The sequence below is a fragment of the Acinetobacter sp. CE-15 genome, assembly GCF_051059255.1.
Lineage (GTDB): Bacteria > Pseudomonadota > Gammaproteobacteria > Pseudomonadales > Moraxellaceae > Acinetobacter > Acinetobacter guillouiae.
In genome coordinates, this window is record NZ_CP192737.1 from 1,556,512 (window position 1) to 1,614,182 (window position 57,671).

The following is a 57,671-nucleotide window of genomic DNA, read 5'->3' on the forward strand; positions in this document are numbered from 1 at the left end:
AATATTTATTCGAACAATTTGGTTAAATTATAAGTATTTTAATACGTTAATTTTAATTTGATTTTTAGGTTTTTGGCTAAAAAGTGCTGATGAAGTCTGTAAACTTATGGCTTGAGCAATAAGAAATGGTGATGTATTTGTTTTTTAATAGGTAAGTTTTACTTGCGAGCCGTGAGATCTTTTTCCAAAAAATTATTCAGATGTAAAACTTATATTGTTTTTATATTGGGTTTTGTAGGGTTTATGAAATATTTTAGAAAATATGTTTTTTCACGTGAATTTAGTTGTTTATTTGAGTGAGTAAAAATGAGTATTATGGTGTTTTAACTACACAATGCTTGTAGAGATATTTACTTTATCTACTCATCTGTTGGTGCTATATCATGTGAAAAAACATGTTATATTTCATTTGTATTTCAGATAGCTTTAACTAAAAGGGTCTATTGAGTACAACTCGCTTAGTAGAGTGCAGGAGCTGATACAATTTCATTAAAAAAATACTTTTTACCTTCACGACTATTTTTAATTTTATTTGCAATATTGATTTTGAACACTTTTGGCTTTTTGGTAATGTCAAAAAATATAAATGGATGGATTACTAGATGGATAATTATTTAAGGGACTAAATTGAAGACGACATTCGTTTTTTAAAGCTAATCAAGCATATTAACAAGTCAGATATTTATAAATTATAAGTATTTTTAATCGCTTAGTGTTTATTGATGTGATTCTGAAATTGTGTATAAAACAATGCGGATACTTGATCAATAAATATTTGTAATGAGGGTATTTATGGTCGTTTTATCCTATTTAAAAAACCAAAACAAACATTTCAACGCCGTAAAAAACCAACAAATAACGATTGCAGCTAAAGCAAACATTATTATCTGTATCGCATTTTGCCTATTTTGGACAATATATTTTAGCTTTGCTGAGATGTGGTTCATTGTTTGTATTGATATTTTTTTTACAACAATGTCGATCTTCAGTTTATTTTTGATTTATATACATCGGGTTTCAGCTGGCATATTGGTTTCACAAATTGTGCTCTTTGTTTTTCCTGTGGTTTTTTGCTTAATATTTGATGTCGCTACAATAGATCACCCCAGAGTTGCGCATTTATTTCTTCCAGCAGGAGCCATATTGGGATATTTGAATTATCGAAGAGATCCCAATGCGTTACAACTAATTTTAATTATCTTATCCATTGCCGCTTTTATCTTTTTTAGCGGGAGTGCGTTTACTTTAGATGGAGCAATACCTTTAGCTGAAAGTATTCGGGCTTATGGTGGTTGGATTGCAATATCTGTTGCCACTTTAATGATTTGTATCTCAATTTTTGTGATGCAATTGGAATTGCAGATAGAAAATAAGCTGGTGCAGGATCTCCGCTTGGCACTTTCAAAACAGCAGTTTGAACTTTTTTATCAACCTCAAGTAAATTCTTGTGAAAAAATTATAGGCGCTGAAATTTTGTTACGCTGGCGTCACCCGACACTTGGTTATATCCCAGCAAAAGATTTTATTCCTGTAGCGGAAACTTTGGAATTAATGCCTAAAATTGGAGATTGGATACTGATTCAAGCAAGCAAGGTATTACAAGACTGGCGTAAAAATGAATCTACAAAAGATCTTACACTTTCAGTCAATATAAGTGCTGATCATTTTATGCAAGAGAATTTTGAGCAAATCGTGACCTCTATGGTGGAGAGAAATGCAGTGCTTCCATCCCAACTCATATTAGAAATAACTGAAAGGGTTGCGTTAAATAATATTGAAAGTGTTATAGAAAAAATGGGCTTTCTGGATAAAAATGGCATTCAGCTTGCTTTAGATGATTTTGGCACAGGTTATTCATCATTAAGCTATTTGCAGAAAATGCCGATTAGCCAAATCAAAATTGATCAGAGTTTTGTGCAAGCGGCTTTAGATGATGAACGGTGTAATAAATTGGTATATGGGATTGTTAAAATAGGCCTTGATTTAAATCTGCGTGTTTTAGCAGAGGGGATTGAGACCGCTGAGCAATTTAATCGCTTTCAAGAAAATGGTTGCACTGAATTTCAAGGCTACCTTTGGGGATGTCCAATGCCTTTAACGGATTTTATGAACAAAGTAGCTGAGCAAAATCATTAAAATTTGGGATAAAAAATCCACTCAAGATAAACCATAAAAAATATTCAACTCCATAAAATAATTCAAAAACAGAGCCTTACTAAACTAGCTTACAATTTTAACCACAAGCATGTCGTAAAATGCTAAGTCAGTGTCGTCTTATGTAAAGTGAGCTGCATCTGCTGTGTTGTAGTTTTAATCATGATTTTTAAATATTGATAAAAATACGGCATGGATAGGCAAATGGCATTGAATAAAGCAATACGGTTTTATGAAACAGGAACACCAGATGTTTTGCAATATGAAGACATCGATGTTGGTGAACCAGCAGCAGGGCAAGTGCGCCTGCGTCATGTGGCAGTTGGATTAAATTATGCTGACACTTATTTTCGCGACGGCACATATAAAATTCCACTACCAAACGGTATGGGCGTAGAAGCGTCTGGTGTAGTCGAAGCCGTGGGTGAGGGTATAGATCACATTCAAGTGGGTGATCGAGTCACTTATACCGGCTTTTTAAATACTTTAGGTGCTTATAGCACGGCACGTTTAATCTCAGCTGATGTATTAATCAAACTACCTGAAGAAATTTCTTGTGAAACAGCCGCAGCAATGACCATGCGGGGATTAACCTCGGCTTATTTAATGCGTCGTATTTATGACTTTAAAAAAGGGGACACCATTTTATTACATGCCGCCGCTGGTGGTGTGGGCTTGATTGTTTCTCAATGGGCAAAGTTACTCGGTTTAACTGTGATTGGTACAACCTCTTCAGAAGAAAAAGCGCAAATTGCCCGTGCACATGGCTGTGACCACGTCATTAATTATAGCTATGAAAATGTTGCAGAACGAGTACGAGAATTAACCGATGGGGTCGGTGTGAATGTGGTCTTTGATAGTGTCGGTAAAGATACGTTTATGGCATCGCTTGATTCATTAAAACGCCGTGGCTTATTGGTTTGTGTAGGGACTGCTTCTGGTGCCATTCCAGAATTTAATCCCGTCTTGTTGGCAATGAAAGGCTCTCTTTATATGACCCGCCCAGCACTGGCAGATTTCATTGCTGATCCTATAGAAAAACAAGAACTTGCCAATGAGTTATTTGACCACGTCCGACATGGACGCATCAAAATTGAAATCAATCAACGCTATGAACTCAAGGATGCAGTTCAAGCTCACCGTGATCTAGAAGCACGTAAAACCACAGGATCATCAATTTTTGTCATTTGAAGGGATGTCTTATGCAAGTTGAACAATTAAGTTGCAATATCGGTGCAGAATTATTGGGCGTCAATCTGGCAGATGCCATTGATGATGATGAGCTATTTACTGAAATTCGTCAGAATTTGTTAAAGCATCGGGTTTTATTTTTAAGAGATCAAAACCTAAGCCGGGCTGAACATGTGGCATTTGCTGAGCGCTTTGGACAACTAGAAAGCCATCCTGCTGTTGGAAGTCATCCAGAGCATCCAGGGCTGGTACAAATTTATAAAAGCCCAGAGAGCCCAATTGATCGTTATGAAAATGCTTGGCACAGCGATGCAAGCTGGCGCAAAGTTCCGCCAATGGGTTGTGTACTACGCTGTATTGAATGTCCGACAGTGGGTGGAGATACCATGTGGACCAATATGGTGATGGCCTATGAAAATCTACCCGTAGAAATCAAAACAAAAATTGCAAATTTACGTGCCTATCACAGTATTGAAGCTAGTTTTGGCGCAATGATGCCGATTGAAAAACGTTTGGCATTAAAAGAACAGTTCCCCGATGCAGAACATCCTGTGGTACGTACGCATCCTGAGACAGGTGAGAAGATTCTTTATGTCAACGCCTTTACCACTCATTTTAGTAATTACCATACCAAAGAACATGTCCGTTTTGGACAAGATGCCAACCCCGGTGCAACCGATTTACTGCGTTATTTAATTACCCAAGCTTATATTCCTGAGTACCAAGTTCGTTGGAGTTGGAAACCGAATAGTATCGCAATTTGGGACAACCGCAGTACACAACATTATGCCGTAATGGACTATCCACCATGTCATCGAAAAATGGAACGGGCAGGCATTATTGGTGATGCAACTTATTAAGCGTAGCAGTTAACGATTTTATCTAAACCCTAATTTTAAAATACATATGGAGATGTTTATGCAATTCTTTGATGACTCATTGCACCCTGAAAACATGGACAAAGTGGTGATTACGGTAGCGCCTTATGGGCCTGAATGGATGCCTGAGGATTTTCCTGAAGATATTCCGGTGACCATGCAAGAACAAATTCAAAAAGCGGTAGAGTGCTATGAAGCAGGTGCTTCAGTCCTCCATTTGCATGTTCGAGAGCTGGATGGGAAAGGTTCGAAACGTCTGTCTAAGTTTAATGAACTCATTGCTGGTGTGCGCGAAGCGGTGCCTGATATGATCATTCAAGTGGGTGGATCAATTTCTTTTGCCCCAGAAAGTGAAGGTGAAGCTGCAATTTGGTTAAGCGATGATACGCGTCATATGTTGGCCGAATTAATGCCAAAACCAGACCAAGTAACCGTGGCGATCAATACCACTCAAATGAATATTATGGAGTTGCTCTATCCTGAATATTTAGAAGGCACTTCTTTGGCACATCCAGCAATTCAGGCAGCTTATGCAGAAATGACAGTACCCGCAGGTCCAGCTTGGGTTGCAGAGCATTTAAAGCGTTTAACTGAAAATGGCATTCAACCACATTTCCAATTAACTGGGATGCATGGTTTAGAAACGCTGGAACGTATGGTGCGTAAAGGGCTGTATAAAGGTCCGTTGAATCTAACCTGGATTGGAATTGGTGGTGGTTTTGATGGACCAAATCCTTTTAATTTCTTTAACTTTATTCATCGCGTACCTGATGGTTGTACTTTAACTTCAGAGTCTTTACTTAAAAATGTTTTGCCGTTTAACACCATGTCAATGGCGATGGGCTTACATGCACGTGTCGGAAATGAAGACACCATTATCGATCATCAAGGTCAGCGTTTTTCTTCTGTACAGCAGATTCAACAGACCGTGCGTATTGCCCATGAATTAGGTCGTGAAGTCGCATCAGGTAAAGAAGCACGTGAAATTTATCGTATTGGCGTGCAATACGACACGATTGAAGAAACTTTGTTGGAAAATGGTATGGCGCCCAATCGTAAAGCAGGTCAAAAGGGTGTTCCACAGCGTAAATAATGATTTGAGCCAAAAGGATTTTTGATTCAAACAGTGAGAAAAAGATGATTACGTTACTGTGAAGTCGCGTAGTCATCAAAAAAATGAATGAGAAATTATAAAAACACAAGGAGAACGTATGGATGCGCATCAATATTCAAGTCCTGCGGACGGTGTAGATACTTCGGTTGGCATTCCACGTAAATATGCATGGTTGGTTTTTGCACTGACATTTGGTTTGTTGATTTCTGACTATATGTCACGGCAAGTCTTAAATGCAGTATTCCCACTGATCAAAAGTGAATGGGCTTTGACAGACAGCCAACTTGGATTATTAAGTGGGATTGTGGCCTTGATGGTGGGTTTATTAACCTTACCTTTGTCGATCTTGGCAGATCGTTTTGGCAAAGTAAAAAGCTTAACTTTGATGGCTGTGTTGTGGAGTATGGCAACCTTAGGCTGTGCAGTTGCTGAAAGTTATCAACATATGTTTATTGCCCGATTTATGGTGGGTGTTGGCGAAGCTGCCTATGGCAGTGTCGGGATTGCTGTTGTTGTATCGGTTTTTCCTCGTGATATGCGTGCAACTTTAGCAAGTGCTTTTATGGCAGGTGGTGTGTTTGGCTCATTCTTAGGCATGGCTTTAGGCGGTGTAATGGCTGAACATTTTGGCTGGCGTTGGGCATTTGGTGGAATGGCCGTCTTTGGGCTGATTCTGGCATTTTTATATCCTATTGTGGTTAAAGAAAACAAGATAGGAACCGTTCAAGACAAAATTAAGACCCAACAGAAACAGGATAAGTCGAGATGTCCTTTACGATCGATTTATTCAAGTCGGTCTGTGATCGCCACTTATATTGGCAGTGGCTTGCAATTGTTTGTGGGTGGCACGGTCATCGTTTGGCTTCCCAGTTATCTCAATCGATATTACGGATTGGGTACAGATAAAGCGGGGTTGGTCGCTGCAATGGTGGTACTCAGTAGTGCAGTTGGCACGATTTTATGTGGGATGTTATGTGATCGTTTAGGACGAGATCGACCAGACCGAAAAGTCAGTTTAGCGATTGCATTTTGTTTGATCGGTTGTGTGTTGCTATCCATCGCTTTTGCCATGTCTGTCGGGAATGCTCAATTGATCATGATTTGTATTGGGATGTTTATTGCATTGGGTACCAATGGACCATCCAGCGCAATGGTTGCCAACCTGACACATCATTCTGTACATAGCACAGCATTTGCAACATTAACTTTGGCAAATAATTTTCTCGGCTTGGCTTTAGGACCTTTAATGATTGGAAAGCTATCTGACGTGATTGGTTTACACCATGCTTTTCAATTGATGCCTCTGATGAGCATTGTGGCTGCTGCCGTATTCTTCTATGCAAAACGCCATTATGCCCATGATATTAAAAAATTTAATGCACAAGCAGCACGACAAGGTCAAACAGTACAAGCACAGTCATGCAATATGGGTAATCAGTAATGACGCGTAAAATGAATATTGAAGTTTTTTTTGATTTTATCTGCCCTTGGTGTTTGATTGGAAAACGTCATTTACAGACTGCGATTCAAAAATTAAAACAAAGTGATCCAGATGTTGTGGTCAATATCCAGTGGCGTGGTGTACAGCTTTTACCCCATATTCCGCTGGTGGGTGTTCCTTTTGATGCCTTTTATTTACAACGATTAGGCAGTTCAACAGCCGTTCGAATGCGCCAAACTCAAGTTCGTCAAGCCGCGAAGGCGGTCAATGTCGATATTGATTTTGATCGAATTCGCCGTATGCCAAACACAGCTATGGCACATCATATTTTTGCAAATATTTCAAAAGTATATCATTCAGATCAAAGTGAGCGATTTTTAGATGCGCTATTCACAGCCTATTTTCATCATTCGGAAAATATAGGCGAGTTCGCAACATTGCAGAAAATAGCCATGTATTGCGGTTTTGCGGATGAGGTGGTTGAAGGTATTTTAGCAAAACCATTCGTTCCTTTTATCTCAGCAGATACAGGGGGTAAAGGGGTACCGTATTTTGTTTTTGCTGGAAGTTTTGCAATGGCTGGGGCACAACCTGCAAGTGCACTTTATCAAGCAATGCTGGATACCCTTCAAGTACAAGGACAAATGGTATGAGCTTGCGTTTTCAAGTTCCTCAAGAAAAAATCCCAACTTTAGGCAATCGATCCTTTTTGATGATCGGTGACCGATCCCTAATTTTATTTAATATTGCCGAACAATTTTATGCGATTAATGACAGTTGCCCACATCAGGGTGCTTCATTACTCAATGGGAAATTAGAAGGCAAGGTAATTCAATGTTGTGCACATGGTTTACGTTTTAACTTGGCAAATGGTTATTTACTCAATTCTACACAGCTACAAGTTCAATCATACCCAGTAGAAGTGATTGGCGAAAATGTTTTTATTGGTTTGGATTGTGGAGTGGCGCTAGATGAGTAAATTAGATTCTATGGCTTGGCAGCCACGGCTAAGTGCGCTTATGCCCGGATTTATTGTTAGTACTGTGGTTGCCGCTGCGGCCTGTTTTTTATCTGAGCATTATGGTGCGCCAGTGATGTTATTCGCTTTATTGCTCGGGATGGGTGTGAACTTTCTTGCAACAGAAGGCAAGTGTAAAGCGGGTATCGAATTTACTGCACGAGAAGTATTGCGTTTTGGGATCGCCTTACTCGGAATGCGAATTACCCTTGAGCAAATGACTGCGCTAGGTTGGCAGCCCATTGTTTTGGTTATTTCATTGGTCGTCATTACCATTCTTGCTTCAGTCATCGCAGCAAAAGTGCTCGGGTTTAATAAGTTTTTCGGTATGCTGACTGGTGGCGCGACAGCGATCTGTGGGGCTTCCGCAGCATTGGCCTTGTCTGCAGCATTACCCAGTCATCCACAAAAAGAAAAAGCAACCTTATTCACCGTCATTGGAGTATCTGCACTTTCAACTTTAGCAATGATTGTTTATCCCATGATTGCGCGATGGTTGGAATTGACCCCACAACATGCAGGGATTTTTTTAGGTGCAACCATCCATGATGTCGCCCAAGTGGTGGGGGCAGGTTATAGCATGTCTACAGAAACAGGCGATACTGCAACAGTGGTGAAATTGATGCGAGTTGCCATGCTTCTACCTGTCATCATCTGTGCAGCCATGATTACCCGTATGCAAGGCGTACCCTCTACGGGCAAAAGACCGCCATTATTGCCTTGGTTTGCAGTAGGATTTTTAATTCTTGCCTGTATAAATAGTACTGGATGGGTCCCTACAGTTGTTCAAACTGGAACGAATGAATTATCTCGTTGGTGTTTGATTATTTCGATTAGTGCGCTAGGAATGAAAACACAATTAAAAGAGTTAGCAACGGTGGGTATTAAACCGATTCTGCTGATGATTGGAGAAAGCGTTTTTCTGGTATTGTTGGTGCTCAGCCTGATGCATTGGTTATTTTAGTCGAGCTTTGATTTAACAAAAGTTTTGCAAGGTACAACCTTAAAGTTGATCTCCGCAAAACTTTTGTTTTAAGTGGCTTTTCTTATTCTTGTTTTGAAGTTAATACCAAGTTAGTTGTACCTTGATTGAATTTATATCGTATGTTCTTCAATGATCTCAGCCTTATTGTGGGTACGCCAAGCATTGGGTGTTATACCAAATTGACCGATAAACCATCGCGTAAAAGAGCTCGGCATAGAGTAACCGAGAATATCTGAAACTTGTGCCAGTGAATAATTGATATTTCTTAAATAGCGAAATACCAAATTTCTACGGACATCATTCATTAATTCACTAAAATTTGTATGTGCAGCTTCTAGACGCCGTTGTAGCGTTCTGACATTGACTTCATGGGTCTGCGCGACTTGATCAATTGTGGCACGTCCCATCGGTAAAAGCAGATAGATACTTTTACGGATATCAAAAATAAGTGATGACTCATTGTCTTTTTGTAAGATGTCAATATCGAGATAGCGCTGTGCATGGTTTGCCATTGCTGTATTTGCTTGAGGATTAATTTTATCAAGTTCTGATGATGAGCAAACAATACCATTAAACTCGCTACCAAATTCAAGTGAACTTCCAAAGACACGTTGATGCACTGTTAAGTCTTTTGGTGCATCATGGGTAAAATGAATACTTAATGGATGCCATTTTTGAGCTAATAATGCAGCACAAAAACGATGGGTAATCCCCAAAGCCAATTCAATCGCTTGACGACTATACTTTGCTGAAGCAGAAATCACTTCCACCCGAATAATCACGGTTTTTCCAACTTCCTCGATATATATTTCAAGTGCGTTATTGATGATATTTCGGTATCTTACAATTGTTTTTAAGGCATCACGTAACGTCTGTTGATAGCTTAATAATAGGCTTAGCTCACCAAAATCAGCAATTTGACGTTGTTCGGCCATATGTAGACCAAACACTTCACAACCACTGATTTGAGCAGAATGCTCTAATAGTGTCATGACTTTGTCGACGGAAATGCGTTGTTTTGAATCATTTAATTGAGCAGAATAAATTCCAGCGTCAGATAATAAATGGTATGGATTAAGGTCTAATTGTCGGCTTACATCCAGATAATTCTTGAGTACCGCTGTATGTGCAAGAGGAACCAATTTACACTCTCCTTGTCTTTTCATTAACCGTCCTGGTCAATACATCATTGTTTGAAGACTTTGCCAATACGCATTTATAAAAGTTTTTGCGTATGTCTAATCTCAATAATTTTATCAAAACTTCTTAAATTTTATCAAAACTTCTTAAAAAGTATCTCAATTCATTACACCTTGAGACCATAAAAATAGAGTATCAAATTTGTTTAACAAAGAGGAGTGTTTTAAAAGGACTGCACTTTATGGAGTAAAGAACAGCCTTTTAAAACGTATTAATGTGCGACACAATTTAGGGATATTGCTTACACATTAATTCTTTTAGATGGGGCATTGCGACTCATATCGGATTGTAGATATTCAGTACACAATATTTTTAAAATTAAATGGTTGGTAGATATAGGGCTACAATCAATCCATTTAATTAAAAACGATAGCCTACCCCAAGATATGTGACCAAAGGATCCAAATCAATTTTTGTCGTGGACTTGATCAATTGGGTACCTGTCGATGTATCTGTGACAGTCACAGTTGCTACATTATTAAAGTTTGGCATATAACTTAAAGATCCAGTGGTAAACCAACGATCGGTTAAATCAAAGGTAAAACCTGCTGTGAGTACTGGTGCAAAGGCATCACTGGTTTTAACTTTAACTTTTGGTGTCGCTGTTGAACTGCCTTGACCACCGTGCAATGCTTCACCCGCTCGATCATTGAGGATATTATCAATCATATAACCTGCTTGAATAAGGTCTTGTTCTACACCGCCATTAAGCTTTAACTTATTAAAATGACCATATACAACACCCGCGCCAACAAAAGGTCGGAACTTAGTTTGTCCTAAAGCGCCAAAATGATATTTAACTGTTGCTGCAGGCGTCCATGCAGTCACTTCTGCAACTTTGCCATGTGCACCAAGATCGGTAATTAAGGTATCTTTTAGCAGTTTTAAACCATTTAAATAGGTCGGTGGTGTACCTTTTCCGGGGATATTGGCAGTGGAGAGTGCCGAAGCTCTAATTTCTCCAACGCCATCAATATCAATTTTTGGTGGGATACCACCGACTAATTCAAGAGATACATGATCATTTACAAAGTAGCTTAGAGTTAAACCCAATGTATCGGTATCCGCGACTTCCATCCCACCTTGAGCGGTATAATCAGAAATACCTGTGATATCCGATCTAGCTCCGGTGGTTAGACTTGCTGGAACTTTATAATTGGGGTCTGCTTTACCATTTTTGATAAAAGTATTTAATAAAAGCCCACCCATTCCCTTAATTTCAGATGCATTGGTTTCGTAGTTGGCAATATCACTTCCCCATAATGATGATCCAACGCCATAGCTGCCACCTTCTACAACACTGGTTGTTACATGTGTTGAGTTGGCTTTGCCTTGAGGCATGACATGCATCCAGCCTGCACTGACAGCCCAGCGTTTAGAGGCAGTAGAATCCGCATAACATAAATGAGTTGTTAATAGACATGCCAATGGCACAGCTATTCTACAAATTTGATTCATTTTAATTCCCTTGTAGTTCACTTTTTTTATGGTTTCAGCGGATCCTTTCTGAAACACGGCCCCATTATTAAAGTTGGCATTGGTTAAAGCAATCTCACCCATTTCATCAATAATATTCAAAATTTTAATGGAAAAATCAGTTAAATTTAAAATAAAACAATAAAATCAATTTCTTATGTTCTTTTTGATGCATGCTCGAATGCTGTATTGGAGCGGTCATTTGTCATCAAATGAAAAGAGGTTGTCATCAAATGTACATCACCAAAATCAACTAAACCGTATTGTGAATAAGCAATTTATAGAATTCATCTTCATTCATTCACTTAAAATTAAAGGTAGATCAATGGAAAAAATACAGACAAAGGCAACCGTTTTAATTGTTCCTGGTTTACGTGACCATGTTGCTGAACATTGGCAAACCTTATTGGAGCAAAGGCTGGTCAAGGTACGATCTGTCCCTGCATTAGAAACAGACAAACTCAACTGCATAAAAAGAGTTAAAGCGATCCAAGCACAATTTGAAGAAATTGATGGTCCTGTGATTTTAGTTGCACATAGTGCAGGGGTATTAATGACCGTTCACTGGGCAGCTCTGTATCAACACAATATTCAAGGGGCTTTGTTGGTGACACCACCCGATTTATCGGCCAAATGGCCTGAAAACTATCCAAGTTCTGTAATGCTAAAACAGCAAGGATGGGATCCTTTACCTGACAATATTTTGCCTTTTCCAAGCATTGTGGTCGCAAGTACAAATGACCATTTAGCCAGTTATGAGGCTGTTAGGACTATGGCAAAAACATGGGGCAGTCAATTGCTGAGTTTAGGTGAAGTGGGGCATCTTAATCCTGCTGCTGGATTTGGGTATTGGGCACAAGCTGAACAATTTATTCAACAATTAGACCAAGTGGATGATTCGATATGTATCGCTTAGTGCTTAGACTTTATATAGCGGAATTTATTGAGAAGTGGCTTGGTTCAATTTACAAGCCGTTTTAAGACAGCATTGCTCATTGGTTAGCAGTATTCATAACAGATTAAACAATTAAAAAATCATGCATATTTCAAAATAGTCAATATGGCTATTTATGGAGTTAAATCGAATTAAATCATATCGATATGGAGATCGAATGATGCAAAATGTGATATGTAGCAATAACGCGAAACACACGATTATTTTTACTCAAAAGCTGGGTGTCTGTTTAGTGCTGAGCTTAAGTATTTCAAAAGTCTCCGCAACAAGTGTTGAGATCAATGAGGATTGGAAATTTGAAACCAGTACCATGCTCAGCCTAGGTGCAAATTGGAGTACTCAAGATGCTTCAAATCAGTTGGTGTATAAACCTGATGCAAATCATATCGGAAAGAACGGTTTAAGCGTTGATGTGAATGGCGACGACGGGCATGTGAACTTTAGTCAAAACGATAATATTTCCCAAATTATAAAAGGGTTGACTGAGTTTCGTTTAAAAGGGCAACAACAGGGTGCAGTACTCAGCACTAAATATTGGTATGACCATGCTTATGAAACTGGTCGTGGAGATTTAAAAGCCTTTGATGATTCTGCGTGGCCTAGATTAGCTAAATTTAAGGGCATTGATCTTTGGGATGCCTATATCTGGAAAAATTTTGCTTTAGAAAATGGTCAAAATGCCAATCTAAAATTAGGCAAACATACTTTAAATTGGGGGAAATCGCAGTTTTTCCAAAATGGTATAAATTCAGTCAGTGCCTTGGATTATGCTGCAATCAATCGGCCGGGAGGAGAGGCAAAAGAACGAATCATTCCTATCGAAATGTTTTCATTTGAGGCTGGAATAACACCAAACCTTAAATTAGACGGTTTTTATCAGTTTAAGTTTAGACCTTCTGTGGTGGACGGGTGTGGGACTTTTTTTGCGATTTCTGATTTTGTTCCAGAAAATTGTGGCCCGATTATTTTGACCGTTACACCAGGAGATAAGTTGTCTGAAAGTGCTTTAGATGCACATACTTATATTCCACGGGCAGAAAGTCGATATGCCAAGAATAGTAGGCAATATGGTTTTGCTTTAAAGCAAACTTTACCTCGTTGGAATAATGCTGAACTTGGTGCATATTTTGCGAACTATCACAGTCGCAATGCTAATTTTGATGGTACAGCGGTAACTGCATCAGGGCCTGCATATTTTAATACAGCTCGATTTTTTTCAATTTATCCAGAAAATATTAAAATGTATGGATTAAGCCTAGCAGGAAAAGTAGGGACAACCGCTGTTTTTAGCGAATTAACCCATAAACCTAATCAACCCTTGCAATTAAATGGAACAGATATCGTCTATGCTCAAGTTTTAGACAAAGATACGCCTCTTACACCACCAGGAGTTGCGGCTGAATTTGGGCAATATTTACAAGGTTATGTAAGAACGCCTGTAACCCAATTTTCACTGGGTGCGAGTGATCGTTTAAACAATATATTGGCTGCAAATGCATTGAATTGGGCGGCAGAGTTTGCAGTGAATCATATTGCAGATATTGGTAATCATCGTTTTGGACGGGTCGGTGCATTTGGTCGGAGTGAGCTTTCTTCTGGAGCCTATAATCCTGAAACAGGTGAATACAAATGTACGCCTTATGGCACCGCACATCTTGCAAATGATATGATTGATCGTATGAATGAGCGCTTTTGTAATCGTGATGGTTTTTTTACGCAATGGTCATATGGCTATCGTTTACGAGGGGCTTTAAGTTATCAAGATATTTTACCTGCGACTGTGATCACACCAAGTGTAATCTTTCGCCATGATATAGCTGGATTTAGCCAAAACTTTCAAGAAGGTCAAATGAGTATTGCAGCCACTATTTCAGTGAGTTATCAGCAAAAGTATACAGCTGAACTTGCATATACCAATTTTTTTGGTTCGAATGATTTTAGTAACCTCGATGACCGAGATTTTGCTTCGCTGGTATTAAAAGCTAATTTTTAACATTCAGAAATTGGATGCCATGTTTATTGGAACGTTTGGCATCCAACATAAAACGCATCTTTTTAATAATAAATATTTAATTCATTTATACAGAAAATGCTTATACAGCTTTGGCAAAAACAGACTTTTCTGTTGTTCATGGTATTTAATTATTCAATCTTATCGATATTGATGTTATTGGAACTGCTAAGGATATTGAAGGGCATAGGCTTTATTATCACTATAAATATGACCTGTTCAATTGATCAAAAATTGCATTTGTTGTTTAATGATAAATTACATGAAATATGTATTAAATTATAATATTTGCATTTTATTTAAAAGTTGGTTTTTAAAAATTATGTAAATTTAAGTATTTATTTTTTAGAGTGTTTTTCTGTGAATTATGTATTTAATTGTGAATAAAAAAGGTGTGGAAGTTTGCAAAATAGAATAAGCAATGATAAAAAAAGTACATTATCTGAATAACGTAAATGTTTGCTACAGATAGATTGAATGATAGAAATATGAATGTTGGATATAAATAAATAATGAAAGTTTATGAAATGGTGTTTCATAAAGGCATAGACGAAAGCACTCATTTTTTTTATAGTGAAAATAGCTATGCTTCACGTCAGCATTTTATCGAATTAATACGTTTAGATATTGACGCTGAATTGAGTAATTTTAAGATGACATGCTTAAGTGATGATCAGTACGATTTAAAAGCATTGTTTGAAGAAGTTCATAAAGAAAGCCATTTGCATGTAGATAAAATGGAAGCTGAATTTATTCGTGATGCAATTGCTACATTTGACCCATGCATTTGTTTAAGAGTTAAAGAACGAGATGTTCTTAAACCGAGTGGAAATACTTTTCATATTTAGTCATGATCCAAACTGTATACAGAAATTCACGATTTTCGGTCGACATGTTAAAGTGTCATATCGTATCCCATTCTTCACCCCAGAACGAATGGGATTTTTTTTATTTTTGATGAGTAGATAAAATAACCGCTAAGTGTTAACTTTTATTGATTAAATCATATTCTTAATAATGTCCCCGCCACTAATTTACAACCTAATTATCGTGATTAATCTAGCAATACAAAGCCATTGTGAGCAATGATTGTAAAAGATTAATTTGGGGTATTGATCATGGTTACGTTGTTATCACGAGTTTATTTAAAATTAGAGTTTATGAATTAATCATCATATCTTAGATTAATTGATTGAAATGAGATCTATAAAAAATTATGAAGCTAATAATTAAATATAAAAGGCGATTCTAAAATTTTTTAGGAAAAAATTTAAAATATAGATGAGCCGATAAAGCATTTTTAATAATAAGTTTTAATCTTATAAAGAATAAAAAATATTTAAGTTTATCTTTGTCATATTGAGTTTGGTTTAATCTGTGGAACATAAAATTTATCAAGTAAAATTTTGAAATATAGGGTTTAATTTTGCTTTTATGAGGCTTGATCAAGATAAAATACGATATTGCCCAAGCGAAATTTTAAGTCCTTAGATTGGCATATTTAGCTTGATGTTATTTAAATGAAAATTAAGTTGATTCCACTTTTTACTTTGTTAAATTATCAAGTGAAATGTATTTTTTGGTGTTTTAAATATAATAATAATTTAATTCTACAATTCCAATAAAAGTTTGAATTAATACAAATGGTTAAGTTTGTTTTGTGCTGCTTATTAGTTGATTTATTGAACACTTATTCATCACATGTGATTATGTAAATACTTTCACACTTCTTGTGTAAAAGTTTACGAATAATACAAATCATGGGAATTTATATGAATATTTTTACAAAACTAACACTAACTGCATTGTTAAGCACAGGTTATATCGCGACTACACAAGCAGCGGTGACTGGTCAAGTTGATGTCAAGCTGAATGTTTCAACGGGTTGTACTGTTGAGGGTTCTACTGTTACTGGAAATATGAACCAATTTGGTACATTAGATTTCGGTAAAACTTCTGGTCAGTGGTCAAACGTTTTGACTGGACAAGTTGCTTCTTCAGCGACAGGTGGTCATCTTGCTGTGGAATGTGACGGTGCAAACCCTGTTGACTTTACTGTTGCAATTGATGGTGGTGTACGTGCTGATCGTAGCCTTAAAAATACGACTGCTGCGGATACTGTGAATTATAACGTCTACCGTGATGCAGCACGTACTAATCCATATGTCATTAATACAGCTCAGACTTTCACTGCTGCGGCAGGTGTAGCTCAAGATGTCCCAATCTTTGGTGCAATTGCTGCAAATAGCGGCACTGCAAAAGCACAGGGTGATTATACAGACACTTTATTGGTGACTGTTAATTTCTAATCAGTATACGTAACAGTGAACAGGTTTGTTGTTGAACAGGCCTGTTTTTAGGAGGAACGTATGCACCTGTTACTTAAACAATGCGTTGGATTGCTACTTTGTAGCATTGTATCGTCACTCACCAGTGCTGGGCAGTTGGGCGCTAAGTTAAATATTCAACTTGAACTAGAGCCATCCTGCAAGATCAACAATGAGACCGTAAATAACGGAACAAATGGCTTGAATTTTGGACAGCTGGATTTCGGAGAAACCACAGCTGCATTTAATCAGGTGATAGAAACCAGCTTAAGTCAGGGTTCTACATCAGGTTTGACCATTCAATGCCCTGGCAATGCCCCAATAAAAGTTACCTTTGGTGCGGGGCAACATGACAGCAAGGTACCAGCACCTTTTGGCGCAAATTATTTTCGTGCAATCAGTAATGGCACAGATTTCCTTGCCTACAACATCTTATATGGAACTGCTCGCGAAGCGTTAAGGCCCAATCAAATCATTACTTTGACCAATAATGGTCAGCCGCAAACGCTTAATCTCATGGGGCAAACTGTTAATAATGGTCGGTCAGTCTCGCTTGGACAATATACCGACACTATTCCAATTACCATTGAATTTTAAAGAACAAAATCATGAAAAAAATAGGTTTAAGTGTTCTGCTGATTTCGATTGTTCAAAGTGGGTTTGCTGTTGATCCTGTAACTTCGGCAAGTTTTAAAGTGCAGGCGACCATTGAAAATGGGTGCAAACTCAGCAATGTCGAACAGTTACTTGATTTTGGTCGTCATCCTGTTGTGGCGCAGGGGCAGTTAAAAGGATCCGTCATCAATACTGCGCAAAGCTGGAATATCCAATGTACTGCACGGCTACCGGTAAAGGTGATGTTGAATGGTGGTGATCACTTTTCAAATAACTTTCGACGGATGAAACATGCCCAGCAGAATGAGTTTGTACCTTATCAGCTTTATCAGGACAGTAGTTTGCAAGGTGAATATGCCAGTGGCAGTACTTACTCACTGACACCAACCACTACTTTGAATACCGTATTGGGTTTTGCAGTTTACGGTGTTGCAGACTTGAATAATAACAATCAACCACGATCAGCAGGCCTTTATAAAGATACGGTCGCAATTACGATTACATGGTGATTCTATGAGCTTAAATAAAATGAAAATATGGTCGGGCAGGACTTTCTCTGCGGCCGCGATATTGATGGTCACTTCACCGGTATTCGCACAGGCCACTTTTTTAATCTGGCCAATCTATCCAAAAATTGAAGAAAACGAAAAAGCCACTGCGGTATGGCTACAAAATACTGGTAACTCTGATGCCATGGTGCAGATTCGGGTATTTAAATGGGATCAGAATAATCAGCAAGATGCTTATGTGGAACAAACCGAGGTTATTCCAAGTCCACCCGTGGCGAAGATCAAGGCAGGTGAAAAGCATATGTTGCGTTTAACCCGCTCGGCTGCTGTACCTGATGCAAAAGAACTTGCCTATCGAATTATTGTCGATGAATTACCCATCAAGGTGAATCCAGAAAATGAAAAAGAAACGTCGACAGTCAGTTTTCAAATGCGTTATTCCATTCCCTTGTTTGCCTATGGCAAAGGGCTTGGCAGTGGTTTAACTGAAGTTTCACAAAAAACCAATACGAAAAACCCTTTGGCGAAGCCGATATTAAGTTGGTGGGTCAAGAATAATGAACAGGGCAAACCTGAACTTTATATTAAAAATACTGGTTCAAAATTTTCACGACTTTCGGGAATTAAATTAACCCCGACTTCAGAGCAAATGGCTTTTGGCAAAACTGCCTTTGGTTATGTGTTGGCAAACAGCACAATGAAGTTTGATCTAGACAACAAGTTACTCAACAGCCTAAGTGGTCAAACTAGTTTGTATGGGGTTGACAGTTCAGGGGTGAAACAGGAATTGGTTGAGATTAAGAAAGAAGGAGGGGGGTAAATGGGTTATTTATCAGGGTTACATACCCCTTCTTTTCTATGCAAAAGCCTGACATTGATATTGGTTGCGAATATCCCATTGCTGAGCTGTAACGTGTATGCAAATGGTTTACCCCCGCCACCACGAGATGTTTCAGAAGTGAATAGCTTATTTAAGCTTTATCTGGACTTGGTGATCAATCAATATTCGACACGACAGGTGATCCCCGTCATTGTCAAAGGAGATCATTACTTTATTCAGCAATCAAAACTGGATGAGTTACAGATTAAGCTGCCTGCGGATGCACTGCAGCAACAGTCAGAAAAAAACCTGACCGATCTGGATGTCTTTACTTTAGGCTTTTCGGGCAAAGCTTTGGATTGGGTCAGCCTCAATCAGATCCCCGAATTAAAGTATGAGTATAATTCAGCGCAACAGTATTTTAGTCTAGATCTTCCTGCGAGCTGGATGCCGGTGCAGATACGCGGCTTGGATTCTTGGTATCAACCTGAAACAGCGCAGTCGGGTATTGGTTTATTAAATAACTATGACTTTTATACTTATCGGCCAGAGAATGGTGGCTATAGCAGCACACTCTTTACAGAACAACGCTTTTTCTCGCCTTATGGCGTACTGAGAAATTCAGGGGTTTATAGCAAGACTGATTTTAAATCTGAGAGGATTGCAAACGACTCAAATCAAGATAATGATGGCTACCGTCGCTATGACACCACTTGGCAATATGATGACCCAGTCAGGGTACTTTCATTTTTAGCGGGTGATGTAATTACGGGAAGTAAAAACGCATGGGGAAGTTCAGTGCGTTTAGGTGGATTACAGTTGCAACGTAATTTTGGTACCCGTCCAGATTTGATTACCTATCCTTTACCTCAGTTTAAAGGACAAGCGGCTTTACCGAGTACTGTAGATTTGTTGATTAATGGGCAGAAAGCCAATTCAACTGATGTGCAATCTGGTCCTTTTATTCTAAATAATGTTCCGTTTATCAATGGTAAAGGCGAGGCGGTGATTGTCACCACAGACAGTGTTGGTCGTCAGGTGGCAACCTCAGTGCCGTTTTATATTTCGAATACTTTGCTTAAACCGGGGTTATTGGATTATTCCGTGTCTATGGGACAAATCCGCGAAGACTATGGGATTAAGAACTTTGAATATGGCAAATTTGCCAGTTCAGCGGATGCGCGTTACGGGATTAACGATTGGTTCACGGCTGAAGGACGGGTTGAACTCTCCGATTCAATTCAGTTGGCTGGATTGGGTTCAGTGCTTAAGCTGAATCGGTTTGGGGTGTTAAGTGGTTCGGCAACCCAAAGCTGGGCAGATGGAGAGCTTAATCAGTTAAATAATAACTTGAACGGAAATAAAAACCTTAAGGGAAATCAATACACGCTCGGTTATAGCTATAACCAACAACGTTTTGGATTTAGTCTCAATCATACCCAACGCGATCAGGATTATTATGATCTTTCGCGCTTGCAATATACAGATTTGATTTCAGCCAACAGTCATAAAAGTTTGGTTGCCAATACTTATTTTGCCACAGAAAAGTCGGGTACTTTTGGGGTGGCCTATATCCGAACCAAGAGCCGAGACATTGAAAATAAACTGATGAACCTGTCTTGGGCACCGGTATTACCGTCCTATCTGCGTGGTGCGACAGTGTCGTTAAGTGCCAATCGGGATTTTGTGGAAAAAGAGTGGAGTGCTGCATTTCAGTTGTCGGTTCCATTCTCCAAGAGCAGATCCACAGCCAATCTAGGTTATAGCCAACAATCCAGTGGTGATTATGCTTATATCAACTATAACCGCAGTGTGCCATTGGATGGTGGCGTTGGTGTTGATTTAACTCGACGCTTTAATGAAAACAGCGATGATTTTAATCAAGCGCGCGTGAGCTACCGTAACCAATATTTTAATACCGATGTCGGCATGTCGGGTAGCCATGATTACAACTATTGGTTTGGACTTTCCGGTTCAGTGGTGTTGATGTCAGGCAATGTCTTTGCTGCCAATCGATTGGGCGAGTCGTTTGCTTTGATTGATACCAACAAAGTTGCAGATGTACCCGTACATTATGAAAACAGTTTGGTGGGGCGGAGTAACGCCAAGGGCTATGTTTTTGTACCATCGGTGACCCCATATTACGCGGCTAAATACAGTATTAACCCGATCGATTTACCTTCCAACTTTAATGCAACCCAAGTTGAAAATCGGATCGCAGCAAAACGTGGTTCAGGTGTCGTGATTGGCTTCCCAATCAAACAGTCTTATGCGGCGAATGTGTATTTAGTGCAAAGCAATGGGCAAGTGATTCCAGTGGGTGCTGTGGTACATCGTGCCGATCAAGAATCGAGTTATGTAGGGATAGACGGGATTGCTTATCTTGAAGATCTGAGTGCAGAAAATACCATTCGGGTGCAACTGCCAGATCAAAGCATATGTGAAGCAAACTTTTCGTTGGATTTAAAACAAGCGCAACAACAGATTGCTGTGATTAAGTCAGTTGTTTGTCGTGAGGTGGCTAAACCATGATTACTTTAAAAAAAATAATACCCGCAGGTCTATTATTCTCTGGATTAATATTGATTACTGCTCAGAGCTATGCGGATTGTAGCGTTAACTCAAGTGGCAATGTATCCATTGGTAAGGTTCCTTCCATTACTCTGGCAGAAAATGGAGTTCAATCTTCGCAATTCAGTGCAGGTTTATCCTGCAGTGGATTTAGTTTGGCTGCTTTAAATACAACTTATCTGAAATATCGGGTTGATCAGATGCCAGCAAACTATATCAATAGTGTAACTGGTGAACGTCTTACTGTGAATTATTTGGATACCAACAGTAATCCAATTACTGTGGGGCAAGAAAGAGATATGAGTAGCTTTACAATTATCAATTTCTTTACGGGGCCAAATGGTGCGTTACCATTTTATGCAAAAATTAATCCTGGACAAGCTGTATCGCCTGGGATCTATCGAGCTGAAACACCATTTAAAGTCAAATGGTATTATTCTGTGCCTGCTATTGCTGTAGCTGGAATAGGATTTTATTTTTCAAGCCCTGGTTTTAATCGAGGTATTTTTGGAATCGGGTTTGATTGGGGAAGTGGTAGTGATTCTTCATTAAATTTGAGTATTGAAGTTTTACCAGACTGCCGTATTGCGACCAATGATGTAAATTTTGGAACAGCAGCCTTTGCAGATGCTTTTACACCAGTGAAAACTTCTATGGGTATACGTTGTTCAGTCAAGACCCCTTATAAAGTGAGCCTGAATGATGGTCTTTATCCACAAAATGGCAATCAACGTGCGATGAAGTCAGAGACGGGTAATAACTATATGAGTTATGAAATTTATAAAAACTCAAGCACAGAACGCTGGGGAAGAAATAACGAGCAGTGGTTGAGTGATGTTGCGACTACAAATCCTGGTATTTATGATGCGAAAACTCAGCAAGGTTATGCTTTCACAACAAAAGTTCTGGAAACAAATTCACTGAGTCTGCCTGCTGGTAAATATAGTGATACTATAACTGTACAGGTTGAATTTTAAAGGCTTATCCAATATAACATCATGATTTTTTATCATGATGTTAATTATAAAAAAGAATACATATAATTAAATTATTAATTTACACTATTGAAAATACCTAAACTATATTCTTTTATTTATTTAAGTGGTTTTATATTAAATTTTAGTGAAATAAATGATTATTTTTTTGAAAAAATTTCTTACATCATATTATTTATTTTGTCGCTAATTTCTTGTATTTGTTTGTTAAATAATTTTTTTGTATTTCGTGTGCTTAAATTAATCATGCTATTTTTTTATAATGATTCTGATTTTATGTTTTTAAATCATTAATAGGTGTTTAAAACAGTAATATAATTTTCAACAGATGTTTTTTTTATTAGTATAAGATTATAATAATTTTTTTAATTATAAGAGGGTTATCTGTTGTGCGAGTCTATGCATATTTTAGAGTTGATGATTTGTCTATAGAAAACAGTAATTATGTTTCCTATATTTCAAATGCTGGTTATGAAATACCAAATAAACGAGTGATCTTTGAAGAGGTTGAAGCGGGTATATCATTAAAATATAGAAATAAATTTATTAATTTGGTGAATTATGCGATGGAAAGCGGTGATTTATTGTTAATCAATGGAATTGATTCATTAGGTGGTAACTTTAACGAAGTAGCTTCAAGTGTAAACTTGATTTTTAAAAAAAAAATTCGATTAATCTGTTTAGATTTTTCTAAAAATGAAATTGTGGGAGATCTTAAGAAATTATTTATGCATTTTTTAAAGTTATGTTCTGATTTTGAGGAGAAATCTAGTTTTTCTAAAAAGAGTATTATGAATAAAGCAAAAAAGCGTGTGGGTCGTCCTGAGATTTTAACTGATAAGCAAAAGAAAGAAGCTTTGGATAAGTTTAAAAAAGGCCATACGGTTTATTCAATTGCTAAGCATTACTCAGTTACTCGAACAGTCATTCAACGTTTAATTTTAAAATCTTCTGACGTCATTAATAGTGATGAAAAGTAAATGAGGAGTCTAAAACTTAATAAAAATCATATAAGTAGATTTTCGATTGCGCAGAAGAGATCTGATTTAAACAAAACAATTATTGTCCAATTGGTTTATGTGTTGAGACAAGTAAATCCCAAAAAAGCAAAAAATTTGATGAGTCATTATAGTATTGAAATAAAGTCGATAAATGGTTTGATCAACTATAGGGTTCAAGGGATTAAACATGAGGGAAAAATGATTATCTTTTTATATGGTTCTGATTTATATTTTTTGGATCTAGATAAGTCATTATTTGAACATGAATATTGATTTATTTGTGGTGTGATAAAGTATATGTTTATATTTGATTTGTTTGTTGCCTAAAAATAAAATTTAAGATGTTTTTTTGATGTCATGTTTGTTTGTTATTAATGTATTTTAAAGTTTATTTTAAATAAATCAATTTTAAATTAATTTTTTATAATGTGAGGGTTTGGTTTTATAAATTTTTAAATGTTATTATTGAGTTGTTGTATGTTTTTTAAATTAAAAGTTTCTTGATTTAATGATGCATAGAAGGAGGGTGGGCTATTTTATTTTGAATTTGGTGAATTGTATTTAAAGGATTAAAATATTTATTAAATTTAAAATTTTTTTATTAAAATAATATTTGTATGTGATTTAGAAAGTTACAAGCTCAATTTAAAATTTAAATGTCAAAACATTTGGGAAGTATCCAAAATAGGGTTGAATACTTCCCAACATAGTCAGAGCCGCTTTATCAATAAACAGTCTAAATTTGAACCATCTTAATTTGAATAGTCTTAATTTAAAGTCGGCATTGAAAATTGTTTGTTTTCTCGGATGTTGGCAGAAGGCCAGCGTTGAGTAATGGTTTTTCGACGTGTATAAAAACGTACACCATCTGGACCATACGCATACAAATCACCAAAGAGTGAACGTTTCCAACCACCAAAACTATGATAAGCGACAGGTACAGGCAAAGGAACATTGATACCCACCATACCTACTTTAATATGATCAGAGAAATAACGTGCTGCTTCTCCATCACGGGTATAGATGCATGTTCCATTACCATACTCGTGGTTATCAATCAGATCCATGGCTTGTTGCATGGTCTCAACCCGCATAATTTGTAAGACTGGGCCAAAAATTTCCTGTTGGTAGCTGTGCATATTCGGGGTAACTTGATCAATTAAAGTGGGCCCCACAAAAAAGCCATTTTGAAAATCGTCAACGCTTGCTTGTCTGCCATCGACAACGATTTTTGCACCTTGTTGCTCTGCACTGTCAATAAAACCAATCACTTTGGCTTTATGTTCTGCCGTAATCACAGGCCCAAAATCATTATTTTTATCAGCAAAATGTCCGAATTTTAATTTACTGATTTCATTTTGAAGTTTAGCAATGACGGTATCTGCAATTTCGTCACCGACTGCAACCGCAACAGAAAGTGCCATACACCGTTCACCAGAGGAACCAAAAGCAGCACCAAGGAGGGAGTTCACCACATTATCGACATCTGCATCGGGCATGATAATGGCGTGATTTTTTGCGCCACCTAAAGCTTGACAGCGTTTGCCCGCAGCTGTGGCCGTTTTATAAATATATTCAGCAATTGGTGTTGAGCCTACAAAACTAACCGCTTGGATACGCTGATCATTTAAAAGTGTATCTACTGCAACTTTATCGCCATTCACCAGATTAAAGACACCATCGGGAAGTCCTGCTTCTTTTAGTAATTGAGCAATATATAATGTCGAAGATGGATCACGCTCAGAAGGTTTTAAAATAAAACAGTTACCACAGACAATTGCCATTGGGAACATCCAAAGTGGCACCATCACAGGGAAGTTAAATGGGGTAATTCCTGCAACGACACCTAAAGGTTGAAATTCACTCCAAGAGTCAATATTCGGCCCGACATTTTTGGAGAATTCACCTTTTAAAAATTCGGGTGCACCGCAAGCATATTCAACATTTTCAATCCCGCGCTGTAATTCCCCAGCTGCATCATGACAAATTTTACCGTGTTCTAAACCAATTAGTTCACAGATTTTATCGGCATTTTTTTCAAGCAACTCTTTAAACTTAAACATGACTCGCGCACGTTTGATGACTGGAGTATCACGCCATGCGGGAAAGGCATTTTCTGCTGCTGCTATTGCATCAAGTACCGTTTTTTGGCTGGCAATAGCCACTTCAGAATTTGATTCACCTGTTGCTGGATTAAATACTTTTTGGCTACGACTTGCTTCCGTTGAAAGCTGTCCATTAATAAAATGTCCGATTGTATTCATTGATATCTCCTGATTTATTTTGGTTAAAAATTAACACCATAATTGCTGATAAAGTTTTACGATTTCTTGTTTGGTTGGAAGACGAGGGTTATTACTTGGTGAGCCTGAAGCAAGTGCTTGTTCTGCCATAGTATTTACAACTTCATCAAAATATTGCTTATCTGCTCCAAAAGCTTCTAAAGTTGGCACTTGAAGGGATGTATTAATGTCTTTTAATGCTTCAATTAACTTGGCATTGGCAGATTCAACAGAATCATTTTGCTGCGCAGCACCCATGGCCTTGGCACAGTCCGCATATTTTTCAGGTTCTGCGGGAATTGAATACTCAATAATCATGGGCAATAACATGGCATTTGATAAGCCATGTGGGACATGGAAAAACGCACCAATAGGGCGACTCATGCCATGAACTAAGGCAACAGATGCATTATTAAAAGCCACACCAGCCAATGTTGCACCCAGCATTAATGCTTCTCGAGCAACTTCATCATTTGGATCAAAATAGACTTTTTTAAGATTTGGTCCAATTAAGCGCATTGCCTCTAATGCTTGAGTATCACTATATAGATTGGCTTTTTTGCTGGTATAGGCTTCAATCGCATGGGTTAAAGCATCTATACCTGTATCTGCTGTGGTACGGGCAGGTAAACTTAACGTTAGTTCATAATCTACAATCGCAGCAATGGGCATAAAACCAGCACCGACACAGAGCATTTTTTCATTACTTTCATCATCAGTAATGATCGTGAATTTGGTTGCTTCAGAACCTGTGCCTGCTGTTGTTGGAACAGCAATAATTGGTAATCCCTGTTCATTGACCTGTCTAGGGAATTTATAATCTCGGATTTTTCCACCATAGCGACCTAAGATGCCAATTGCTTTTGCACTGTCAATTGGACTACCGCCACCCACAGCAATAATTGAATCATATTGATGTGCTTGAATAAACTGAACCCCAGCTTCAATTGAACTAGATGTGGGTTCTGGAATGGTTTGATCAAAAAAGTCTGCTTCAATATTTTCACTTTTAAGAATCTTTTGAATATCGGCGATATAGCCTAACTTGACCATCATTTGATCAGTGATGATCAGTGGTTTATTACAGCCTAAGCTTTTTAAAATATAAGGAATCTTCTCTCGGGCATTTTTTCCGACTTCAAGAAATCTGGGCAACAAAATCGTGTGTGACATAAGCGAACTCCATTTTAGTTTCATTCCATTTACATGCATTTTGTATTTGAAAAAGACCAAGTTGCATGCTGTAAATTGGCTTTATAATATTCGTATATTGATATGTATCGTATCAATATAAAATTATATGTAAACAGGTTTTTTATGATTTTAATTTGATTAAAATAATTTATTTATAAATAACAGTTGTTTGGTCTGTTTTTTAAAGTGAAAAAGAATTTTGTCTAGATTCATCATAAAAAATTAGTTATACATATATATCGATACATTATGTATCAATATAATTAAATAAATGGAGTTTAGAATGATAGGACTATTTGGAATAGTAGTGTCCTTGGTATTGCTGATGTATTTAGCTTACAAAGGTTTTAGTGTCATTATTTTGGCGCCTGTACTTGCACTGTTTGCGGTCATTTGGAGTGGGATGACGCATGAATTATTAGGGTTTTATTCGCAAGTATTTATGAGTGGTCTCGGTGGGTACATCATTAAATATTTTCCACTTTTTCTGTTAGGCGCTGTCTTTGGCAAACTCATGGATGACAGTGGATCAGCTCGCACAATCGCAATTTTTTTTGTTGAACGCTTAGGGCATCAGCGCGCGATGTTATCCATTGTGATTTCCTGTGCAATCTTAACCTATGGTGGTGTCTCGCTTTTTGTAGTTGGTTTTGCTGTATTTCCAATTGCTTCGGCATTATTTAAAGAACTAGGTATTCCTAAACGACTCATTCCTGCGGCAATTATGTTGGGGGCATTAACCTTTACAATGACTGCATTGCCTGGCACACCTGCGATTCAAAACGCAATTCCAATGCCATATTTTAAAACAGATCTATATGCTGCACCTGTGCTTGGCATCATTGCCTCGCTTTTTATGTTAATCACGGGGATGTGGTGGCTGAATAGAAGAGTCGAACATTCGATAAAACAAGGCGAAGGCTATGGCAATCATATTGAACAGCATAAAGAAATTTTAACCCATTCAGATCCTAGTTTACTGATTGCAATGATCCCGATTGTCTTGGTGATTTTATCGAATTTACTATTATCTAAAGTGATTTTTCCAAGTATGGATACTTCATATTTGGCCACGGCTCAATTTGGTTACACCAGTCTAAATTCTGTGATTGGTCTTTGGTCGATTATTACTGCATTGGTGATTGCATGTATTGCCATTATTGCGCTCAATTGGAAACGGATTAATGATATTCGAGACAGTATTCAAAATGGTGTTTCTTCTTCATTTTTACCTATTTTTAATACCGCCTCAGAAGTGGGATATGGGTCAGTTATTGCATCTTTGGCGGGTTTTGTCATTTTAAAAGATTTTTTAGTTGGTTTAGCACCGAGTAATCCACTGGTTTCCGAAGCAATTTTAGTCAATGTCCTGGCTGGGATCACAGGTTCTGCGTCTGGAGGGTTGAGTATCGCATTAAATACGATGGGTGAAACCTATATGAATCTGGCGCATCAATTTGGCATTTCACCTGAATTGATGCACAGAGTTGCTTCTATGGCTTCTGGATCTTTAGATTCACTTCCTCATAACGGAGCTGTGATTACCATTATTGCGCTTTGCGGTCTCACGCATAAACAGTCTTATTACGACATGTTTATGGTCGCAGTTATTTTTCCACTGCTTGCGCTAATCGGGGTGATTACGCTGGGTACTTATTTTGGATCATTTTAATGCTTGAGTTTTTTAAGCTAGCGACTTGGATATTCAAAGTCGCTAGCTTTTATTAGTTAATCGATTGAATTTTTAATATAAGTGTTTAAATCATTGGCTGCATCTCTTAATGCATCTTGATAGCTGATTAAGTCATCTAATGATTTTCGAATACTTGGCGCATGGGTGTATAAGCAAGCAATGATTTCACCATTGGGGTGGAGTATAGGCACTGAACAGGCCACCATCCCCGCGATAAACTCTTCATTATCGGTGCCTAAATTTGTCACGCCAATACGCTGAATTTCAGATTCCAGCAGATTAAGATCTGTAATGGTATTTTTGGTGTACTGGGTGATTGGAATATTTTTTAGAATATTTTTCCTTTTTTCTGCGGATAAATGACTTAAAAAAAGTTTGCCACTTGATGTACACCAGACAGGCACTGTTGAGCCCACGGGTAAATATACCTGTAATGGCCAGTTTGTCTGTATACGGTCTACATACAACATATGATTATCTTGTAAGATCGCTATACCACAGGTTTCACCAATCTTATTTGATAGTTTTTCTAAAATAGAAAACCGCTCAATTCTAAATTTTTCATTTTCCCAAACATTAAATAGTAGTTGTTTGACTCTTCGACCTACCAACAAGCCACCATGTAAATCTACTTTGACATAACCTTCTTTTTCTAATAATTGGATGAGTCGATGAATACTGGGCTTTGGAATATCAAGGGCTAAAGAGAGATCAAGTGGAGAAGGGGGATGTTTGGCTTCACCAATCGCTTCTAAAATCTCAAGTACTCGTGTGATTGATGAACCTTTATTTCGTTTTGTATCTTGTGTCATAAAATTTTCCAAAAGACCCTGCTTCATTCATACCCACTTGAGCTTATGGATATTATCATTTGAATGTTATAGATATGAAATTTTTATCTGCCATACTTTACCGTAATCATGGTTTTATCAGTATGCGAAATTTTATACCTATCATGAATGAGAAGAGAACAATCAGCAATAATCAACTATCTATCGAGCTAAAAAAATTGTGTTATTCAAGGCTTATTTGATTCAATAAGCCTTTAAAATATTAACGTGATTTATTCCAACTCAAAACTTTAAATAGTCCGAACATCACAACAATCCAGATTGGAATCAAAATGACTGATTCTTTAAAGTTTTGCACCCACATGATATATAGGATCATACTGATAAAAACTAAAACAATATAATTACTTACGGGTGAAAACAATGAGGGAAATTTTACCCTTGTCCCTTCCAACTTTTTAGCACGTTTAAATTTTAAATGGGTAAAACTAATCAGTGCCCAGTTTAAAACCAGAGCAGCAACAGCCAAATACATCAGATGACTTAATGCTTCTTCAGGCACAAAATAATTCAGTAATACACAACCAAAAATTAGGATAGAAGAGAAGATCACCGCAGTGATTGGTACACCTTGTTTGCTGACTTTTGCAAACATCTTCGGTGCATTGCCTTGTACTGCAAGCCCATACAGCATACGACTATTGGCATACATACCACTGTTATATACCGAAAGTGCGGCAGTTAGAATAATAAAATTGAGTAAATGTGCTGCCCAACCTAACCCCAGTTGGCTGAAAATCATTACAAAGGGACTTTTATCTAAACCGCCAAGATCAAGTTGATTCCATGGAATTAATGACATGATGATGGCAAGAGAAGCCACATAAAAAACCAAAATACGGAAAATCACGCGATTGACTGCTTGTGGTATGCTTTTTTCAGGGTTTTCTGCTTCGGCAGCCGTCATCCCAATCAATTCAATGCCGCCAAATGCAAACATTAAAAAGGCCAGCATATAAAATAACCCTGAAAAACCATGTGGGAAAAATCCGCCATGTTGCCAGAGGTTTGCTACAGTTGCAGTTGAATCAGCACCTGCTGTGAGCAAAAGATATAAACCAAACACAATCATCGAAATTACAGCAACAACTTTGATAATGGCTAACCAAAATTCTGATTCACCATAAAATTTAACATTGCCCAGATTAAAACCAGTCACGATGACAAAGAAAAATAAAGCGGAGACCCAAGCGGGGATATGCGGCCACCAATAATGCACATATTTAGCCACCGCTGTAAGTTCAGTCATGGCGACTAAAATATACATTACCCAGTAATTCCAGCCTGATAAAAAACCAGGAAATTTTCCCCAATATTTTTGTGAAAAATAACTGAATGAGCCTGCAACAGGTTCTTCTACAATCATTTCACCCATTTGGCGCATGATTAAAAAGGCAATCAAACCGACGATGGCATAGCCTAAAATAATTGAAGGACCAGCAGATTGGATGACTTGTGCAGAACCTAAAAATAATCCTGTACCCACAGCGCCACCCATAGCGATCAATTGGATATGACGATTTTTAAGTCCACGGTTTAATTGGGAAGATGAGCGATTCAAAATATGCTGTGCTGAATAAAAGAAGCCATTGTAATAGATTGGCTATAGATAACCTAGTTTGAAAACAATGTTGTTGAGGCAATTTTATAAGATATTGAACACTGGAATATTAGAACGCTTCCATCTATCAAAATATGATCATGTTGAGTGAATCATCTTGCTATTGAAAGAGCCTTCTCGCTTTGGGAGAAGGCTAGAATGAGGGGTATCTATACGTCTAAAAAAGACTTATAAAACAAGCTTATTCAGATTGCTCTAATGTGCGCAGTGGGTGCATGCCCTCAACCATTCCCATAAATGGTGGGTAAATTGAGTAACCAACCAAGGCTTGAAGTTCAGGTGAAATCGACCGTACCGTATCTTTGGAAAGTTCAAGCAAATAGTTTTCTTGTTGTCGGACATAGGCTTCACAGTACTGATGAGTAATCGCAAAGCGTGAGGATTTCGAATGATTTTGACCGCCACCATGCCAAGTCGTACCGAGAAAAAAGATCACCGAACCTGCAGGCATCACTGCGGGTATCGCTTCTGATCTTTGTGCAAAACGATCATCTCCCCAACGGTGACTGCCAGGAATAATTACTGTTGCACCATTGTCTTCGGTAAAATCATCAATTGCCCAGACGGTTGCAGCACCAAGTGGCTGACGAGGACGGGGGAGGCGATAAAAAGCATCATCATAATGCAGACTTTGAGCGACTTCACCTGAAAGAATATTAATAATTTGACTCTGAGAGAGTAAGAAGTTGGGTTGGAATAGCCGATCCATAAGACCAAGAATGTGAGGATGTACGGCAAGTTGATCAGTGATTCGCGTTTTTGAGAGAACGTTATAGACACGCTGGGTTTGTTGACCTTCAAATGGGTTACGTCCAGTTTGACCGAGTAAGGCAAGGCCTTCTTGCTTAATTTGCTGGCAGGTTTCTTTGCTGATCAGGTTGTTGATGATGACATAACCATCACGCATTAAGCTTTGGAAATCTCGTTGGATTTCTGGCGTATTTCGCTCAGGCCCTGGTTGTAATTGTCGATGGGTCTTTGCGTGATCTTTTTTATTATATTGACGAATATCTAATTTAGACATTGAAAGCTCCTTGATTTAACGTGCTGGGCAGAACGGAACAGTTAGTTCATATTGTTTCCTGCCTTGGTTTTTTTATTAGTATCTCCAGATCACAGTGGGCTGAGTTGTAGGGTATTGCTAGTCAGATTCCAGAGTTGTTCGAATAGTTCCTCATTTGAGGGCCTTTCTTTGGCAAGGATGGCTTGATCAATCGCCAGACGCAGACCTCCCATCAGCATTGCCACCGTTGTATTTGGATTAAGATCTGGACTGATTATCCCCAACTTCTGCCCTTGAGCAATGTTACGTGCACCAGCTTCTAATAATGCCTCCATGTGAGCGCGTTCGATATCAAGTACCTCAGGTTCACGGGCAAGTCGCCCAGCAATCAAAGGTGCCAGAGGATGATTATAGAAATAGTCAATGATTGCTTTGGTACGGGTTTTTTCGCGTTCTCTCCATTCAATATTTGTTGGAATGCTGTCACCCAAAGCAAGTGCTCTCAATGGTTCATAGAATTGATCCACAACAGCGGCAATCAGACCTGTTTTTGAGCCAAAGTGATGATAGGTGAGCCCAGCTGATGTATTTGCTCTTTTGGCTATGGCACTGATCTCCATATGTCCATTGTTTGCAATCAATTCCTGTTCTGCTGCAGTGATCAAGCGTTGGTAAGTCGCCATCTTTTTTTCGGTCATGATTTTATTCTTAGAAAAACTGAATTGAATTCAATTTAGTTTTTATTGGCGAAATTGTCAACAGTATTGCGCCAAGATCAGTTAGAGAAATGGCTTTACCATAAGCTCTAAAGTGAGCTTGAGTCTGAGCAAATGGCAGCGTTGTTAGTGAGAAATAATTGGAAAAAGCAAATATAAGAGAGTAAAAATGTGGCAGAGATTTTTAATTGATTTCTTTAAAATGAATAGTTTATTTTTGATTTAATGCTTGCTGCTTTTATTGTACGGCTTGCTTACGAAATTGAATCGGCGTTACGCCACTCCATTTTCTAAATGCGCGAGCAAAATTTGCGGGTTGAATATATCCAAGATAATTGGCGATATCTTGGATTTCCATATTGCTGTTCAGTAAAAGTTTTTCAGCCTCTTTATATTTGACTTCGTCTAACAGAAGCAGGTAAGACGAATTTATTTCGTTGAGATGTCTTCTCAATGTACGACTCGACATATGTAAACGTTCGGCGACGTTGTCTAAAGAAGGGTAGCCTTTTTGAGGAACAAGCACCAATTCTGTTTTTACACGTAAGCAAATATCTTGAATTTGTTCAGAAAAACGAATTTGTTCTGTTTCACATTGTGCCAATGCTTGTTGAAATGCCGTCGGATCTGCCATTTGTGGGGAGAGCTTGAGCAGTGACAATTTGTATCGGATTTGATTTTTATTTTGATTAAAAAGAATCAAGGGGAGTTGCTGTTGAAATTTCTGATGGTAGCGTGGTTCTGGCCAGTCGACTCTTAACTCAACTTGAGAAAAATCTTTTTCTATTAATGATCTACCTGTCTGAATAATTCCGATCATTAAACATTCATAAAAAAACCGTCTTAAAATTTCAGTTTGCTCTTTATCGTTACTGATCACAGGGTGAGTTTCTTGAATATCAATGACAGATAAATTTTCTTCCTCATAAAAATCAATTCGATAATCTTTTAAGCGCATATTAAAAAATTGCACTGCAAGCTCAATTGCATGACGCAAAGAGGGGCTACTCATTAACGCATATCCCATTGGGCCGTGAGCGGTTAAACGTAGTTTTAGGCCATACTCATATCCAAGTCCAAAGTCCTGAGCCAAGGTTAAACTTATCCAGGCTAATTTAGACCATTGTAAAGGCGTAATACGTGCATCTAGTTGGTTAAGCAGTGTTAAAGGAATTTTACTCTTTTGCAAAATATCAGGAGCGGAAAAGCCCTTTTCGACCATGATTTCTAATAATAAATGAACATAAGAAATTGGAATACTGGCTTTTGATAACCCATACGGATCTTTCATTTTGTTCTATATGTTGGCCGAAAATGATTAGCATTATGTCTTAACTCCATCTCACGCTCAAGTTTTAGCTACGTGATACTAAGATTATTCTATTGATCTGAGTATTTGCGATGAGCTTACCTCGTCCCCTTAAAAATTCACCAGTGGTGATTACTGGCGCATCTTCAGGTATTGGTGAAGAACTTGCTAAACAGTTTGCTGAACGTGGTTATCCGCTTATTTTGGTTGCACGACGTGTAGATAAGCTTGAGCTTCTCGCTACCCATTTACGTCAGAAATATCAGGTAGACGTGAGTTTACGCCCATGTGACCTCGCGAACCGTGAGGCAAGAACCCAGTTCCGTCTGGAATTGGAAAAGATGGATGTGGCTATTTTATGCAATAACGCTGGTTTTGCCACTTTTGGCCGATTACATGAGTTGGATGCTGACCGAGAGCGGGAAGAGACGGAAGTTAATGCTGTTGCGGTACAGGATCTTACTTTAGCTGTATTGCCTAAAATGATGCAACGTAAAACGGGTGCAATTTTGATTGTGGGTTCGACATCAGGCCATCAACCAACACCAGCCAATGCAACCTATGCTGCAAGTAAAGCTTTCGCGAACTCCTTTGCTGAATCTCTACATAGTGAGCTGAGTGGTACTGGTGTGACATGTACCTTATTAGCACCTGGGCCGACGATCACTGGTTTTAATGAAGTGGCGGGGATTACAAAAATTGATGGTGTAGGTGGAAGTTTTGTTTGGGTTACCGCAGAACGGGTAGCCAAAGAGGCGATACAAGGAATGAACTGCAACCGTCGTATTGTGATCCCTGGTTTTATTGCACAGGCGCAAACTCTGGGTGGACGCTATACCCCACGCGTTATTTTATTACCCATATTAAAACAAGTATTTTCGAGATTAAAAGCATGAGACAACTGATCAATGATTTACGCACCCCCATTGGTTTAGCAAACCTTGGCAATAAGCTTTACCACAATGCTCAATATTTAACGGCCGTGGTTGAGGTCAATGAAAAAGCAATGTCACGCTGGTTACCTGCTGGAATGAAATTGGTAAAACCTGCAAGAGCCGATTTGTTCTGTGCCTATTTTCCTGAAAATGTATATACAGGGGCGTATCACGAGGCGGGTTTGTTTGTACATATACAGGTGGGCAATAAAACAGGTATTTTTTGTCCATGGATGATTCTGGATGATGATCGGGCCATGATCATTGGGCGTGAATTGCTCGGTTATCCCAAAAAAATGGGAGAAATCAGTTGGGATAATGATGGTACTCGTATTCTAAGCAAAGCATCACGTCGCGGCACTGTGTTAGTTGAGATGGACGCCAAACTTGGAGAGGTTATTCATGATGCGCCGCCAGTTCTAGGCTTGCCACATCGTAATATCACAGGAGGATTAGGTTTGGGCTTACCAAGAGAAGTTCGATTTACCCCTAAAGAATATCCTGTTGAAGTTCGCCGTGTGGAAATGAGCTTAAGTTTTACAGGTACGGTGAATGATCCATTACATGACATGGGACTTGGTAAAGTGGTTGATGCTCGATTGCATCGCGTGGATTTATCTGGTGGTTTTATTCCTCCAATTCAGATTCCGCGGTTACGGACTCCTTTGTTTTTAATGCGTCAATTTAATCCACGGGTTTTATAGAGAGGGAGATGGTGATGAATATGTTTGCTAGCCCATCCTCAAGCCAAGCCATCCAATATAGACAGGTTTCTGCATCGATAGATATTTCAGTCAGAAGCATGGATTTTACTTTTCCAGATGAAATTCCTGAGTTTTGGTTTGGCAATAACCCATTACTCACCCTGTTATTGACTGCATTAACTAGTGCTTTTCCTGATGGCGAGCGGCAGTTTATTCATAGTGTGCGTCATTATCAGAATAAGATTGAAGATCCGATTCTGCTTCAGCAAGTTCGCGCTTTTATTGGGCAGGAAGCACACCATGGTAAAGAGCATGATGTATTGAATGGGGTCATGTTGAAAAAGGGCTATCCAGTCGATCGAATTTATAAACGATTTAAAAAGATGAATCGTTTGATGCAGACGCAGTTTTCTCCAGCACATCAGTTGGCATGCACAGTTTGTATGGAACACCTGACTGCGATTTTATCTGATTATTTCATCAGTACCGCACCTGAAGATCTCGCAATATTCAATGTGCATTTGAGAAAAATATGGGTATGGCATGCGATTGAGGAAACTGAACATAAAGCGGTGGCATTTGATGTTTATCAATCCTTGGTGAATCGGCCTTATTTTCTACGCCTCGTCATGCTTGAAACTACACTCTCTTTTGTTTTAGTCACAGTGCGTGGAACGATAGAGCTTTTGCGTCATTCAGGAAGACAACGAGATTTAAAAGGGCTTTATCAGGGGCTAGGGTATTTATTTGGTCGCAAAGGCTTAGTAAGGAATATCAGCAAAGCTTATCTCGATTTCTTCTCTGCCGACTTTCATCCTTGGCAGCATGATAATAGAAACATGATGTGCCTATTAAAAAATCAATATTTCAATGAGCAGTAACTGAAATAAACAACAAATTGAAGTTTACAGCGGACTCATTCAGCCAATTATTTTAGGAATTCATCTAATGGCACAACGTACCATCACAAAATCTCCGTTAGAGCGACCATTAACCTTGGCCTGCGGTATAACGATAGCAAACCGTATTGCAAAATCGGCCATGAGCGAACAATTGGCGGATCGACATGGTTCACCAACCATAGACTTACAACAACTCTATGCTGCATGGGCAAGGGGAGGGACTGGGCTATTAATCACAGGCAATGTCATGATTGATTCCCGTGCATTTGTTGAGCCACGTAATGTCGTTTTGCAAGATGAACAATTCTTGCAGGCCAATAAGCTATGGGCCCAAGCTGCACAAGCAAATGGTAGCAAGATTATTATGCAAATTAACCATCCTGGTCGCGTTGCTGTACTTCCATTATTAAAAAAGCCAATCGCGCCATCCGCAGTTGGGCTAGATCTGCCTGCAATGAATATTATTCGTATGCCTCGTGCGATGACTGAGGCAGAGATTTTGGAACAAATTAAACGTTTTGCGACCACGGCTGCATTGGCTGTGAAAGCTGGATTCGATGGTGTACAGGTTCATGCTGCACATGGTTATTTGTTATCACAATTTTTATCTCCATTGGCAAATACACGTACAGATCAATGGGGCGGGAATCCTGAAAATCGACAACGGATTTTGATTGAAACAGTGCGTGCAGTGCGTCAGGCCATCGGCAAAAATAAGATCCTAAGTGTCAAACTAAATTCTGCTGACTTTCAAAAGGGTGGATTAAGTCAGCAAGAATCTCTTCAAATTGCCTTAGCTCTAGAAGCTGAGGGTATCGATTTATTAGAGGTTTCAGGGGGCAATTATGAATCTCCTGCACAGTTGGGATATGCACCTGATCGACAGGCTCAGCGTGATGCCTATTTCCTTGATTATGCGACTGCACTTCGTGAGCAGAGCAAACTGCCATTAATGCTGACAGGCGGACTGCGTGATGTCGATTTGATGAACCGGATTGTTGCTGATGGTACTGTTGATTTAATTGGTTTGGCTCGTCCTTTTGCTTTGCAACCAGATTTAGCCAAACAACTTTTAGCTGGAAAATCACTGCTTGATCCTGCAAAAATTCCTGCTATTGGATACAAACCTGTAGATGCTTATCTGCAACTGGCTTGGCATGCTGCTCAATTTCGTCGGATTAGTAGCGGTCAGCGACCCAAGGCAATTAAGGGATTACTCCGTACATTGATCACCTTTGGCCCTCGTATGGGTTTTAACATTTTGACACAGGACTAATCGTTAGACGATTTGCGATACAAGGAGTTTTATCATGAGTGGTTTAATCAAACAAACCCATACGATTGTTCCAAGACGTCCAGTATTTGATTTTGCTGAAACTCCCAGTCATTGGATTTATGATGATCCGATGGCGACGCAAATGCTGAATTTAATTCATCCAATTACACCAGCAACAGAACGTTGGTTTTGTCAGACTTTTAGAGATGCATTACCGTTTGTTCAAGATGAACAATTAAAAGTGGCAGCCGTGGCCTTTATTAAACAAGAGGGTGCTCACAGCTATGGGCATACCTTAGGTACGCGACATATAGAAGCTTTAGGGATTGATTTAAGTCGTTATTCCGAAATGATGAACTGGATATTTAATGACATGATTGGTCCTAAACCATTCGGTTATGAGTTAAAACATCCACGCTTAAAATCAACTTGGTTGACGACCCGATTGGCTATGGTTGCAGCAGCAGAGCATCTCACGGGGGTATTGGGTCATTGGGTTTTAAATGCTGAGGGCTTACAAACTGCACCTGTAAATCTACAAATGTTAGGTCTATTACAATGGCATGGTGCTGAAGAGGTTGAACATCGTGAAGTGGCAGATGCCATGTTTAGGCACTTCAGCGATAATATTTTGTTGCGAACAGGTGCGGCTGTTTTTACCTTTCCATTATTTATTGTATTGGCTTATATTGTTGTCGAAAACTTGGTCCAACAAGACCCGCAATTACCGCATCGTTTTCGTTTTAAGGATTATTTTCGAGCAGCTCGACAAGACCGAGTCCCTAGAGCTGGTTATATGATACGTGCCTGTATACGTTATTTTAATCCCAAGCATAGCCCACTCAATGAAGGCTCAACCGAGCAAGCGTTGGCATATTTAAACAATATGCCTGAGTTTAAATGATTCTTTGCAATTCAATATCAAGATACCCATTATGTAGCAGTAAAATATCCTCATAATGGGTAATGCTTATATGACTATGATTTTTTAATTTCTGACGCATTAAGCTTTTAAATTTATGGATTTATTTTTTTCACTTGACCTGTAATCTGTTTTCTATCTATAAAATATTTAATTAATGACAATTTTGTAATAAAAATGCTTTATCGAATATTTGCCAATATCGTGTTTCTTTTTGTATAAATGTAATTGTAAATTTAAAAAACTATTATATAAAATTAATCATTAATTTTTGAAATGAGTTGAATAGTGAAAATTTATATAGGTGTGGAATAACTTTAGTATTATTTTAAACTAATTTGTTGAAATCTATTTAATGTTTGTGGCGTAGCAGCTGAATTGATTGGGTTTTTTAAATATCATGAATATTGTTTACAGAAAATTGTAATGGGAAAGAAGCTGTTTTTTGTTTGGTTGTTGGTGTTTCAATTTACATGTCAGAATGTCTGGTATGTGGTTGAATCTTTATGCCTTAATGAAATTTCGACTCAAACCCATATAAAACAAAATATTGATGGTAAAGAATCACTTATTGCCATGAGTGATGTTGAAAGAAATATTGAAAAAATAAGATATACCAATGAAATAAATCAGTTTTGTCAAAATATTTGTTTAAATGATAAATGTAATTTCATATCGAACTTTGCTGATTTAAAGATTGAACGCTATTTTGAAAATACATTTAACCCATTTTTTAATCTTCTCATTTTTAAAAGATACAGATGGTTAAATTTTTATCAATCCCTTGAATTAAATAATTTATCTCCTCCTCCTAAATTCAATTAGCTATACGGTGGTTAGCTAAAGCAGCTCCCGCCATTTTATATTTTTGTATATGCTGAGGAGTATTTAAATGTTTAGTCAAAAAAAATCTATATGTTATTTTGTGGAATCATCGTATTTAAATTTTACGTTTAAAATAAGTACTTTGTATTATTTAAAATTGATTAAGGGTCATGAGAAATTTTATTCGAGAAAATATGGTTTATTTTGTTGTGGGAGAAAATAATATGAGTATTATATTTTCCTCCAGAATAAGGACCATGGGTTCAAGAGTTATTGGTTTTGTATTGGCATTTATCATTGCTTTTAGTTTTGGTCTATGGCACGACACTTTTCCATTGATTGAGCATCTTTTATGGTTGCTCGGTTGGTTTTTAGTAGGAATTGGTGCGATGGGACGGATATGGTGCAGTATCTATATTTTAGGTCATAAAAACGCAAAGTTAGTTATGGATGGTCCATATTCCATATGCCGAAATCCACTCTATTTCTTTAGTTTTTTAGCTGCACTGGGGATTATGTTTTTAACCGAAACCTTATTCTTTCCTGTGGCTTTTAGCTTGTTGTTTTTAGTTTATTATTACTTTGTCATACGTCAAGAAGAGCGTTTTTTGAGGAAAAAATTTGATCAATTGTATTTGAATTATACTCAAACTACACCACGCTTTTGGCCGAGTTTTAAAAACTATTCTGAACCGCAATATTGCCAAGTGTCATCCAAACATTTTAGGTTGTTCTTAACTCAGGTGATCTGGTTTTTCTGGGTTGCTGCATTTGTACAACTGTTTGAAGAGCTTAGATTGTTAGGGGTTTTTCCTATTTATTTTAATATATTTTAGTCCGCTTTTATTAACTTGAATTGAGGCTTAGAGTATCTAGTAAAAGTCATATTATTGGGTACTCTAAAAGGATTTAATTTTAAGACTTATCTAGTCACAATAAAGGAAGTTATATTAATGTTGAAGTGATTGTCGAATAGTCACTTCAATTGTGAATTAGATAAGGCTCCTCTATAATTAAATTCTTGCGTGTAGAAAATAGAGAAGTATGTCATCACAATCTCAAGTCGCTTCTACTCAGGTGACAAAAAGGCAAACCAAGCCAGCAGAAGTCCGAATTGATGAGCTGATGAATGCTGCACAAACGCTTTTCTTAGAAAAAGGTGTAGAAGCTACCACCATTAGCGAAATTATTGCCAGTGTGGGCGTTGCTAAAGGGACCTTTTATCATTACTTTGAATCGAAACAGCATATTGTTGAAGCCTTAAAAAAACGTTATATCGATTTTTTTATCGCGGCCTTAGACAAGGCAGTTGCAACATGTGATGCTGAAGATTGGGTCAGTCAATTTAAGGTTTGGATCTCTGCCAATATACAAACCTATCTCGAAAGCTATGCTATACATGATATTGTTTTTGGTGCACATCACCATGAACGAAAAAATAATGAAAAAAATATGATATTGGAACAACTGCTGCAAATCTTAAATGGAGGGCAGCAGGCGGGTATTTGGCATTTAGAACAGCCAAGATTAACCGCTTTGTTGATTTATTCAGGTGTGCATGGGGTTGCAGATGAAGCAATTGCCAATCAACTACAAGATAGCACAGATTTTTCTCAGCAAATTGCAATGCAATATTTAAAAATGCTCCATCATGATGGCTGACTTTCAGCATTATCTTGAATCGTATAAATCGCTTCTCGTCTGATATTCTTTTATTATCAATTTTAATTAGAACCCGAAAATATACATTTTAAAGCTAACCATTCTGCTTAAGTTGCGATCAGTGATGATCTTTAAAAGCACTTTCAAGACTGTCTATAAAAATGAAAGGTTTGGGTTTTAAGTAGGTTTTTATACATTGACCGACCGTCGGTCAGTATATAATATAATGATTCTCATTTAAATGATCTAGGTGATGTATGAATGCATCTCGCCAGCCGATTTATCTTATTTTAGCGCTCTATATCAGTACCTTTCTGTGTTTGGTGGATTTAAGCAGTGTCAATCTTGCACTTGGAAGTATTCAAAACCAATTTAATAGTGATATGGCAGATCTACAGTGGGTGATTGATAGTTATGCTTTAAGTCTATCAAGTTTAATGTTAGCGGTGGGGGCATTAAGTCAGCGCATAGGGCGTAAAAAATTATGGTTGCTGGGTGTGATCATTTTTATTGTAGGTTCATTGATTTGTGCTATGGCAAGCAATTTTAGCTTGTTGATTATTGGACGAATGATTCAGGGAGTGGCTGGTGCAGTTTTAATTCCTTTGGCATTGGCGATCATGGTGCATCATTTTCATCAACCGCAAGACAAAGCGCGTGAAATTGGTCGCTGGAGTTCGTTTAGTGCGTTTTCATTAATTGTCGGCCCGTTGATGGGTGGGTTGCTGGTACATCATTTTGGTTGGCAAAGTATTTTCTGGCTTAATCTTCCTGTTGGGATTCTAACGATTTACTTGGGCTATTATGGTATTGAGACGGATCAGAAATCGGTGCCTGTACCTTTTGATTATCTGGGTTTACTCTATAGTGCTGTAGCAATCGTCACATTAACGTATAGTATTATTGCATTACAACATGTGCATTTAGCGCATTGGTTTATGCTGAGTATTTTCTTGTTTATCTTGGCAAGTATGGCGTTTTTACGGCAGCAAAAACATGCCACTCATCCATTAATCCCCAATCATTTATTTAAAAATAAACGTTTTTTAGCCTATAACGCGATTTCTTTTATTTTGGGATTTGCAGGATATAGTTCCTTATTTATCTTTGCTTTGTTTTATCAAAATCAGATTGAGTTAACTGCAGCACAGGCGGGCTGGTTGATTGCACCACAGTTTTTAACGCAGGCATTTGTTTCCATCGCTTTTTCTAAACTACACCATCGTTTTACTGTGGCAAGCCTGTTAACGCTGGGCTTAGCAATCGCAGGCACAGCCTTGTTGGCGATGATGAGTTTTCAAACCGATTCATCTTTTGCGCTATTTATCTTTTGTAGTGGACTTATGGGCATAGGAATGGGATTGATCGTGCCGGGCTCAAGTACATTGATCATGGGCAGTGTACAAGTGCAAGATGCAAACTTTGCTGCTGCCATTTTAAATACTCTACGTCAATTGGGAATGACAATTGGGATAGCCGTTTTAGGTACAGCAATGACCTTTGTGACCACTTTGTCTCAACAGCAGGGTAACAGCTTACAATCTGCTGAACTGCTGGCTTTCCATGTCACAGTCATGTTGATGGGCGGACTCTTTCTACTGTCTATTTTGTTTATGTTGTATAGCCAAAAACAAGCCTCAAGTTAGATTTTCTCACTGTCACTGTGTAGGGAGCAACCGCACTGACTCGAATAGAGCCAAATAAAACAAGAGAACTGATTAACTCTGTTCTCTTGTTTCATCAGCCCTTTTAAGATTGTAAATCAACATAAAAGCCCCTCATCCTAGCCTTCTCCCAGTGGGAGAAGGGACTTCCAATAGCAAAATGATTCACTGCACATGATCATTTTTTGCTTTATGAAAGATCTATTGCTTATACAAATGAATTAAAACTTTCGCTGTAATAGAATTACTTAAGCTGTTCCAAATTGATTAACGCATTGCCAAAATATTTAAATGCATCAAGCGCACCTTGAATAACTTCATCTTTCTGGCTAGGGCTGAGTTGGGCTTGATCTAAAGCTTGCACAAATCGTTTCCAAACCTTTGCTCGACCTTCAGGGTAAGCTGCCAAATTGCGCGCACCATTCTCAGCATTTAAGCCTAAACGTTGCTGCGCTTGTTTAAATAAAAATGCTGCGCCCAAAGTTGATCCTTCTGAAACGTAAATCCAGCCTAAAGCAGCAGGGAAAGTCACATTTAAGCTTTCTAACGTTTGGCCTTGAGGTTGAATGCCTAAATCTCGTAGATCTAACAGTGCTTGTGCAGAACGACCACGAATATCAAGGTCGGTAATATGTAAAGCCACTTGATCTTGTTGAAATAAATGTTCGATTTCCAATTGAAAGTAATACTGAGACAGGGTGAATAAGGCATATTTTTCTAAACTAGAAAATACGTCTGCCTTTGCCATCAGTGTATGCATTCTTTCATGCTCATCTGCGGTTTGTAATTTGAGACGCATGGCTAAACTGAGTTCTTGTTGCGCATTGGCATTGGGTTCTGTGATCAGTGCTTGATTCATGTAATTCTCTGATTAAAAAGTCTATGAAAAAATGGTTTATATGAGAGATGACGAATGAACTAGATAAAAACCGCAACTGAGCCTACAAAAAAGTTCTTTAGGAATAGCATTTACAAATCATAAAATGTAAACGATAATTATTATTGTTTAGAATTTTTAATTTAATTTTATGATTTCAATTCTTCCCACACCATCGCGGCAACAAATACTACAAGAGATGTATTTGGATCACCATGATTGGTTGAAACAGTGGCTTAACTCGCGTGTCAGATATCCTTTTACTGCCGCAGATCTGGTTCAAGATACTTTTGTTAAATTGCTGCAAACCAAACAGCTCTTTTCTATTCAGGAACCACGTGCATATCTGGTCAATGTTGCAAAACATCTGCTCATTGATAAGCATCGTCGTTATATTTTAGAGCAAAATTATTTAGAAACACTCAAACAGTATGCAGATGATCAAGATCTTTTAGTCACTTCAAATCAAATTGAAGAGGCCGTACTTATTTTAGATTTTCTCACCATCGCGTTGCAGGATACAACGGCACTGACTCGAAAAGCCTTTATCATGTATTACTTTGAAGGCTATAGTCAGAGTGAAATTGCCACTGAGATTGGTAAATCATTACGCACGACACAGCTCTATTTAGCCGAATGTTTACAGTTATGTTATGAGGCGAAAAACAATTTGCTTGAGCTAGGACTAGATGAACGCTAAACAGCTACAGCAAGAAATGGCTTTATGGATTGTTCGTTTAAATACTGACGATTTGCATGAACGTCAACAAGCGCAGATTGAGTATGAAGCATGGCGAAGCAAATATCCTGAACATCATGATCAACTTGATCAGATGTTTAATTTTTCTGAAACGATGCAACAGTTTTCGACAACGCATGGCATATCCAGCCAAAACATTCGCAACTCAATAAAAGTCAACCAGCAAAGTAAAAAACATATTTTACAATTATTTAGCAAAGTCTTGCTGTTTTGTGTGAGTATCGGTGGTGTTGTTTATTTCGCTGCGAATTCAACAATGATGTCTTACTACATGGCTGATTATAAAACTGAGGTTGGGCAAATGCATTCGATCACCTTGGAAGATGGTTCCAAAGTGACTTTAGCTGCAAAATCTGCCATTAAACTTGATTTCACCGCTGAAAAAAGACAAATCAATCTAGTCCAAGGGGACATTTATATTGATGTTGCCAAAGACCCAAAACGACCTCTGATCGTTCATACAGCCCAAGCGGATTTTAAAGCGCTCGGTACACGATTTATTGTTTATCAGTACGCCAATAGCAGTGTGCTAAATATGTTGCATTCAAAGGTCGAAACCCGTTCATTGGCTCAAAATTCTCAAGTCAAAGTAGTCAAGCAAGGTGAAAAAATTAGCGCTGACTCACGTGGTTTAAACCCGATTTCTGAGTTGGATATTGCTTCCACTGAGTTTGCTTGGGATAAACATCAGATATTGGCAGTTCAGCTTCCTTTGCCTGATTTACTCACAAACTTAGGGCGTTATCATCATCAATATTTAATATTTAATCACTCAGCTTTAAAAGATTATAAAGTCAGTGGTGTGATTAATGCGCAACAGGATTTAGATCAAACGCTACGATTGTTGGTAACTCAATACCCAATTAAAATAACCAAGCTTGGCGATCATGTGATTTATATTACTTCAAAATAACAGAAATGTTATTTTGGATGGGGCGAATATCTTGTTAAATGTGGTTTATTTATGTTTAGTCACATTTTTATATGTTGAAAATACTGTTTAAAACTAAAATAATGACTTCAAATTTACCATTTGATTTATTTATGATGTTAAATTTTAATAATAAAATTTATACATGATTTTATGTAATGTACTTGTATGATAAAAAGTCAACTAAAAAATATTGTGATATGGATCTGTTTTTGTCAGGATGAGGTTTTATTTTAAATTGTCGGATATTTAAAATAAAAACAATGATTAAAATGAACTAAGGCTTGGAATAAGCAGAGGCTTAAGATAAACAGCAATGACATTTACATATATCTAGATGCATTGATCTAAATGAATATTCGCTTTGCCTCATAAAATGAGTAATAGCATCGTTAAATTATCGTATTTATTAAAATTTTATAAGGTTGATTCAATGAAGAAACTGACTTTAGCGACATTGAGTGCTTTGGTTTTAACTTTGGCATGTAGCAGCGTGTTTGCTGTAGATGGCACAATTAGAGTCAATGGTGTGGTGACGGATCAAACATGTACCTTAGAAAGTCGCGGTGGTTTTATAACGGGCTTGAAAGATCTAACAATTAGCTTGCCCGCTGTGTCCAAATCAAAGTTTAAGCCTACAAATCCAGCGCCCGCATACCTTTCTATGTTCTTAACAAATGCTGAGGGTACAGATGACTGTGATGCAGCAACAAGTAAAGCTTTGCAAGGGGTACATTTAAGTGCTATTTCACCAGCTGACTTGGATGCAGATGATAAGAGTCTGTTGGTCAATAAAGCTGTAGGTGCGTCTACTATAAATCCTGTTTTTATTCGGCTTTTAACTACTTATACTGCTGAAATTGTGGATCTTTCAGCACCATGGGGAGTCCAAGCGAGAAGTCCAGTTGAGTATAATCGCTATATATATTACCAGATACAATATGCTTCCAAAACTGGGATAGTCGATGCTCAAAATTACGCCGCAACTATAAATTATACCATGCACTATAATTAATTTTTGTCTCTTGGTTTTAGTGGGGAAGCTTAGGCTTGCTAATACTTTAGAAAATTAAAATTTAAAAAAACTGCAATTTATTGCGGTTTTTTCGTTTCTGCTTCGTCATATAACTTAGAACACATGAAAACACAGATTATTTTAACTGAATGAAGTTAATGATTATCATTTAACCTTGGGTGATTAGAGAATGTCTCAATCTTTATATCATAATGCAATAAAGCCAGTTGCAATGGCTGTTGCAATCGCACTGTCTATGAGTGCAATCAGTATCCAAACGCATGCCAATAACACTTCACCTGTTGGCTTTTATCAAGTGCAAAGTGGTTCATTGACTCAAGCATTAAATAGCTTGGCACAGCAAGCTAATGTATCGTTGTTACTCGATCCAGCAAAAACCAATCGTTATCGGGTAAAGACGCTTAAGGGTAAGTATCGCCTAGATCAGGCTTTTGCATTATTGGTGCAGAATACCCCATTTCAGATTCAAAAAACTTCAGCAGGCTATCTACTTATTGAAAAGCCTGTTGCTACACAAAAGCCTGTAGTCAATACAGCAAACATTGCAACAGGAAAAACAGCAACATCAACCACAATTGCTGAAAACCAAATTTATCAAATGACCCCGATTGTGGTCGAAGCAGTAAAAAAAGACACCATACAATTTGGTCAGAGCGTACTCAATCAAAAAGCGATTGATCGTTATCAGGCCAATAATGTAGCGCAATTGCTCGATCATATGCCCAGTGTAGGTTCAGCAGGATCTCCACGTCCGGGAGGGCAAACGATTAATATTCTCGGTATGGGTGGGGTCGCCGATGTGCCAATCACCTTGGATGATTCTGTTAAAACCTTTGATAAATATAGACAAGGTTCAGTCTTTATTGAACCTGAGATTTTAAAGAAAATCACTGTGGATAAAGGGCCCCATAACGTTGAAGTCGGAAATGGTGGTTTTGGTGGTAAGGTCACACTAGAAACTAAAGATGCCACTGATTTACTAGATGATGGTAAAAATATTGGCGCATTCTTAAAATATTCACGTTTTTCCAACAACAGCCAAAATACCTATACTGGCGCTGTATATGGTAAAGCTGACAATGGGCTGGTCGATGGTTTGTTTTACTATACCAACCGAGACAGTGAAAATGTAAAGCGTCCTGATGGAACTGAGTTTTTATATTCTGGGCAAGAGCAAGAAACCTATTTAGCCAAACTGAATTTTTATCCTGCCGATGGCCACAAAATTTCTTTAAACGCCATGCGCAGTGGGCATGAAGGTTGGGAACCTTTTGCAGCCATGCGTGATCAAGATGCAGTGCCGACTGAAGCTGATATTGCCAAATATGGTTATGATGAGGCTTGGAAACGCCGTTTGGTCGACCGTGATCAGGAAGATACCAGTTATTCTGCAAGTTATGAATTCAATCCTGATGCTAACCCATATCTAAACTTAAAAGCTGTCGCATCTTACTCTAAAACCTATCAGCATGATCTACGCTTGCCAAGTGTAACGGGTTCAGCGGCACTGTTAGGCAATGAAAGCTGGGTAACCTATACCAATACAGCATTAAAAATGAGTAATATCAGTGATTTTGAAACAAAACTGGGTACGCATAAATTAAAGGTTGGCGCGCAATACCAGAAAATGGAACAAAACTCGCTGATTTATGATAAAAACAATGCCAAAAAGCCAGATTATAATTTTGGTTATTATGAACCGAACTATATGCCTGCTGGCGATCAACAAATGCTGAGTGCATTTATTGAAGATCAATATCAGATTAACAATTTCGTCATTACCCCATCGCTCCGTTATGATCATATTGAAAATAACGGCAAGCCAAATCGTGCATCACGATTTAATGATCCAGCAGCAGGGCATGATTATTCCAGTAAAACCTATACTGGTTGGTCGCCACGTTTGGCAATGTCTTGGAAACAGGCCGACTATATGACATGGTTTGCAAATGTCAGTAAAACATGGCGTGCACCTCGTGTAGATGAACAATATTATGTGCAATCTGCAGCAACCTCTGTTCCCTCGACCAGTCGTTATTTACTGCCTGAAAAAATGTTGGCGATTCGTGTCGGAAATGAGATGAATTTTGACGATGTGTTTAGTGATGAAGACCATCTGCAAGTACGTTTAACTTATCATCATAATCGCGGGGGTGATGAGATATTTCGTAATCGCTCAACATTTTGTAAAGCACAAGCAGAAAACAATGCCAATACAGGAAAAGGCAGTATAGCCGACTGTAAAGGCAATTATGATCATGGTTTTTATCGTAATGTGACTGATTACACCATCAAAGCCTATGAAGTCGAAGCTTTCTATAATCAGCCGACTTGGTTTGCAGGTTTAACCTATTCCTATATTCGCGGGCAACGTGATAATTCCCCTGTAAATCCGTGGTTTGATCAAAAAACATGGATGACCAATATTCCGCCGAAAAAAGCCACAGCGACTTTAGGGGTAAATGTGCCTGAACATCATTTAACTATGGGGTGGAGAGGGATATTTGTTGCTGAGCAAGATCGAAGCCTTTCAGATAATGATAAGTCGATCGCGGCATCTTCATTTTCATTACCCAAAACTAAAGGCTATTCACTACATAGCGTTTATGCCGACTGGCAGCCAATTGGTGCAAAAGGGCCGACGCTGAATTTCTCGATTGATAATTTATTTAATCGTGATTACAAAATGTATTTGGGTGAGTATATGACAGGTACAGGTCGAGATTATAAGGTGAGTATTTCGCAGAAATTTTAATGCGTTTATGTTCAATATTCGACATAGCGAGAAGTCAATTTGATTTAAGGATTAAATTTTACTTCTCGCTTTTTCATAACCTATTTCCGCGCAATCAGCACATCAACTGGGGCAACAGGAAATTGAACATTCTCGATCGTTTCAATGTGCTGACAACCCAGTTGTTTTAAGCTGCGATAAATATCGTCCTTTTGTGGAACGTAATTGCCTTGCATACGCATATTGAGATAATAGCTTTGAATGCCTGCATCATATTGAGATGGGTCAATTTCTGCATGACAACAAATCAATACGCCATTTGATGATAGAGCTGTAAGCAGTTTTTCTAAAATTAACGCGTAATCATCGACAAAATGTAGTACAGATGAGCACCAAATAATGTCGTATTGAGGGTGAGATTTTAAAGTTTGAAAGTCTAACGTTTGCAAGTCCGCAGCTAAACAATGTAAGCGTTGGTGTGCTGGATGGTTTGCTAAAGTGGGACGAATTGCCTCGATGACATGCGGAAGTTCTAAAAGGGTACATTCAAGTTGAGTAAACTTTTCAGCCAAATGCATTGCAATCCGTCCAGCGCCAGCACCGACATCAAGAAAATGCCTTGCTGTTTTAAATTCACTGACTACATCAGAAAGCACATCTGCAATGTGAACTGTAACAGCGTTTTGTTCTTGGGCAATTTGTATTTGAGCCGCTTGTGCCCATGCAGATCCGATCGTTTCTGGTGTTCGAGATTGGGCTTGGAAATCACGAGAAAAAGACACAGAAAGTTGACCAGCAACAGACTGAATCACTTGTTGGCGATATAACAACGCATCAGCACAATATTGATCTGATGTCGGATCAAAGTAGTCTTTAAGTGCTGGTTTAATACGATAAAGCATAGCTTGTCTGGTTGGGTCAAACTGGGTATCTAACAGTTGTAAACTGGCCAAGAGCTGTAATAGATAATCGGTATTTTGCGGATGCAAAGCATGTTTCTTTGCTAAGACTGTGGCATCTTCAAATTGAAATAATGATGCAAAGAGTTTCTTTTCAATTGAAAAACCTAAGGCTTGTGCCTGTATTTGTGACAGGTAAATTTGCCAAATGAAATGTAAAGGATGAGGTTGAGTCAGTATGTGTACGGCTTGATTTAGAGAAAGATTCATTAAAAGCACCTTTTAAAATTACATAGGCAATGCCGAGAACATTCAGTCTAGACATTCGATCCAAAGATACGATATGATGGCTCAATAAATGAGAATGATTATTATTTCTTATATGCAGATTATAGAAAATACTATGCGGAATGAAGTTTTCAGCTAGATGGAGTATTCAGTGATGACACAATTACATCATCGTGTGCGGGTTGATGTCGCGCGTTCGGTTCAAGAGATCTCTTCACGGCAACAATGTATTGGCTTGCCTGAAGATTTTGGTTATTGCTATGCAGACACTTTACAGATTGAAGATGGATTGTTGATTAACCAATTACACTATTGTCCTCAATATGCATTAGAAGAAGAAACCCAAGCAACACACCCAAACCCCGTGATGGTATTGACTGTTGGATTACAAGGGAGCTCAAAATATCAGAGTAAGAATGCAGAGCAGCTCAGTTTTAAAGCGGACCATATCAGTATCAACACTTTTCCATCCATTGAAGGAATACGCCACTATCAAAAACAACAGACGGTTTCTCAGCTTCGCTTGATTATGAGCTCGGATTTTTTGAGTAAATATCTAAGCTCAAAACAGCTCAAGGCATTATTTCTCCCAAACCATATTAATCCAATCGCTTTTCAGCCTGTTTCAAGGACCAGTAAAGTTCATGCTTGCGCATTGGCACATTCACTCGTACAGCGCAACAACCAACCACAACATAGCTTACAACAACATATTCATGCACTGAGTTTGTTATCAGAACAGTTGCCGTTCATTGCGCCTGATGAATCAGCAGTTTCATCTGCAAACTTGAGTATGCAGGATGTGCAAAATTTGGAAAAAGCCAAAGCTTTAATGATCAATCAATTAGATCAAGCATTGACGATGCAGTATATCGCCAGTGTGATCGGCATGAATGTATATAAATTCAAAGCCTGTTTTATCAAGCTGTATGGGGTCAATCCGACTGAATATTTATTGCAGTTGAGGATGCGAAAAGCCCACAGCCTCCTTGCGTCAGGTTTACATGTGGCTCAAGTGGCGTGGCAGGTGGGCTATCAATATCCCAATAATTTTACAGTTGCGTTTACTCGTTTTTATGGCAAATCACCCAAAGCATTATTTGCAAAAAATAAATCTAAATGACATGAGGAATGCGTAATGAAAAAAATATCGCTTAACTTGCAAGATGAGATTGCCGACACGCTACTGATTACCTTATATGCCAAATCCGTTGAAACGCAGAAAAAAAATCCCTTAATCAATGATCAAACAGCCTGTGAGTTGGTGGAAAAAATTGATTATGATTTTTCAAAATATAAAAACAAGAAGGCCACGTCGGTTGGTGTTGCATTGCGTTCAACACATTTTGATCAGAAAGTTAAAGACTTTATTCAGCTTCATCATTATCTTAATCATCAGCCGATTATTGTATTTGTAGGTTGTGGTTTAGATAGCCGTATACAACGTATCGGTAAAAGTGCTGAACATGCTGAGTTTTATCAATTGGATATTGCTGAAGTGATTGAACAACGTCAGCAACTGATACCAGCGCATAAAAATGAACACTTTATTGCAAGTTCAATGTTATCGACCACGTGGATGGATCAATTAAAAGAAACGCATCCCATTGGTCATTTTATGTTTGTGATTGAAGGGGTATTGATGTACTTCAATCAAGCCCAAAATCAACAGGTGTTAACCGCTTTAGCCGAACGATTTTCAGGTGCTGAAATTCATTTTGACATGCTCAATGCTTGGATGAGTACTAAGTCTTCTTTACACGATACTGTGAGTAAAACCAAAGCCACATTTAAGTTTGGTTTGGATGATGAAAAAGACATTGAAACATGGCATCCCAAACTTAAACATGTGCGGACTTATTTGTTTAATCAATTTAATGGCTGGCGTCGAATGGGGGTGATGCTCACGACACTAATGTCAATTGTGCCAAAACTCAAAACTTCTTCACGTATAGTTATATTTAAAATTAGCTAGCGTTTTTTTTAAATGTTTCTCGATTAAGCCATAGATCAAATTTAAAAGTATCAGCGTTCTATAAAAATGGATTTGTATGATTATAAAGCTTGCAATGCCACACCTTACATTTAAAGTTTAAATAGATTTGTGTAGGCAATGCCTCACTTTTCGTAGGGGATGCCAAACCTTGCGCTGCAAACAAAGCAGTGCTTTGTTTTTGCTCATTTTGAGCGAGGGGTACGTCCTATACCCCCGCTCAACGGCGACATCCATGTCGCTACACGATAGAACCACCATATATGATTAAACAATACAAACAAAACCGCAGATTAATTTATATGTATAGGGGTTGATTAACTGTTCATTTCTAGGCAACGCAAGCTCTGTTCATTTGAATCATTTTTCTTGGCTGTGCGTCTGTTAAATCGCCCACTAGCTCCAAAACACTTGGGCGCAAGACATAAGCCTCAAGTCTGTATGCCACCAGTCTTCCTATTGAAATAAAATACTGATTAAAACCAGCGTGAGTAATAGGATATAACCTCGTTCATGCATTTGATTAGATAATTTTCCGGTCCATTGTATTGCCAATTTCATGCCTAAAAAGCCACCTATAATCAACGCAATTAAAGCAGGGTAGTAAAAATAGCCAATAAAATGCGTACCTAAATGTTGTGGTTGGATAATTTGCCCAATGATCAAGGTGATACAACCTGCAATCGCAACTGGCATACTCAAAGGGTTGGCAAGGGCAACGGCTGAAGACATATCCAAACCACAGCGCCGGAACAGCGGGACAGTCATTACACTACCACCGACACCCAATGCTGATGCAATTCCGCCGATAAAGATTCCGCCTAGGCCTTGTTCTGTTTTGGTAAGTAATCTTACGGATTGAGGGTTTGAGTGGGGCTGTTTAAATTGACGAAGCAGACAATCAAAAATTGTTATACACAAATAGAGCGCAAAAGCCCATTTTAACAGGTGTGATGAAATATTTAGGGCGAGCAGAGTGCCTAAAATTGCGCCAGCAGCAATCCAATATGCGATTGGGAAGAGGTATTGTTTGTGTATTTTTCGCTGTTTATATTGCTGATAAGTTGCCAATCCAGAGTTGATCACCATCAACAATAATGAGGTGGCAACTGCACTTTTAAAAGCTAAATCATAGGCGGAAGAATGAATTGGATATTGCATACGAATTGTCGAATAAACCAAAGGAACAACAACAAAGCCACCGGCAAAACCAAATAATATGGTGAGTATGCCACTGACAAAGCCTGCAACCAATAAAATAAGATAGAGTTCCATACACAGAGATCTTTGAAAATAAATACCAGTTTAAGGATTTCTCGATCGGTAAAATTTGTTATATTCCGCATTTAATTACTCAAATCAGACAAGGATATGAAACAAATCTCGATTCATAGTGTTGAGCATTTAAAACATAAAATGATTGCGATAGAAACGCAGTACGCTGAGTATTATGTGTTAAAGATGCACAGCCATAAACGAGCACAATTACTCTATGCAGCTCAGGGTGTGATGCATGTAGAAACACCACAAGGAAACTGGATCATTCCTCCTGAAAGGGCGGTTTGGATTCCACCGCAAGTTCCGCATCAACTGACTTTGTTTAATGTTAAAACCTGTAGTTTGTATATCCTTCCTGAAGATGTCCCTAGGCAGATTGAATGTTGCGAAGTGCTGTCAATTTCACCTTTGCTTCGACAATTACTTTTAAAAGCACCAGCGTTAAATGAACCGCTTTCAAGACATGATGAGCTGATTCAAGAATTGATTTTAACTGAGCTGGCTATTTCTGAAAAAATTGAACTGCATTTACCTTTACCAGAAAATAAAGCCATTTTAGAAATTTGCCAAAAGTTCTTAAAGCAGCCCAATATTCATTTATCACCCGAAGAAATTGCGACACAACTTTATATCAGCGAACGGCATTTTAGTCGGCTGTTTAAAAGTGAAGTCGGGATGTCTTTTTCAAAATGGCGACAACATGCGTGTGTACTGTTAAGTCTGGAAAAATTGATTCAAAATCAGTCGATACAGCACATTGCTTATGACTTTGGCTTTAAAAATCCTGCTGCATTCACCACCATGTTTCATCGCGTTTTGGGTTTAAGCCCGACTCAATATATGAGTCATCTGCAAAATAAAACATCTAAATAAACGCTATTATTAATTTTGACCGATCGTTATAAAAAATAAGCCTAACTTATCAGTGATGTGATTGATACAGTCGAATCATTAGAAAAATTACGTTTTATTTAAAGGGTTATTCCTTTCATACATATGTCACTAAAAGGAAAGCGTAAAAATATAGTGATAAATATAAATGAAAATGATTATAATTAAGCTTCAAGTTTTTAGGTCATTGTTTAATGCAGTTTAATAAATCCTCCCTCGCATTTTCAGTTTTTGCCATCATGCTATCCGCCGCTCATGCTGAGTCAGAATCAGATATAACGCAAAATGCTGTAAGCAATAAATTGCCAACGATTATCATACAAGTAGACAGTGATAAAAAAGCCTATGCAGCAAAAACAGCAAGCGCGGTATTGCGATCTAAAGCGCCTTTATTTGAAACAGCTCAGTCGATTAGTGCGATCACCAATCAGCAAATTGAACAAAAGCAAGCAAAAACAGTAGCAGAAGCTTTAGAAGGTGTGGCAGGCGTGACCTCTGGTCAATATGGACGAAGAGGCTGGGATGACTTTATTATTCGCGGACAAATATCCAGTTCACAAACTTATATTGATGGGTTGCGTATCCAAGCATCGGATAATGTTTTACGAGCGGAAGATATTTCAGGATTAGAGTCTATTGAAGTGGTCAAAGGCCCCACCTCAGTTGGTTTTGGTTTGGCGCTGCCAGGCGGCTTAGTCAATTTAACCACCAAACGCCCACAAGCAGAAACCGCTTACAAAGGCACATTAAGTTATGGGAGCTATGGTTTAAAAGAAGGTACATTTGACCTAAATTATGCCCCTGATAATCGTGCAAAAGGGGCTTTTCGTATTGTAGGACGGATCTCTGATCAAGATGACCCGACTGATCATGTTTATTTTAAAAATCAATATATTGCTCCATCTTACAATTTTGATTTAGGCGATAAAGATGATTTATCCGTCATTGCCAGCTATCAACACCGTGAATACATCCGTCAACAGGGCATTCCTTATAGTAAAGGCGATTATAAAAAATACCCTTCAAGCCTATTCTTTGGCGAACCTGATCATGGTTATGATGTTGATGTTTATCGTCTTGGTGCAAATTATGCGCACTACTTTGATAATGCTTGGGTGTTTAAACAGAACTTTGCGGTTACCAAAACTGATACCCAAGGCAATCCGATATTGGCATCAGGCACAAATACATTGCCAACCATTAAACGTTCTGTAAATAATCAAGATAAGCAAGATACCAATTATACTTTAGACAGCAACCTGCAACGTAATTTTGATTTTGGAAAGATCAATTACGATGTGATGGTGGGTGTCGATATGATGCGAGAGCGTAGTGATTACTATCGTAGAAACGATACCATCAATTCTTTTAATGCTGACCATCCAGTCTATGGAATCACCAGTACCAAACTGGGCGCGCCAACACAGCAATTGACCTATAGCCAATTTACGGGTCTCTATCTACGCAATACAATTAAAGTAGATGATCACTGGATTATTGGATTGTCTGGTCGACACGATTGGACTCAGGTTGAAATTGACGATGTATTAAAAAATAGCAACAGCAAAAACTCTGATAATGCATTTACGGGCAGTGGATCGGTGATGTATCGTATCAATGATATGTTTGCACCATATATCAGTTATTCAACCTCATTTATGCCTGTAACAGATGCTGGTGAAAATGGTCAATTGCTGAATCCTGAAGAGGGTAAACAGGCCGAAGTCGGGGTCAAGTTACAAGCACTGGATCAGCGTCTACAAGGTTATATTGCCTATTATGATCTGACCCGTAAAAATGTGACTGAAACAGATATCTCTCAGAAATTCTCAATCCAAACAGGTGAACAAGTCACCAAAGGTTTTGAAGCAGAAATCGCAGCGGCATTAACTGATCAATGGAATGCAACAGCAACCTATAGCTATATCCCAACAGCAAAAGTCACTGAAAGTGTGATTGCCAGTGATATTGGCAAACGGACCAATCATGTACCTAAAAATGCCAGCTCATTATCCACCCAGTACTATTTTAGCCCAGATAAATTAGGTTGGAATATTGGCGCAGGGATTCGTTATCAAGGTTCTCGCACAGCGCAACGTAATACAGATTTTGTCTACTTACCAAGTTATGCCTTATTTGATGTAAATGCGGGTTATGAAGCCAAGAATTGGGGCGCAGGTTTAACGATTAAAAACTTATTTGATAGAGAGTATTTGGCAGGGACCACACCAAATGCACAATTGGTCAATTGGGGAGATCCTATGATGGTTCGTCTGAATGTGAAATTTAAATATTAACAGTAGCTTAGTTTAGATGCTATTTTCACTATTTGAATATAAAGCTAAGACATAAGCTTTATGGGTATTGGAGACAATACCCATTTTTTTCTGTATAAAAAAGTTGGAATTAAAGATACTCGGATTTATTAGAATAATGGCTAATCGAGTGAAAACCTTAAGATATTCAATTTAGAACAACACTATGTCTAATTTCTACCATCGTAATAAAAACCATTGCTCCTATAGAGAAGTGATAAAAAAGCTTAAATTAAGATGCAATGAATGATGTCGATTATGCAGAGATCTGCTTGAAAAGCATTTTATGATTACAGCAATTCGATTTAAAACATTCTATAATTCAGGCCTATTTATTTTGCTGTATTTATCTAAATTTTTTTATGTCTCAGCTTTCCCAATACTTTGCGCAAAACCAATTTTGCTGTTTAGTAGAATATTTGCCTTCAAAGCAAGAGCTATTGCCTGTAGCAACACAGCTGGCGGGCTTTCCGGTATGTATGACTTTGTCAGATCGAGTACGTTCAGATGATGATATTGCACCATTAATCGCCGCACAATCTTATCCGCAGCAGATTGAAAAAGTAGTGCACTATGCAGGTAAAGGTCGAGATATACATGATTTCAATCTGTTTTTAACGCAAGCCAAACAACATGGACAACAAAATTTATTGTTACTGACTGGCGATAAGTTAAAACAACATCATGATGGGCGAGGTAGTCATGCTCGAACACGCTATTTAGAATCGGTGAATGCGGTCATCGCTGCCAAACAACAAGGTGGTTTTCATATTGGCGTTGCCTTGAATCCGTTTAAATATAGTCAAGCAGAAAAACAAGCACAGTATTTAAAATTACATAAAAAACTAC

Annotated in this window: 49 protein-coding genes (1 of these 49 running past the window's edge); 37 read left to right on the plus strand and 12 right to left on the minus strand. The window is 38.1% G+C overall.

All coding sequences use genetic code 11. From position 1 onward, the window contains the following. Nucleotides 1-792 precede the first annotated feature (792 nt). The 8 genes from ACQ7EO_RS07140 (at nucleotide 793) to ACQ7EO_RS07175 (ending at nucleotide 8,760) form a co-directional block, all read left to right on the plus strand. Nucleotides 793-2,136 (plus strand): putative bifunctional diguanylate cyclase/phosphodiesterase, encoded by a 1,344-nt coding sequence (locus ACQ7EO_RS07140; RefSeq protein WP_434279243.1) that lies wholly within the window; start codon nucleotides 793-795, stop codon nucleotides 2,134-2,136. A 222-nt stretch (nucleotides 2,137-2,358) separates the two neighbouring features. Further along, nucleotides 2,359-3,345: a quinone oxidoreductase family protein gene (locus tag ACQ7EO_RS07145; RefSeq protein WP_434279244.1), complete on the plus strand. Its 987-nt coding sequence runs from the start codon at nucleotides 2,359-2,361 to the stop codon at nucleotides 3,343-3,345. Nucleotides 3,346-3,356: 11 nt separating this feature from the next. After that, the gene (locus ACQ7EO_RS07150) at nucleotides 3,357-4,205 is read left to right on the plus strand and encodes a TauD/TfdA dioxygenase family protein (protein ID WP_419300730.1); all 849 of its coding nucleotides are present in this window, start codon (nucleotides 3,357-3,359) and stop codon (nucleotides 4,203-4,205) included. 58 nt (nucleotides 4,206-4,263) lie between these two features. Next, nucleotides 4,264-5,316 (plus strand): 3-keto-5-aminohexanoate cleavage protein, encoded by a 1,053-nt coding sequence (locus ACQ7EO_RS07155; RefSeq protein ID WP_004724790.1) that lies wholly within the window; start codon nucleotides 4,264-4,266, stop codon nucleotides 5,314-5,316. Between the two features lie 118 nt (nucleotides 5,317-5,434). Next, nucleotides 5,435-6,778 carry an MFS transporter gene (locus ACQ7EO_RS07160; RefSeq protein ID WP_434279245.1) on the plus strand — a complete coding sequence of 448 codons (1,344 nt, stop codon included), beginning with the start codon at nucleotides 5,435-5,437 and terminating at the stop codon, nucleotides 6,776-6,778. Next, nucleotides 6,778-7,431, plus strand: coding sequence for a DsbA family oxidoreductase (locus ACQ7EO_RS07165; protein ID WP_434279246.1), 654 nt, complete (start codon nucleotides 6,778-6,780; stop codon nucleotides 7,429-7,431). The genes ACQ7EO_RS07160 and ACQ7EO_RS07165 overlap by 1 nt, the downstream gene beginning before the upstream one ends. Further along, nucleotides 7,428-7,757, plus strand: coding sequence for a Rieske (2Fe-2S) protein (locus ACQ7EO_RS07170; protein WP_434279247.1), 330 nt, complete (start codon nucleotides 7,428-7,430; stop codon nucleotides 7,755-7,757). Before ACQ7EO_RS07165 ends, ACQ7EO_RS07170 begins: the two co-directional genes overlap by 4 nt. Then, nucleotides 7,750-8,760, plus strand: a complete 1,011-nt coding sequence (locus tag ACQ7EO_RS07175) for a YeiH family protein (protein WP_434279248.1) — start codon at nucleotides 7,750-7,752, stop codon at nucleotides 8,758-8,760. Before ACQ7EO_RS07170 ends, ACQ7EO_RS07175 begins: the two co-directional genes overlap by 8 nt. Nucleotides 8,761-8,891: 131 nt before the next feature. On the opposite strand, the gene ACQ7EO_RS07180 is transcribed toward ACQ7EO_RS07175, so the two are convergent. After that, nucleotides 8,892-9,923 (minus strand): AraC family transcriptional regulator, encoded by a 1,032-nt coding sequence (locus tag ACQ7EO_RS07180; protein ID WP_434279603.1) that lies wholly within the window; start codon nucleotides 9,921-9,923, stop codon nucleotides 8,892-8,894. Nucleotides 9,924-10,341: 418 nt separating this feature from the next. After that, complete coding sequence (locus ACQ7EO_RS07185) at nucleotides 10,342-11,439, minus strand: OmpW/AlkL family protein (RefSeq protein WP_434279249.1); 1,098 nt, start codon at nucleotides 11,437-11,439, stop codon at nucleotides 10,342-10,344. Nucleotides 11,440-11,782: 343 nt separating this feature from the next. Between ACQ7EO_RS07185 and ACQ7EO_RS07190 the strand changes: the two genes are divergently transcribed. From ACQ7EO_RS07190 to ACQ7EO_RS07235, 10 genes are all read left to right on the plus strand, one after another. After that, a complete protein-coding gene (locus tag ACQ7EO_RS07190) occupies nucleotides 11,783-12,373 on the plus strand; it encodes an RBBP9/YdeN family alpha/beta hydrolase (RefSeq protein ID WP_434279250.1) in 591 nt (196 codons plus the stop codon). A 196-nt stretch (nucleotides 12,374-12,569) separates the two neighbouring features. Then, nucleotides 12,570-14,405, plus strand: a complete 1,836-nt coding sequence (locus ACQ7EO_RS07195; RefSeq protein WP_434279251.1) for a DUF1302 domain-containing protein — start codon at nucleotides 12,570-12,572, stop codon at nucleotides 14,403-14,405. Nucleotides 14,406-14,935: 530 nt separating this feature from the next. Then, on the plus strand, nucleotides 14,936-15,271 hold the full coding sequence (locus ACQ7EO_RS07200; RefSeq protein WP_434279252.1) for a hypothetical protein: 336 nt from the start codon (nucleotides 14,936-14,938) through the stop codon (nucleotides 15,269-15,271). A gap of 924 nt (nucleotides 15,272-16,195) precedes the next feature. Continuing rightward, nucleotides 16,196-16,732, plus strand: a complete 537-nt coding sequence (locus ACQ7EO_RS07205) for a Csu type fimbrial protein (protein WP_434279253.1) — start codon at nucleotides 16,196-16,198, stop codon at nucleotides 16,730-16,732. 60 nt (nucleotides 16,733-16,792) lie between these two features. Beyond that, a complete protein-coding gene (locus tag ACQ7EO_RS07210) occupies nucleotides 16,793-17,347 on the plus strand; it encodes a spore coat protein U domain-containing protein (protein ID WP_209827154.1) in 555 nt (184 codons plus the stop codon). Nucleotides 17,348-17,358: 11 nt separating this feature from the next. Beyond that, nucleotides 17,359-17,874: a Csu type fimbrial protein gene (locus ACQ7EO_RS07215; RefSeq protein ID WP_096734691.1), complete on the plus strand. Its 516-nt coding sequence runs from the start codon at nucleotides 17,359-17,361 to the stop codon at nucleotides 17,872-17,874. 19 nt (nucleotides 17,875-17,893) lie between these two features. Beyond that, nucleotides 17,894-18,694: a fimbrial biogenesis chaperone gene (locus tag ACQ7EO_RS07220; RefSeq protein ID WP_279578610.1), complete on the plus strand. Its 801-nt coding sequence runs from the start codon at nucleotides 17,894-17,896 to the stop codon at nucleotides 18,692-18,694. Further along, a complete protein-coding gene (locus ACQ7EO_RS07225; RefSeq protein ID WP_434279254.1) occupies nucleotides 18,695-21,226 on the plus strand; it encodes a fimbria/pilus outer membrane usher protein in 2,532 nt (843 codons plus the stop codon). Continuing rightward, nucleotides 21,223-22,242 (plus strand): Csu type fimbrial protein, encoded by a 1,020-nt coding sequence (locus ACQ7EO_RS07230; RefSeq protein ID WP_262086471.1) that lies wholly within the window; start codon nucleotides 21,223-21,225, stop codon nucleotides 22,240-22,242. The genes ACQ7EO_RS07225 and ACQ7EO_RS07230 overlap by 4 nt, the downstream gene beginning before the upstream one ends. Before the next feature lie 407 nt (nucleotides 22,243-22,649). Continuing rightward, nucleotides 22,650-23,240: a recombinase family protein gene (locus ACQ7EO_RS07235; protein ID WP_262086470.1), complete on the plus strand. Its 591-nt coding sequence runs from the start codon at nucleotides 22,650-22,652 to the stop codon at nucleotides 23,238-23,240. Nucleotides 23,241-24,028: 788 nt separating this feature from the next. Here ACQ7EO_RS07235 and ACQ7EO_RS07240 read toward each other — a convergent pair. After that, the gene (locus ACQ7EO_RS07240; RefSeq protein ID WP_303577165.1) at nucleotides 24,029-25,525 is read right to left on the minus strand and encodes a CoA-acylating methylmalonate-semialdehyde dehydrogenase; all 1,497 of its coding nucleotides are present in this window, start codon (nucleotides 25,523-25,525) and stop codon (nucleotides 24,029-24,031) included. A gap of 30 nt (nucleotides 25,526-25,555) precedes the next feature. Next, entirely contained in the window at nucleotides 25,556-26,716 is a 1,161-nt protein-coding gene (locus ACQ7EO_RS07245; protein ID WP_434279255.1) for an iron-containing alcohol dehydrogenase, read from the minus strand. Nucleotides 26,717-27,020: 304 nt separating this feature from the next. Between ACQ7EO_RS07245 and ACQ7EO_RS07250 the strand changes: the two genes are divergently transcribed. Further along, nucleotides 27,021-28,409 carry a GntP family permease gene (locus ACQ7EO_RS07250; RefSeq protein WP_434279256.1) on the plus strand — a complete coding sequence of 463 codons (1,389 nt, stop codon included), beginning with the start codon at nucleotides 27,021-27,023 and terminating at the stop codon, nucleotides 28,407-28,409. A 56-nt stretch (nucleotides 28,410-28,465) separates the two neighbouring features. On the opposite strand, the gene ACQ7EO_RS07255 is transcribed toward ACQ7EO_RS07250, so the two are convergent. From ACQ7EO_RS07255 to ACQ7EO_RS07275, 5 genes are all read right to left on the minus strand, one after another. Continuing rightward, nucleotides 28,466-29,242, minus strand: a complete 777-nt coding sequence (locus ACQ7EO_RS07255) for an IclR family transcriptional regulator (RefSeq protein WP_262086466.1) — start codon at nucleotides 29,240-29,242, stop codon at nucleotides 28,466-28,468. Nucleotides 29,243-29,483: 241 nt separating this feature from the next. Next, entirely contained in the window at nucleotides 29,484-30,842 is a 1,359-nt protein-coding gene (locus ACQ7EO_RS07260) for an amino acid permease (RefSeq protein ID WP_434279257.1), read from the minus strand. A gap of 241 nt (nucleotides 30,843-31,083) precedes the next feature. Further along, on the minus strand, nucleotides 31,084-31,926 hold the full coding sequence (locus ACQ7EO_RS07265; protein ID WP_434279258.1) for a phytanoyl-CoA dioxygenase family protein: 843 nt from the start codon (nucleotides 31,924-31,926) through the stop codon (nucleotides 31,084-31,086). A gap of 89 nt (nucleotides 31,927-32,015) precedes the next feature. Next, on the minus strand, nucleotides 32,016-32,603 hold the full coding sequence (locus ACQ7EO_RS07270; RefSeq protein ID WP_434279259.1) for a TetR/AcrR family transcriptional regulator: 588 nt from the start codon (nucleotides 32,601-32,603) through the stop codon (nucleotides 32,016-32,018). A gap of 256 nt (nucleotides 32,604-32,859) precedes the next feature. Continuing rightward, nucleotides 32,860-33,912, minus strand: coding sequence for an AraC family transcriptional regulator ligand-binding domain-containing protein (locus ACQ7EO_RS07275; protein WP_434279260.1), 1,053 nt, complete (start codon nucleotides 33,910-33,912; stop codon nucleotides 32,860-32,862). 110 nt (nucleotides 33,913-34,022) lie between these two features. On the opposite strand from ACQ7EO_RS07275, the gene ACQ7EO_RS07280 reads away from it, so the two are divergent. From ACQ7EO_RS07280 to ACQ7EO_RS07320, 9 genes are all read left to right on the plus strand, one after another. Then, a complete protein-coding gene (locus ACQ7EO_RS07280) occupies nucleotides 34,023-34,826 on the plus strand; it encodes an SDR family NAD(P)-dependent oxidoreductase (RefSeq protein ID WP_004822900.1) in 804 nt (267 codons plus the stop codon). Beyond that, a complete protein-coding gene (locus ACQ7EO_RS07285) occupies nucleotides 34,823-35,569 on the plus strand; it encodes an acetoacetate decarboxylase family protein (RefSeq protein ID WP_434279261.1) in 747 nt (248 codons plus the stop codon). The genes ACQ7EO_RS07280 and ACQ7EO_RS07285 overlap by 4 nt, the downstream gene beginning before the upstream one ends. A gap of 14 nt (nucleotides 35,570-35,583) precedes the next feature. After that, on the plus strand, nucleotides 35,584-36,450 hold the full coding sequence (locus tag ACQ7EO_RS07290) for a metal-dependent hydrolase (RefSeq protein WP_434279262.1): 867 nt from the start codon (nucleotides 35,584-35,586) through the stop codon (nucleotides 36,448-36,450). A 67-nt stretch (nucleotides 36,451-36,517) separates the two neighbouring features. After that, nucleotides 36,518-37,747, plus strand: a complete 1,230-nt coding sequence (locus tag ACQ7EO_RS07295; protein WP_434279263.1) for an NADH:flavin oxidoreductase/NADH oxidase family protein — start codon at nucleotides 36,518-36,520, stop codon at nucleotides 37,745-37,747. 34 nt (nucleotides 37,748-37,781) lie between these two features. Next, complete coding sequence (locus ACQ7EO_RS07300) at nucleotides 37,782-38,651, plus strand: metal-dependent hydrolase (RefSeq protein WP_434279264.1); 870 nt, start codon at nucleotides 37,782-37,784, stop codon at nucleotides 38,649-38,651. A gap of 444 nt (nucleotides 38,652-39,095) precedes the next feature. Continuing rightward, entirely contained in the window at nucleotides 39,096-39,494 is a 399-nt protein-coding gene (locus ACQ7EO_RS07305; RefSeq protein ID WP_434279265.1) for a hypothetical protein, read from the plus strand. 224 nt (nucleotides 39,495-39,718) lie between these two features. After that, nucleotides 39,719-40,330 carry a methyltransferase family protein gene (locus tag ACQ7EO_RS07310; RefSeq protein ID WP_262782324.1) on the plus strand — a complete coding sequence of 204 codons (612 nt, stop codon included), beginning with the start codon at nucleotides 39,719-39,721 and terminating at the stop codon, nucleotides 40,328-40,330. Between the two features lie 208 nt (nucleotides 40,331-40,538). Next, nucleotides 40,539-41,156, plus strand: coding sequence for a TetR/AcrR family transcriptional regulator (locus ACQ7EO_RS07315; RefSeq protein WP_434279266.1), 618 nt, complete (start codon nucleotides 40,539-40,541; stop codon nucleotides 41,154-41,156). Between the two features lie 257 nt (nucleotides 41,157-41,413). Continuing rightward, the gene (locus tag ACQ7EO_RS07320; RefSeq protein ID WP_434279267.1) at nucleotides 41,414-42,802 is read left to right on the plus strand and encodes an MFS transporter; all 1,389 of its coding nucleotides are present in this window, start codon (nucleotides 41,414-41,416) and stop codon (nucleotides 42,800-42,802) included. Between the two features lie 262 nt (nucleotides 42,803-43,064). Here the strand turns inward: ACQ7EO_RS07320 and ACQ7EO_RS07325 are convergent, their stop codons facing one another. Beyond that, on the minus strand, nucleotides 43,065-43,679 hold the full coding sequence (locus ACQ7EO_RS07325; RefSeq protein WP_434279268.1) for a biliverdin-producing heme oxygenase: 615 nt from the start codon (nucleotides 43,677-43,679) through the stop codon (nucleotides 43,065-43,067). 169 nt (nucleotides 43,680-43,848) lie between these two features. Between ACQ7EO_RS07325 and ACQ7EO_RS07330 the strand changes: the two genes are divergently transcribed. The 4 genes from ACQ7EO_RS07330 (at nucleotide 43,849) to ACQ7EO_RS07345 (ending at nucleotide 49,179) form a co-directional block, all read left to right on the plus strand. Beyond that, complete coding sequence (locus ACQ7EO_RS07330; protein WP_434279269.1) at nucleotides 43,849-44,397, plus strand: sigma-70 family RNA polymerase sigma factor; 549 nt, start codon at nucleotides 43,849-43,851, stop codon at nucleotides 44,395-44,397. After that, nucleotides 44,387-45,370 carry a FecR family protein gene (locus ACQ7EO_RS07335; protein ID WP_434279270.1) on the plus strand — a complete coding sequence of 328 codons (984 nt, stop codon included), beginning with the start codon at nucleotides 44,387-44,389 and terminating at the stop codon, nucleotides 45,368-45,370. The genes ACQ7EO_RS07330 and ACQ7EO_RS07335 overlap by 11 nt, the downstream gene beginning before the upstream one ends. A 451-nt stretch (nucleotides 45,371-45,821) precedes the next feature. Next, complete coding sequence (locus ACQ7EO_RS07340; RefSeq protein ID WP_434279271.1) at nucleotides 45,822-46,403, plus strand: fimbrial protein; 582 nt, start codon at nucleotides 45,822-45,824, stop codon at nucleotides 46,401-46,403. A gap of 190 nt (nucleotides 46,404-46,593) precedes the next feature. Beyond that, the gene (locus tag ACQ7EO_RS07345) at nucleotides 46,594-49,179 is read left to right on the plus strand and encodes a TonB-dependent hemoglobin/transferrin/lactoferrin family receptor (protein WP_434279272.1); all 2,586 of its coding nucleotides are present in this window, start codon (nucleotides 46,594-46,596) and stop codon (nucleotides 49,177-49,179) included. Between the two features lie 80 nt (nucleotides 49,180-49,259). On the opposite strand, the gene ACQ7EO_RS07350 is transcribed toward ACQ7EO_RS07345, so the two are convergent. Continuing rightward, complete coding sequence (locus ACQ7EO_RS07350) at nucleotides 49,260-50,327, minus strand: class I SAM-dependent methyltransferase (RefSeq protein WP_434279273.1); 1,068 nt, start codon at nucleotides 50,325-50,327, stop codon at nucleotides 49,260-49,262. A gap of 172 nt (nucleotides 50,328-50,499) precedes the next feature. Here ACQ7EO_RS07350 and ACQ7EO_RS07355 point away from each other — a divergent pair, with 172 nt between their 5' ends. Both ACQ7EO_RS07355 and ACQ7EO_RS07360 read left to right on the plus strand, forming a co-directional pair. Beyond that, nucleotides 50,500-51,468: a helix-turn-helix domain-containing protein gene (locus ACQ7EO_RS07355; RefSeq protein ID WP_434279274.1), complete on the plus strand. Its 969-nt coding sequence runs from the start codon at nucleotides 50,500-50,502 to the stop codon at nucleotides 51,466-51,468. 15 nt (nucleotides 51,469-51,483) lie between these two features. Further along, complete coding sequence (locus ACQ7EO_RS07360; RefSeq protein ID WP_434279275.1) at nucleotides 51,484-52,320, plus strand: class I SAM-dependent methyltransferase; 837 nt, start codon at nucleotides 51,484-51,486, stop codon at nucleotides 52,318-52,320. A gap of 474 nt (nucleotides 52,321-52,794) precedes the next feature. Here the strand turns inward: ACQ7EO_RS07360 and ACQ7EO_RS07365 are convergent, their stop codons facing one another. Further along, a complete protein-coding gene (locus ACQ7EO_RS07365; RefSeq protein ID WP_434279276.1) occupies nucleotides 52,795-53,613 on the minus strand; it encodes a sulfite exporter TauE/SafE family protein in 819 nt (272 codons plus the stop codon). A 96-nt stretch (nucleotides 53,614-53,709) separates the two neighbouring features. Here ACQ7EO_RS07365 and ACQ7EO_RS07370 point away from each other — a divergent pair, with 96 nt between their 5' ends. The 3 genes from ACQ7EO_RS07370 to ACQ7EO_RS07380 form a co-directional block, all read left to right on the plus strand. Next, a complete protein-coding gene (locus ACQ7EO_RS07370) occupies nucleotides 53,710-54,489 on the plus strand; it encodes an AraC family transcriptional regulator (RefSeq protein WP_434279277.1) in 780 nt (259 codons plus the stop codon). 212 nt (nucleotides 54,490-54,701) lie between these two features. Next, complete coding sequence (locus tag ACQ7EO_RS07375) at nucleotides 54,702-56,804, plus strand: TonB-dependent siderophore receptor (RefSeq protein WP_434279278.1); 2,103 nt, start codon at nucleotides 54,702-54,704, stop codon at nucleotides 56,802-56,804. A 380-nt stretch (nucleotides 56,805-57,184) separates the two neighbouring features. Beyond that, a protein-coding gene (locus ACQ7EO_RS07380) for a methylenetetrahydrofolate reductase C-terminal domain-containing protein (protein WP_434279279.1) crosses the window boundary here: on the plus strand, nucleotides 57,185-57,671 show its 5' portion. Its footprint extends 902 nt past the window's final position; 487 of the gene's 1,389 nt are visible here — the first part of the coding sequence; its start codon is at nucleotides 57,185-57,187; its stop codon lies off the right edge, out of view.

Excerpts from the sequence above, each read along its gene's own strand:
- ACQ7EO_RS07140 (WP_434279243.1), top strand. The coding sequence starts at position 793 with ATGGTCGTTTTATCCTATTTAAAAAACCAAAACAAACATTTCAACGCC.
- ACQ7EO_RS07145 (WP_434279244.1), top strand. The coding sequence starts at position 2,359 with ATGGCATTGAATAAAGCAATACGGTTTTATGAAACAGGAACACCAGAT.
- ACQ7EO_RS07150 (WP_419300730.1), top strand. The coding sequence starts at position 3,357 with ATGCAAGTTGAACAATTAAGTTGCAATATCGGTGCAGAATTATTGGGC.
- ACQ7EO_RS07155 (WP_004724790.1), top strand. The coding sequence starts at position 4,264 with ATGCAATTCTTTGATGACTCATTGCACCCTGAAAACATGGACAAAGTG.
- ACQ7EO_RS07160 (WP_434279245.1), top strand. The coding sequence starts at position 5,435 with ATGGATGCGCATCAATATTCAAGTCCTGCGGACGGTGTAGATACTTCG.
- ACQ7EO_RS07165 (WP_434279246.1), top strand. The coding sequence starts at position 6,778 with ATGACGCGTAAAATGAATATTGAAGTTTTTTTTGATTTTATCTGCCCT.
- ACQ7EO_RS07170 (WP_434279247.1), top strand. The coding sequence starts at position 7,428 with ATGAGCTTGCGTTTTCAAGTTCCTCAAGAAAAAATCCCAACTTTAGGC.
- ACQ7EO_RS07175 (WP_434279248.1), top strand. The coding sequence starts at position 7,750 with ATGAGTAAATTAGATTCTATGGCTTGGCAGCCACGGCTAAGTGCGCTT.
- ACQ7EO_RS07185 (WP_434279249.1), bottom strand. The coding sequence starts at position 11,439 with ATGAATCAAATTTGTAGAATAGCTGTGCCATTGGCATGTCTATTAACA.
- ACQ7EO_RS07190 (WP_434279250.1), top strand. The coding sequence starts at position 11,783 with ATGGAAAAAATACAGACAAAGGCAACCGTTTTAATTGTTCCTGGTTTA.
- ACQ7EO_RS07195 (WP_434279251.1), top strand. The coding sequence starts at position 12,570 with ATGATGCAAAATGTGATATGTAGCAATAACGCGAAACACACGATTATT.
- ACQ7EO_RS07200 (WP_434279252.1), top strand. The coding sequence starts at position 14,936 with ATGAAAGTTTATGAAATGGTGTTTCATAAAGGCATAGACGAAAGCACT.
- ACQ7EO_RS07205 (WP_434279253.1), top strand. The coding sequence starts at position 16,196 with ATGAATATTTTTACAAAACTAACACTAACTGCATTGTTAAGCACAGGT.
- ACQ7EO_RS07210 (WP_209827154.1), top strand. The coding sequence starts at position 16,793 with ATGCACCTGTTACTTAAACAATGCGTTGGATTGCTACTTTGTAGCATT.
- ACQ7EO_RS07215 (WP_096734691.1), top strand. The coding sequence starts at position 17,359 with ATGAAAAAAATAGGTTTAAGTGTTCTGCTGATTTCGATTGTTCAAAGT.
- ACQ7EO_RS07220 (WP_279578610.1), top strand. The coding sequence starts at position 17,894 with ATGAAAATATGGTCGGGCAGGACTTTCTCTGCGGCCGCGATATTGATG.
- ACQ7EO_RS07225 (WP_434279254.1), top strand. The coding sequence starts at position 18,695 with ATGGGTTATTTATCAGGGTTACATACCCCTTCTTTTCTATGCAAAAGC.
- ACQ7EO_RS07230 (WP_262086471.1), top strand. The coding sequence starts at position 21,223 with ATGATTACTTTAAAAAAAATAATACCCGCAGGTCTATTATTCTCTGGA.
- ACQ7EO_RS07240 (WP_303577165.1), bottom strand. The coding sequence starts at position 25,525 with ATGAATACAATCGGACATTTTATTAATGGACAGCTTTCAACGGAAGCA.
- ACQ7EO_RS07245 (WP_434279255.1), bottom strand. The coding sequence starts at position 26,716 with ATGTCACACACGATTTTGTTGCCCAGATTTCTTGAAGTCGGAAAAAAT.
- ACQ7EO_RS07250 (WP_434279256.1), top strand. The coding sequence starts at position 27,021 with ATGATAGGACTATTTGGAATAGTAGTGTCCTTGGTATTGCTGATGTAT.
- ACQ7EO_RS07255 (WP_262086466.1), bottom strand. The coding sequence starts at position 29,242 with ATGACACAAGATACAAAACGAAATAAAGGTTCATCAATCACACGAGTA.
- ACQ7EO_RS07265 (WP_434279258.1), bottom strand. The coding sequence starts at position 31,926 with ATGTCTAAATTAGATATTCGTCAATATAATAAAAAAGATCACGCAAAG.
- ACQ7EO_RS07270 (WP_434279259.1), bottom strand. The coding sequence starts at position 32,603 with ATGACCGAAAAAAAGATGGCGACTTACCAACGCTTGATCACTGCAGCA.
- ACQ7EO_RS07275 (WP_434279260.1), bottom strand. The coding sequence starts at position 33,912 with ATGAAAGATCCGTATGGGTTATCAAAAGCCAGTATTCCAATTTCTTAT.
- ACQ7EO_RS07280 (WP_004822900.1), top strand. The coding sequence starts at position 34,023 with ATGAGCTTACCTCGTCCCCTTAAAAATTCACCAGTGGTGATTACTGGC.
- ACQ7EO_RS07285 (WP_434279261.1), top strand. The coding sequence starts at position 34,823 with ATGAGACAACTGATCAATGATTTACGCACCCCCATTGGTTTAGCAAAC.
- ACQ7EO_RS07290 (WP_434279262.1), top strand. The coding sequence starts at position 35,584 with ATGAATATGTTTGCTAGCCCATCCTCAAGCCAAGCCATCCAATATAGA.
- ACQ7EO_RS07295 (WP_434279263.1), top strand. The coding sequence starts at position 36,518 with ATGGCACAACGTACCATCACAAAATCTCCGTTAGAGCGACCATTAACC.
- ACQ7EO_RS07300 (WP_434279264.1), top strand. The coding sequence starts at position 37,782 with ATGAGTGGTTTAATCAAACAAACCCATACGATTGTTCCAAGACGTCCA.
- ACQ7EO_RS07305 (WP_434279265.1), top strand. The coding sequence starts at position 39,096 with ATGGGAAAGAAGCTGTTTTTTGTTTGGTTGTTGGTGTTTCAATTTACA.
- ACQ7EO_RS07310 (WP_262782324.1), top strand. The coding sequence starts at position 39,719 with ATGAGTATTATATTTTCCTCCAGAATAAGGACCATGGGTTCAAGAGTT.
- ACQ7EO_RS07315 (WP_434279266.1), top strand. The coding sequence starts at position 40,539 with ATGTCATCACAATCTCAAGTCGCTTCTACTCAGGTGACAAAAAGGCAA.
- ACQ7EO_RS07320 (WP_434279267.1), top strand. The coding sequence starts at position 41,414 with ATGAATGCATCTCGCCAGCCGATTTATCTTATTTTAGCGCTCTATATC.
- ACQ7EO_RS07325 (WP_434279268.1), bottom strand. The coding sequence starts at position 43,679 with ATGAATCAAGCACTGATCACAGAACCCAATGCCAATGCGCAACAAGAA.
- ACQ7EO_RS07330 (WP_434279269.1), top strand. The coding sequence starts at position 43,849 with ATGATTTCAATTCTTCCCACACCATCGCGGCAACAAATACTACAAGAG.
- ACQ7EO_RS07335 (WP_434279270.1), top strand. The coding sequence starts at position 44,387 with ATGAACGCTAAACAGCTACAGCAAGAAATGGCTTTATGGATTGTTCGT.
- ACQ7EO_RS07340 (WP_434279271.1), top strand. The coding sequence starts at position 45,822 with ATGAAGAAACTGACTTTAGCGACATTGAGTGCTTTGGTTTTAACTTTG.
- ACQ7EO_RS07345 (WP_434279272.1), top strand. The coding sequence starts at position 46,594 with ATGTCTCAATCTTTATATCATAATGCAATAAAGCCAGTTGCAATGGCT.
- ACQ7EO_RS07350 (WP_434279273.1), bottom strand. The coding sequence starts at position 50,327 with ATGAATCTTTCTCTAAATCAAGCCGTACACATACTGACTCAACCTCAT.
- ACQ7EO_RS07355 (WP_434279274.1), top strand. The coding sequence starts at position 50,500 with ATGACACAATTACATCATCGTGTGCGGGTTGATGTCGCGCGTTCGGTT.
- ACQ7EO_RS07360 (WP_434279275.1), top strand. The coding sequence starts at position 51,484 with ATGAAAAAAATATCGCTTAACTTGCAAGATGAGATTGCCGACACGCTA.
- ACQ7EO_RS07365 (WP_434279276.1), bottom strand. The coding sequence starts at position 53,613 with ATGGAACTCTATCTTATTTTATTGGTTGCAGGCTTTGTCAGTGGCATA.
- ACQ7EO_RS07370 (WP_434279277.1), top strand. The coding sequence starts at position 53,710 with ATGAAACAAATCTCGATTCATAGTGTTGAGCATTTAAAACATAAAATG.
- ACQ7EO_RS07375 (WP_434279278.1), top strand. The coding sequence starts at position 54,702 with ATGCAGTTTAATAAATCCTCCCTCGCATTTTCAGTTTTTGCCATCATG.